The organism is Nonomuraea sp. NPDC051298 (genome assembly GCF_055586305.1).
Window position 1 is genome coordinate 56,338 of the sequence record NZ_JBVJIM010000032.1, and the last position, 44,011, is coordinate 100,348.

At 72.1% G+C, this 44,011-nt stretch carries 29 protein-coding genes (1 of these 29 cut by a window edge); 16 read left to right on the forward strand and 13 right to left on the reverse strand.

What is annotated here, in order from left to right; all coding sequences use genetic code 11:
* From ACZ6S0_RS47170 to ACZ6S0_RS47185, 4 genes are all read right to left on the reverse strand, one after another.
* Positions 1 to 48, reverse strand: the start of a protein-coding gene (locus tag ACZ6S0_RS47170; protein ID WP_465926599.1) for an ABC transporter ATP-binding protein. The gene continues 660 nt to the left of window position 1, outside the view; 48 of the gene's 708 nt are visible here — the first part of the coding sequence; the start codon lies at positions 46 to 48; its stop codon lies off the left edge, out of view.
* The gene (locus tag ACZ6S0_RS47175; protein ID WP_465926601.1) at positions 24 to 848 is read right to left on the reverse strand and encodes an ABC transporter permease; all 825 of its coding nucleotides are present in this window, start codon (positions 846 to 848) and stop codon (positions 24 to 26) included. The genes ACZ6S0_RS47170 and ACZ6S0_RS47175 overlap by 25 nt, the downstream gene beginning before the upstream one ends.
* 43 nt (positions 849 to 891) lie before the next feature.
* Positions 892 to 1,959, reverse strand: coding sequence for an ABC transporter substrate-binding protein (locus ACZ6S0_RS47180; protein WP_465926603.1), 1,068 nt, complete (start codon positions 1,957 to 1,959; stop codon positions 892 to 894).
* A gap of 295 nt (positions 1,960 to 2,254) precedes the next feature.
* Positions 2,255 to 2,443 carry a hypothetical protein gene (locus tag ACZ6S0_RS47185; RefSeq protein WP_465926605.1) on the reverse strand — a complete coding sequence of 63 codons (189 nt, stop codon included), beginning with the start codon at positions 2,441 to 2,443 and terminating at the stop codon, positions 2,255 to 2,257.
* A gap of 690 nt (positions 2,444 to 3,133) precedes the next feature.
* Between ACZ6S0_RS47185 and ACZ6S0_RS47190 the strand changes: the two genes are divergently transcribed.
* From ACZ6S0_RS47190 to ACZ6S0_RS47230, 9 genes are all read left to right on the forward strand, one after another.
* The gene (locus ACZ6S0_RS47190) at positions 3,134 to 3,847 is read left to right on the forward strand and encodes a thioesterase II family protein (protein WP_465926608.1); all 714 of its coding nucleotides are present in this window, start codon (positions 3,134 to 3,136) and stop codon (positions 3,845 to 3,847) included.
* Entirely contained in the window at positions 3,844 to 4,674 is an 831-nt protein-coding gene (locus tag ACZ6S0_RS47195; protein WP_465926610.1) for an SDR family oxidoreductase, read from the forward strand. The genes ACZ6S0_RS47190 and ACZ6S0_RS47195 overlap by 4 nt, the downstream gene beginning before the upstream one ends.
* Positions 4,675 to 4,715: 41 nt before the next feature.
* A complete protein-coding gene (locus tag ACZ6S0_RS47200; RefSeq protein WP_465926612.1) occupies positions 4,716 to 7,637 on the forward strand; it encodes an amino acid adenylation domain-containing protein in 2,922 nt (973 codons plus the stop codon).
* Complete coding sequence (locus tag ACZ6S0_RS47205; protein WP_465926614.1) at positions 7,630 to 11,277, forward strand: amino acid adenylation domain-containing protein; 3,648 nt, start codon at positions 7,630 to 7,632, stop codon at positions 11,275 to 11,277. Before ACZ6S0_RS47200 ends, ACZ6S0_RS47205 begins: the two co-directional genes overlap by 8 nt.
* Before the next feature lie 15 nt (positions 11,278 to 11,292).
* On the forward strand, positions 11,293 to 16,629 hold the full coding sequence (locus tag ACZ6S0_RS47210; RefSeq protein ID WP_465926616.1) for an amino acid adenylation domain-containing protein: 5,337 nt from the start codon (positions 11,293 to 11,295) through the stop codon (positions 16,627 to 16,629).
* 1 nt (position 16,630) lies between these two features.
* Positions 16,631 to 17,419: an AzlC family ABC transporter permease gene (locus ACZ6S0_RS47215; RefSeq protein ID WP_465926618.1), complete on the forward strand. Its 789-nt coding sequence runs from the start codon at positions 16,631 to 16,633 to the stop codon at positions 17,417 to 17,419.
* Positions 17,416 to 17,748: an AzlD domain-containing protein gene (locus tag ACZ6S0_RS47220; protein WP_465926620.1), complete on the forward strand. Its 333-nt coding sequence runs from the start codon at positions 17,416 to 17,418 to the stop codon at positions 17,746 to 17,748. The genes ACZ6S0_RS47215 and ACZ6S0_RS47220 overlap by 4 nt, the downstream gene beginning before the upstream one ends.
* A gap of 186 nt (positions 17,749 to 17,934) precedes the next feature.
* On the forward strand, positions 17,935 to 19,485 hold the full coding sequence (locus ACZ6S0_RS47225; RefSeq protein ID WP_465926622.1) for an AbgT family transporter: 1,551 nt from the start codon (positions 17,935 to 17,937) through the stop codon (positions 19,483 to 19,485).
* Positions 19,486 to 19,511: 26 nt separating this feature from the next.
* A complete protein-coding gene (locus ACZ6S0_RS47230) occupies positions 19,512 to 20,651 on the forward strand; it encodes a M20 family metallopeptidase (protein WP_465926624.1) in 1,140 nt (379 codons plus the stop codon).
* Positions 20,652 to 20,772: 121 nt separating this feature from the next.
* Here the strand turns inward: ACZ6S0_RS47230 and ACZ6S0_RS47235 are convergent, their stop codons facing one another.
* From ACZ6S0_RS47235 to ACZ6S0_RS47265, 7 genes are all read right to left on the reverse strand, one after another.
* Complete coding sequence (locus tag ACZ6S0_RS47235) at positions 20,773 to 21,318, reverse strand: hypothetical protein (protein WP_465926626.1); 546 nt, start codon at positions 21,316 to 21,318, stop codon at positions 20,773 to 20,775.
* Complete coding sequence (locus tag ACZ6S0_RS47240; RefSeq protein ID WP_465926628.1) at positions 21,311 to 21,835, reverse strand: hypothetical protein; 525 nt, start codon at positions 21,833 to 21,835, stop codon at positions 21,311 to 21,313. The genes ACZ6S0_RS47235 and ACZ6S0_RS47240 overlap by 8 nt, the downstream gene beginning before the upstream one ends.
* 2 nt (positions 21,836 to 21,837) lie before the next feature.
* Positions 21,838 to 31,725: a WXG100-like domain-containing protein gene (locus ACZ6S0_RS47245; protein WP_465926629.1), complete on the reverse strand. Its 9,888-nt coding sequence runs from the start codon at positions 31,723 to 31,725 to the stop codon at positions 21,838 to 21,840.
* Between the two features lie 11 nt (positions 31,726 to 31,736).
* Complete coding sequence (locus tag ACZ6S0_RS47250; RefSeq protein WP_465926631.1) at positions 31,737 to 32,081, reverse strand: hypothetical protein; 345 nt, start codon at positions 32,079 to 32,081, stop codon at positions 31,737 to 31,739.
* A complete protein-coding gene (locus ACZ6S0_RS47255; RefSeq protein WP_465926633.1) occupies positions 32,078 to 32,452 on the reverse strand; it encodes a YbaB/EbfC family nucleoid-associated protein in 375 nt (124 codons plus the stop codon). The genes ACZ6S0_RS47250 and ACZ6S0_RS47255 overlap by 4 nt, the downstream gene beginning before the upstream one ends.
* Before the next feature lie 131 nt (positions 32,453 to 32,583).
* Positions 32,584 to 32,982 (reverse strand): hypothetical protein, encoded by a 399-nt coding sequence (locus tag ACZ6S0_RS47260; protein ID WP_465926635.1) that lies wholly within the window; start codon positions 32,980 to 32,982, stop codon positions 32,584 to 32,586.
* Positions 32,982 to 33,866, reverse strand: a complete 885-nt coding sequence (locus ACZ6S0_RS47265) for an SseB family protein (protein ID WP_465926637.1) — start codon at positions 33,864 to 33,866, stop codon at positions 32,982 to 32,984. The genes ACZ6S0_RS47260 and ACZ6S0_RS47265 overlap by 1 nt, the downstream gene beginning before the upstream one ends.
* Before the next feature lie 174 nt (positions 33,867 to 34,040).
* On the opposite strand from ACZ6S0_RS47265, the gene ACZ6S0_RS47270 reads away from it, so the two are divergent.
* Complete coding sequence (locus tag ACZ6S0_RS47270; protein ID WP_465926639.1) at positions 34,041 to 35,249, forward strand: cytochrome P450; 1,209 nt, start codon at positions 34,041 to 34,043, stop codon at positions 35,247 to 35,249.
* A complete protein-coding gene (locus ACZ6S0_RS47275) occupies positions 35,246 to 35,884 on the forward strand; it encodes a TetR/AcrR family transcriptional regulator (protein ID WP_465926641.1) in 639 nt (212 codons plus the stop codon). Before ACZ6S0_RS47270 ends, ACZ6S0_RS47275 begins: the two co-directional genes overlap by 4 nt.
* 14 nt (positions 35,885 to 35,898) lie before the next feature.
* On the opposite strand, the gene ACZ6S0_RS47280 is transcribed toward ACZ6S0_RS47275, so the two are convergent.
* Positions 35,899 to 37,170 (reverse strand): cytochrome P450, encoded by a 1,272-nt coding sequence (locus ACZ6S0_RS47280; protein WP_465926643.1) that lies wholly within the window; start codon positions 37,168 to 37,170, stop codon positions 35,899 to 35,901.
* A gap of 255 nt (positions 37,171 to 37,425) precedes the next feature.
* On the opposite strand from ACZ6S0_RS47280, the gene ACZ6S0_RS47285 reads away from it, so the two are divergent.
* The gene (locus ACZ6S0_RS47285; protein WP_465926645.1) at positions 37,426 to 38,211 is read left to right on the forward strand and encodes a TniQ family protein; all 786 of its coding nucleotides are present in this window, start codon (positions 37,426 to 37,428) and stop codon (positions 38,209 to 38,211) included.
* A gap of 151 nt (positions 38,212 to 38,362) precedes the next feature.
* On the opposite strand, the gene ACZ6S0_RS47290 is transcribed toward ACZ6S0_RS47285, so the two are convergent.
* Complete coding sequence (locus ACZ6S0_RS47290) at positions 38,363 to 38,893, reverse strand: RICIN domain-containing protein (RefSeq protein ID WP_465926647.1); 531 nt, start codon at positions 38,891 to 38,893, stop codon at positions 38,363 to 38,365.
* Between the two features lie 525 nt (positions 38,894 to 39,418).
* On the opposite strand from ACZ6S0_RS47290, the gene ACZ6S0_RS47295 reads away from it, so the two are divergent.
* From ACZ6S0_RS47295 to ACZ6S0_RS47310, 4 genes are all read left to right on the forward strand, one after another.
* Positions 39,419 to 40,255, forward strand: a complete 837-nt coding sequence (locus tag ACZ6S0_RS47295) for a TnsA-like heteromeric transposase endonuclease subunit (protein WP_465926649.1) — start codon at positions 39,419 to 39,421, stop codon at positions 40,253 to 40,255.
* The gene (locus ACZ6S0_RS47300) at positions 40,252 to 42,507 is read left to right on the forward strand and encodes a transposase (protein WP_465926651.1); all 2,256 of its coding nucleotides are present in this window, start codon (positions 40,252 to 40,254) and stop codon (positions 42,505 to 42,507) included. Before ACZ6S0_RS47295 ends, ACZ6S0_RS47300 begins: the two co-directional genes overlap by 4 nt.
* 32 nt (positions 42,508 to 42,539) lie before the next feature.
* A complete protein-coding gene (locus ACZ6S0_RS47305; RefSeq protein ID WP_465926653.1) occupies positions 42,540 to 43,766 on the forward strand; it encodes an AAA family ATPase in 1,227 nt (408 codons plus the stop codon).
* Positions 43,763 to 44,011 (forward strand): hypothetical protein (locus ACZ6S0_RS47310; protein ID WP_465926655.1); only part of this gene is annotated, 249 nt, incomplete at its 3' end. The genes ACZ6S0_RS47305 and ACZ6S0_RS47310, both read left to right, overlap by 4 nt.

Consider the following 44,011-nt stretch of genomic DNA (forward strand, 5'->3'; position numbering starts at 1 on the left):
GCGGGTGAGGTTCTCGACGCGGATCAGCTCGCCAGTGTCCGTCGCCACGACAGCGCCCTCCTTTCCACGAGCCGGACGGCGGCGTCGGAGAACAGGCCGAGCAGCCCGTACAGGACGATGCCGACGAGGATCACGTCGGTCTGCCCGTACGTGCGGGCCAGGTCCATCATGTAGCCGATGCCGCTGGTGGAGTTGATCAGCTCGGCCACCACCAGGAACAGCCACGCCGTGGTGACCGCGAAGCGCAGCCCGAGCAGGAACCCGGGCAGCGCCCCCGGCAGCACCACCTTCCTGATGAACGCGCCGCGCCCGAGGTCGACCGTCTCGGCCAGCTCCACGTAACGGCTGTCGATGCCGCGCAGGCCGTTGTGCGTGTGGATGTAGATGGGCACGAGCACGCCGACGGCGATGACGGTCACCTTCATGACCTCGCCGATGCCGAGCCACAGGATCAGCAGCGGCATCAGCGCGAGCGACGGGACGGCCCGCTTGATCTGGACCGGGCCGTCGATGACCGCCTCGCCCCAGCGGCTGAGCCCGGACAGCAGCGCGAGCACCGTGCCCAGCGGCACGCCGATGGCCAGGCCCAGCGCCACCCGCCGGACCGAGGTGAGGAGGTTGTCCTGCAGGCGGCCGTTCTCGATCAGCTCGCCCGCGGTGGTGACCACCGTCCACGGCGCGGACAGGAAGCGGGGGTCGAGCCAGCCGGAGGCCGAGCCGGCCGACCAGAGCGCGAGCAGCAGGAACGGGCCCAGCAGGAAGCCCAGCCTGATCGGGCGGCCCGGCGCGAGGCGGCGGCGGGCGCGTACGCGGGCGGGGGCCGAGGGCCGGGAGGCCAGCAGCGTCATCGGGGCACCGTCCCCTTTCGTCTCGGATGGGACAGGGCGGGCATCAGGCGCCGCCGTCCTTGAGCGCGTCGGCGCCGACGCTCTGGAAGCGCAGGTCGTACAGGTCCTGGGCCTTCAGCGGGGGGTTGCCGGTCTCCTTGGCGAGCAGGTCGACGGTCTCCTGGTGCCGGGCGATGGCCTCCGACCAGTCGGCCGGGAGGTCGGGCTCGCCGGAGACGTCCACCAGGTACTGCCCGTCGGCGGCGCTCAGCCCCTGGTCCTTGACGTAGTAGCCGTCGATCCATTCCTTCGGGTGCTCGTAGACCCAGCGGGAGGCGCGGGCCCAGGCGGCGACGTACTCGCGCAGGGCGGCGGCCTTGGCCGGGTCCTCCAGCGTGGACGTGCGGACGTAGAGGTGGCCGGGGTCGTCGCGCAGGCCGTGGCGGAGGGTCGTGGCGCCGTCCTCGCCCCACTTGGTGGTGTAGCGCTTGATGTTGACGCCGCCGATCGGGGCCACGTCCACCTGCCGGGAGGCCAGCGCGTTGGGGTAGACGTCGCCGGTGCTCGGCAGCTCGACCAGGATAACGTCGTTCTTGGTGAGGCCGGCCTTGGCGAGCACCTTGAGCACCAGCGCGCCCTGCGCCTGGCCTGGGCTGTAGGCGATCTTCTTGCCGCGCAGGTCGGCGAGGGTCTTCACGCTGACGCCCGGGGCGATGCCGAGCTCGTAGGTGGGGTGGTCGAGCGGGTCCTTGCGGAACTTGGAGGCGATGATCTTCACGGGCAGGCCGGTCCAGGTGGCGTGGATGGCCGGGATCTCCGCGACCGCGCCGACGTCGAGCGCGTCCGCCCTGAACGCCTCACTCGTCTGGGGGCCGCCGGTGACGTTGGCCCATTCGATGGTGAACGAGAACTTGTCGATCTCGCCGGAGAGCTGTAACGCGACCTTGGTCGAGGGGTCTCCGACGATCAGCTTGGTGCCCTGGGGGACCGAGGTCGGCAGCGGCGCGTCGGGGGCGAGCGCCGGGGCGTCCGCCTCCGCTCCGCCCGTCTGGGCGCAGGCGGCGAGGAGGGGCAGGAGGAGGAGTAGGGCGAGCGGGCGGCGGTTCCGCAGCTTCGAGGTGGGGGCAGGCATGTTGGGTGGTCCTCTGGGTGGTCGCGAACGTGGCTGTTCGTTCCGTACGAGGACTCGTCGGGGGCGTGCGCGGTGGCACGCGACGGCTCGGCTCGTACGGACGGATCGATCCAGTCGTTGGTCAGCGACACTGCGCGCTGGCGACGTGGCCGAAGTCCACGTGCGGGCGCCGGGTCAGGCGAAGGCCCTGGCTCATGACCTCGACGCTACGAGGCCCGCCGCGCTAAGTCAACATTTCCTACCAGATTTACATGATTTCGGCAGAGGCAGATCGCGGCGTTGGACACCCGCCTGCTCAGAAGGCGTCCGACCGTCGCGAAGGCCGCGCGTGAACGAGCCCCGAGGACTTGACCGGCGGGTTGACCGACCGCGCGAAGGGGCACCTGATTTCCGGGCTCGCGACCCGCCCGGCGCCGGGATCGACGCTCGCGATCGCGCGGACGAGGCCCGTCGGGCCAGCACCATCCGGCAGCTCGACGAACACCCCTCACCTCCCACGAATGCGCTGGTCGCGGCACCCCCGCCACCGCCCGGTCGCCACGGCGCACGAGCCGGCCGGGACGCGGGCAGGCGGTAACGCACGGCGACCCCCCTGTACCGCGTCGAGTCCGCGTACGAGATGATCAACCCCTGGGTCGACATCTTGACACAGTCAGTTCACTTGCGGCTACCCCAAAAATCATCTTTGGGACACTGGCCCGTCGGCCACCCTTCCCCTATCGATGCTCCCGGACCCGGCCGCAGGGCCCCGCCAAAGGCCCGCCGTTCTCCATATCGCCGCAGTACAGCGGGTTTCGGAGAGCGCCCGGCCGTGTCCCTCACACCGCGCGCCCCATGTTGTGAACGTGCTGGGATCACTGCGATGCGTCACATTGATCCTGACATTCCGCTTGACCTGGGCGACCAAAACTCCATACCTTTGGCCGTCGTTCGGGAGGTTTCGGGGGAGCTGAGGCCATCGCGCGAGCGATGTCGGGTGCCCACCGCGGGCCCTGCTCGGCTTGCCGGTTCATGGACGAGGGAGGCGATAGGGGCTAGCGGTTCATCCAGGCACGTCACCCATAGTGCCCGGACTGGATCAGAACGTAATCGGCCGTGGAAGGCTTCACCCACCCGTGACAGTTCCCCGGCCGGGATTCCGCCTCTGGATGATTGATCGGAGGAGTTCCACACCTTGGGACCCACGTATCTTGTCTGCCTGCCCTTCGCCGGCGCCGGAGCGTCGTTCTTCAGAGAATGGCAGCCCTGTGCCCCCGACGGCCTGACCGTGCTGCCGGTGCAACTGCCCGGCCGTGAAGAGCGTTTCACCGAGCCCTCCTGCACCGACGCCGCGCGGGCCGCCGAGGAGGCGTGCTCGCAGGTGCTGACGCGGATCGACGGCGACGCCCCCCGCGTGGCCCTGTTCGGTCACAGCCTGGGCGCGGTGCTCGCCTACGAGCTGGCCCACCACCTGCTGAGCGGCGCCGGGATAACGCCGGTGCGGCTGTTCGTGAGCGGCTCCCCCGGGCCGTACGACGGGCGGGAGAGCAAGGCCAGCGGGCTCGACGACGCGCAGTTCCTGGCCCGCGTCAGGGAGTTCTCGGGTTACACGCATCCGGCGCTCCAGCTTCCGGAGATGCGGGCGCTGCTGCTGCCCATGATCCGGGCCGACGTCGAGATGCACGAGACGTACAAGCCCGCCTCCGACAAGCCGGTGCCGATCCCGATCACCGCGCTGCGGGGCCGCGACGACGAGCTGGTGGACCTGCCGCAGCTCGAACAGTGGGCTCAGGTCACCACCGCCGGCTTCGCCACCGCCCAGTTCGACGGCGGTCACATGTACCTGGCGGACGACCCCGCCGGCCTGCTCCGCCTGATCGCCGCCGAACTCGCACAGGACGAACGGTGACGCTGCGCCTGGCCGGGAAGACGGCCGTCATCACCGGGGCGGCCCGTGGCCTGGGACGCGCGACGGCTCAGGCGTTCGCCCGCGAGGGAGCCGATCTGCTGCTGGTCGACGTCGCGCGCGACCTGTCGGGGGTGCCGTACCCGCTGGGGTCCCGCGACCAGCTCCGCCACACCGAGCGGCTCTGCCGGGAGTCCGGCGTGTCCGTGCTGGTCGAGGAGGCGGACGTACGGGACCTGCGCGAGGTCGAGAACGCGGTCTCCACGGCGGTCGCCCGTTTCGGCACCGTCGACGTCCTCGTCAACAACGCGGGCATCGCCGCCCCGTCCGGCAAGGTCGCGCACGAGATCGACGAGCACGAGTGGCAGCTCATGCTCGACGTCGACCTCTCGGGCGCGTGGCGGGCCATCCGCGCGGTGGGCAAGCTCATGGCCGAGCAGGGCTCGGGCAGCATCGTCAACATCGCGTCCACCGCCGGCCTGGTGGGATACCGGCATTTCGCGGGTTATGTCGCCGCCAAGCACGGCCTCGTCGGCCTCACCAAGGCGGCGGCGCTCGACTACGCCCCGCGCCAGGTCAGGGTGAACGCGGTGTGCCCCGGCTCGGTCCGCGACGACGCGCGGGTCGAGGGCCGGATGCTGGCCGAGATCGCGCGCTCGCTGGACGTGCCGGTCGGCGAGCACGAGGAGGCGTTCCTCCAGGCCCAGCCGATGAACGCGCTCGTCGAGCCAGAAGCCGTCGCCGCCGCCGCCCTGTGGCTGGCCTCCGACGAGTCACGGCAGGTCACGGGCAGCGTGCTCACGGTCGACGGGGGCTTCACCACACGGTGACCCCCCGCCGCGCCGACCACTCACCCTCTGGAGACCATCCCGTGGACCGCACCAGCAGGCCCGCTGACGCCTGGCCGCCGACCTCCGCCTCCGGGCACTGCCACGCCCGGCGGACGCGGCTGCCCGGCGGCGCCGACGCCGTCCTGATGGCGCGGATCCTTGAGGCCGCCTCCCTGGCCTGGTGGGGCGAGCCCCTGCGACTGTGGACCGAACGCGTTCCCGCCCCGGCCGGCTCCGCGACGGCGAACCGGCGGCTCGACGCCGAGCTGTTCCGTCCCATGGCCGCCGGGGGCGCGGGGCTGCGGGCCGTGCTGCTGGGGTACGCGGACGGCGCGGCCGACCTCGTACTCGTCGCGCACCGGGCGCGGCTCGACGCGGCGTCGCTGCGGATGGTGGCCGACGTGCTCACCGAGCGGGCCCGGTACGAGCGGTTCCGCCCGGAGGAGCCGGGGCGCGTGGTCGTGGACGACGAGGCGGTCAGGCGGTGGCGGGAGGCGGACTACTCGGGAGCCGTCGAGTGGGCCACCGGGGACGGCGGCGCGGGCGACCGTACGGGGGTCGTGACCGTCGCGCTGGGCGGGTCGGCTCCGGAGGGCGGGTCTGCGGATGCGGTGGCCAGGATCGCGGTGGCCAGGATCGCGGTGGCGGCCGGGCTGGTGCTGGGGCGCTACGAGGGCCGCCCGCGCCCGGTGGTCGCCGGGCTGACCGGGGTTCCCGGGCGGCCGGCGGGCGCGCTGGGGGCGTTCGAGGCCGGCGTGCTGCTGGCCCCCGACCTGTCGGGCGCGAGCACGGCGGCCGAGCTGGTGGCCGAGAGCGCCCGGATCATCGGCGGCGACGGCGGCTGGTGCGACGCCCGCCGGTACGCCGACCTCTGTGCCGAGGCGGGCGGCCGGGTGCTGGTGGGGCTGCTGGCCGGCGACCTCGACGGGCCCGCCGGTGACCGCGTCCCCTGCCAGACGGCTCCGTTCCCGCTCACCCTCGTGCCCGGCCGGGCCGAGGACGGCGGGCTCCTGCTCGACGTGCGCCACCGGCTCGCGGACGTGGACGAGGAGTCCGCGCGGCGGTTCGCCCGCCACCTCGCCCGCGCGTACGAGCGGTTGACCGGCGCGGGCGACGACCTCGTCCCCGGCGACGTCGAGCTGCTGGACGAGCCCGAGCGCCGCCACGTGATCGGCCTCGGCCGCCCGGCCGGGCCGCTGGGCCCGCGCGGGGAGCGGACCGGCAGGCGGATCGAGGACGTGTTCGCCGCCCGGGTCGCCGAACGGCCCGAGGCCGTCGCGCTCGTCGGCGAGCACCGCTCGCTCACCTACGCCGAGCTGGACGAGCGCGCCGCCCGGTGCGCCGCCGCCCTGCGCGCGGCCGGCGTCCGGCCGGGCGAGCGGGTGGGCGTGTGCCTGGAACGCTCGCCCGACCTGGTGGTCACCATGCTCGCCGTGCTCAAGGCGGGGGCGGCCTACGTGCCCATGGACCCCGCCTATCCGGCCGACCGGCTGACGTTCACCGCCCGGGACGCCGCGCTGCGCGTCGTCGTCGCCGACGGGAAGTTCCCCTGCGGCGACGGGCTGACCGTCGTCACTCCCGAGCGGCTCGCGGCCCACCGTGACGACGGCCCGCCCGAGGAGGTGGGCGGTGCGGGCGACGCCGCGTACGTGATCTACACCTCGGGCTCGACCGGGCGGCCCAAGGGCGTCGTGGTCCCGCACCGCAACGTCGTCGCCCTGCTGTCGGCAACCACGGGCGACACCACGGGCGCGGCCGAAAACGACTACGGTCTCGGGCCCGGCGACACGTGGGCGAACTTCCACTCCAGCGCCTTCGACTTCTCGGTCTGGGAGATCTGGGGCGCGCTGCTCACCGGCGCCCGGCTGGTCGTGGTCCCCTACTGGGTCTCCAGGTCCCCTGAGGAGTTCCGCGACCTGCTGGCCCGCGAGCGCGTCACCGTGCTCAGCCAGACCCCGTCGGCGTTCGCCCAGCTCATGGAGGCCGACCGGGACCGGGCCGAGCGGCTCGCGGTCAGGCTGGTGATCTTCGGTGGCGAGCCGCTCGACGTGCGCCCGCTGCCGGGGTGGTTCGACCGGTATCCGGACTGCCGCCTGGTCAACATGTACGGCATCACCGAGACCACCGTCCACGTTACCGCGCAGACCGTGACGCGCCGGGAGGCGCTGGCCGGGTCCAGGTCGGTGGGGCGCGCGCTGCCCGGCTGGCACGTGTACGTCCTGGACGAGCGCGGCCGTCCTGCGCCCTGCGGCGTCCCCGGCGAGATCTACGTCGGCGGCTCGGGGGTGGCGACGGGATACCTGGGGCTGCCCGAGCTGACGGAGCGGCGCTTCGTGCCGGATCCGTTCGCCGGTGGCCGCATGTACCGCAGCGGCGACCGGGGACGCCTGCGGCCCGACGGCCTGCTGGAGCACCTGGGGCGGCTCGACACCCAGGTCAAGGTGCGTGGTTTCCGCATCGAGCCGGACGAGGTCCGCAACGTCCTGCTCGACGACCCGTCGGTGACGTCCGCCGCCGTGGTGCTGCGGGACGGGGAGACCGGCGACGCGGCCCTGACCCGGCTCGCCGCGTACGTGACCCCGCAGGACGCCGACCCCGCGGCGGTGCGGCGGCGGGCCGCCAAGGTGCTGCCCGAGCACATGCTGCCCGCCACGATCACGGCGCTGCCCGCGCTGCCGCTCACCGTGAACGGCAAGCTGGACGTCCGCTCCCTGCCCGAGCCCGCCCCCGCCCCGGCGGCCACGGGCGAGGACCTGGCGGGAACGCTGGCCGCGCTCTGGGAGTCGCTGCTCGGCGTGCCGGTCGGCGGCGACGACAACTTCTTCGAGCTGGGCGGCAACTCACTGCTGGCGATCCGGCTGGTGTACGCGATGCGCGAACGCGGCCTGCCCGCGCCGCCGATGCGCGAGCTGTACCTGCACCCGACGGTGAACGGCCTGGCCAGGGTGCTCGGCCATGAGTGAGGCGACGGGCCTGCTGGACTGGCTCTCCAGCGCCGAACAGGGCGGTCACCAAGGGCGCTCCGGCGGGTCCTTCGCCGTCGCGTGCCCGCCCGGCACGACCGCGCCGCGGGCGCTGGCGGCGTGGGGCGCGCTGCTCTACCACCACACCGGGCGGCGGGAACTCGTCTTCCGCGTCGCCGGCGACGTCGTCCGGTTCACGGTCGACCCCGCGCGGACGCTGGACGAGCTGGCGGAGCCGGTGACGCGGGCGCTGGCCGCCGCCGAGCCGTACGAGCCGGGGCCCGAGCCCGTGCCCGTCCTGGCGTACGAGGATCGGGACCCGCCCGGGGCGCTGGTGCTCGTCCTGGGCGCGGACGGGCTCCGGCTGCGGCACGACCCGGCGCGCAGCGCGGACCTGGCCGCCCGGCACGCGAGCCATCTCGCCGCCGTGCTCGCCCTGCCCCAGGACCGCGCGATCCGCGACCTCGACCCCCTCTCCCCCGCTGAGCACGCCCAGCTCGACCGCTGGAACGACACCGCCGTCCCCTACCCGGAGGACTCCCGCGTCGAGCGGCTCTTCGCCGAGCACGCCGAGCGCGCGCCCGCTCATCCGGCCGTGGTGCACGCGGACACCACGCTCACCTACGCCGAGCTGCACCGTCACAGCGCCGTGCTGGCCGGTGCGGTACGCCGGGCGGGCCTGTCCCCTGGCGAGCCGGTCGCGCTGCTGCTGCCGCGCACCCCCGAACTGGTCGTCGCGGCGCTGGCCGTGCTGCGGGCGGGCGGCTGCTACCTGCCGATCGACCCTGCGACCGGGCGGGACCGGATCACGTTCACCCTCGCCGACAGCGGCGCGCGCCTGGTGATCACCTCGGGGGAACGGGACGGCGCGATCCCCGGCCTCGGGGACCTGCCGGGCGGGGCGCGGGTCATCGACCTCGACGCCCAGGACTGGTCGGCCGCGCCGGAGCCCGACGCCCCGGCCCCGGGCGACGCGTCCGCGCCCGCGTACCTGATGTACACCTCGGGCACCACGGGAGTGCCCAAGGGCGTCATGATCCCGCACCGCGGCGTCGTCCGCCTGGTGCGTGGCGCGGACTACGTCCGCCTCGACGACACCACCAGGATGGCTCAGGTCGGCGCGACCGGCTTCGACGCCTCGGTCTGGGAGATCTGGGGCGCGCTGATCAACGGCGGCACCCTGCACCTGCTGGACAAGGAGACCTTCCTCGACGCCGGGGAGCTGCGGCGGGCGCTGGCCGGGCAGGGCATCACCACGGCGCTGTTCACCTCCGCGCTGTTCGGCCGGCTGGCCGACGAGGACCCGGCCGTGTTCCGGCCGCTGCGCGACCTGCTCGTCGGAGGTGACGTGCTCTCCCCCAGTCAGGCCGGGGCCGTGCTGCGGGCCAACCCTGGCCTGCGGCTGGTCAACGCCTACGGCCCGACGGAGAACGCGGTCGTCTCCACCGTCCACCCCGTCACCGGCCACCCCGTCACCGGGCCGCCCGGCGCGCGGGTGCCCATCGGGCGGCCCGTGCCCAACTCCTGCGCGTACGTGCTCAACCAGGATCGCCACCCGCTGCCGGTGGGCGTTCCCGGCGACCTGTACGTGGGCGGCGACGGGATGGCGACCGGCTACCACGAGCGCCCGGAGCTGACCGGGCGCAGCTTCGTCCCCCACCCCCGCCTGCCGGGACGGCTGCTCTACCGGACGGGCGACCGGGCCCGCCTGCTGCCCGACGGCTCGCTCGACTTCCTCGGCCGGGAGGACCGCCAGGTCAAGGTACGCGGCTTCCGGGTCGAGCCGGGCGAGGTGGAGTCGGCGCTGCTGGGCGTGCCGGGCGTGAGCGGCGCGGTGGTGGTGCACCGCCGGGTGCCCGACGGCCACCTGTGCGCCTACGTCACCGGCTCCGGCGTGGCCGGGGACCGGATCCGTGCGGAGTGCCGCCGCCTGCTGCCCGCGCACCTGGTGCCCGCCCACGTCGTGGTGCTGGCGGAGCTGCCGCTGACCCCGAACGGCAAGGTGGACCTGACCGCCCTGCCCGTCCCCCCTGTCGCGGGCGGCGGGCGGGCGGCGCGGGACGAGGTGGAGCGCGCGCTGGCCGAGCTGTGGGAGGACGCGCTCGGCGTGCCCGGCATCGGCGTCGACGACCCGCTCGACGAGCTGGGCGGCACCTCGCTGACCGCGATCCGCGTGTCCGCGCTCGTACGCCGCCGCTTCGGGGTGGCCTGCCCCGTGTCGGCCGTGCTGTCCGCGCGGACGATCGCCGAGCTGGCCGGGACCGTGCGGGCCGCGGACCGTACGCCCGGCGCGTGGCCGCGGCCCGGCCCGGCCACCGGGCGGACCCCGCTGTCTCCCCAGCAGCGGGGCGTCTACGTCGAGCAGGTCAAGGATCCGGCGGGCACCCAGTACAACCTGCCGGTCCTCGTCGACCTGCCCGAGCCGGTGGACGCCGGGCGGCTGACGTCCGCGCTGGCCGCGCTCGCCGCCCGGCACGAGATCCTGCGCACCGACTTCCCCGTGGACGAGGACGGCCGCCCGTACCAGCGGGTCCTGGAGCGGCAGGACGTCACGATCGAGGAGGTGGAGCTGCCGCCCGGCGCGGAGCCCGACGCGTGGGCGGAGCGCTGGGTCCGCCCGTTCGACCTGACCGCCGCCCCTCTGTGGCGGGCGGCCCTGGTACGGCACGACGCCGGCCCGCGGCTGGTCCTGGACCTGCACCACCTGCTCACCGACGGGCACGCGCTGACCCTGCTGATGACCGAGTGGGCGGCGCTGACCAGGGGCGACCGGCTGCCCGAGGTGGAGCTGAGCTACCGGGACTACGCGCGGTGGGCCGACGGGCCGGACCGGCGGGAGCTGGCGCGGGCTCAGGAAGCCTTCTGGGCGCGGACGTTCGCCCGGCCGCCGCGGCCCCTCGACCTGCCCGCCGACCTGCCCCGGCCGGCCGTGCGGACGACAGGGGGCGGCCACGTCGCGTTCCCGCTCGGGCCTGAGCGCAGCCGCGCGATCAGGGAGCTGGCCCGCGCCGAGGCGGTGACGCCGTTCCACGTGCTGCTCGCCGCGTACACGGCCTTTCTGGGGAGGGTGAGCGGCAGCGAGGACGTGACGGTCGGCACGGCGGTGTCCGGACGGCACCTGCCGGGCGTGGAGCGGGTGCAGGGGATGTTCGTGAACACGCTCTGCCTGCGGACGAGCCCGGCGGCCGGACTGCCGTTCCTGGCGTATCTGCGGGCGGTGGCCGGGCACGCCATGGCCGCCGTCGACCACCAGGACCACGCCTTCGACGCCCTCGTGGCGCGGCACGAACGGCGGGACCACGGCAGGCATCCGCTCTTCGACACGTTCTTCGCGCTGCAGGACACGGGGCTGGGCCAGGTGAACTTCCTGGGCGGGCGGCCCCGCTGGCGTCCCGACCTCACCCGGCGCACGATCTTCGACCTCGACCTGCAGATCGAGGTCGAGCCCGACGGCTACGCCGCCCGCTGGGCGTACGCCACCGCGCTGTTCCTGCGGCCCACCGTGGAGCTGTTCCGCGACGAGCTGCTCGCCCTGCTCGACGCCGCGCTGGAGGCGCCCGGCACGCCGCTGGGCGAGCTGCGGCCCGTCGCGGCGGCCCCCCGAGACCTGTCCGCGTTCGCGTTCGACTTCGACTTCTGATCCGGCTGAGGAAGCATGATGCAATCCATCGAGACCCTGGGCGGGCTCAAGGTCGCGGCGGCGCAGCGGCCCCGCGAGGGCGCGTTCTGGCGGGCCGAGCTGGCGTCCGCGCCCGAACGCTCCGGCTTCCCCGCCGACGGCGGGCCGCTCGCGGGCGGCCCGCCCGGGGGCGGCGCGTACGCGACCGTGACGCTCGACCTGGGCCCCGCCCTGGCGGAGCGGCTGATGGAGCTGGCACGAGGGCGGGACGCCGCCCTGCACGCGGTGCTGGTCGCCGCGGTCGGCGCGCTGCTCCAGCGGTACGCGGGGGGCACGGAGACCGGCGAAACGGAGACCGGCGAGAGGGAGAGCGGCGGGGCGGACGTCGTGCTGGCCGTGCCCGCCGTCCCGGTCGCGGATGGTCCCCCGCCGCTGGCGGCGACGCTGCCGCTGCGGCTGCCGATCGGCTCCCGCACCACGTTGCGCAGCCTGCTCGGCGAGGTCGCCGGCCGGATGCGGGCCGCCGTCGAGCACCAGGACTACCCGGTCGAGCTGCTCGCGCGCGAGTCCGGCGGCGCACCCGGCGGGGGCGGCTCTCCCTTCACCGACGTGCTCGTCGTCCCCCCGGCGGACGGCGCCCCGGACGGCGCCGCGGGTGGGCCGGGGTTCCCGTTCGTCTTCGCGTTCCTGCGCCGGGAAGACGGACTGGCCCTGTGGCTGCGGCACCGGGCCGAGAGCCACTCCCCTGACAGCGCCCGGCGCCTGCTCACCCACTGCGCGGCGCTGCTCGGCCAGGCCGCCGCCCGTCCCGACGCCGAGCTGACCGGCCTGGACCTGCGCTCCGGCGACGACCGCGCGCTGAGCGAGCGGGCGAACGCCACGCGGGCCGCCTTCGACGACACGGCGCGGCTGGACGAGCTGCTCGCCCGCCGGGTGGCCGCGACCCCGGACGCCGTCGCCGTGGTGGGCGACGGGTTCCGCCTGACGTACGCCGAGCTGGACGCGCGGGTCAACCGCCTGGCGCACACGCTGCGCGCGCACGGGGTGGGCCGCGACGACCTGGTGGCGGTGCTGGCGGAGCGCTCGCCGGAGATGTTCACGGCCGTGCACGCCGTGTTGCGGGCGGGCGGGGCGTACCTGCCGATCGACCCGGGCAATCCCCCCGGCCGCGTCGCCCACCTCCTGCGCGACAGCGGTGCGCCCCTGGTCCTCACCCAGCCCCATCTCGCCGGTCTGGCGGGGGAGGCCGCGGTGGTGCTGGACCTCACGGACGAGGCCGCGTACGCGCCGGACACGAGCCCGCCGCCCGTCCTGGGCGACGCCCGCGACCTGGCCTACGTCATCTACACCTCGGGCTCGACCGGCGAGCCCAAGGGCGTGCAGATCGAGCACCGCTCGGTCGTCAACCGCATCGCCTGGATGCAGGACGCCTACCCGGTCACCGCCGCCGACGTGATCATGCAGAAGACGCCCACGTCCTTCGACGTCTCGGTGTGGGAGCTGTTCTGGGCCATGTTCGCGGGGGCGGCGGTGTGCCTGCCCGAGCCGGGCGCGGAGCGGGATCCGCAGGCGCTGGTCGCCGCGATCCGGCGGCACGGCGTGACCACGATGCACTTCGTGCCGCCGATGCTGGACGTCTTCCTCGACCACGTGGCCGGCGCGCAGGACGGGCCGGAGCCGCTGCGGCAGGTGTTCGCCAGCGGCGAGGCGCTGTCCCCCCGGCACGCCCGGCGGTTCCGCGAGGTGATCCAGGGCGCGCGGCTGGTGAACCTGTACGGCCCCACCGAGGCCACCGTGGACGTCACCCACCACCCGTGCCGGGGCGACGAGAGCCTGGTGCCGATCGGCCTGCCGGTCGCCAACACCCGCGTGCACGTGCTCGACGCCGGTCTGCGCCCGCAGCCGGTCGGGGTGCCGGGTGAGCTGTGCATCGCCGGGGTCCAGCTCGCCAGGGGTTATCTCGGCCGCCCCGAGCTGACCGCCGAGCGGTTCACCGCCGCCCCGCACGCGGGCGAGGAGCGCGTCTACCGTACGGGCGACCGGGCCCGGCGGCTGCCCGACGGCTCCATCGAGTACCTGGGCCGGATGGACCACCAGGTCAAGGTGCGCGGGTACCGCATCGAGCCGGGCGAGATCGAGGAGCGGCTGCGGGAGCACGCCTCGGTGCGGGACGCCGTCGTCGTGGTCCGCTCGGAGCGGGACGGGCAGGCGTACCTGTGCGGTTATGTCCTGTCGCCGTCACCGGTCCCCGAGGGCGAGCTGCGCGACCACCTGCGGCGCGCGCTGCCCGAGTACATGGTGCCCGCGCGGCTGGTGACCCTGCTGCGCTGGCCGCTCACGCCGAACGGCAAGCTGGACCGCCGGGCGCTGCCCGAGCCGGTCGAGCAGGCCGGGTACGTGGCCCCGCGCACCCCGCGGGAGTCGGACCTGGCCGAGGTCTGGGCCGAGGTGCTCGGCCGCGAGCGGGTCGGGGTGCTCGACAACTTCTTCGCGCTCGGCGGCGACTCGATCCGCTTCGTCACCGTGCTGGCCAAGGCCCGCGCCCGTGGCCTGGACTTCACGTTCAGGCAGCTCTTCGAGCACCCGACCGTCGCCGCGCTGGCGGCGGTGGCCTCCGGCGCCCCGGGCGGCGCGGACCGGGCGCTCGGACCGTTCGAGCTGCTCACGCCGCAGGACCGGGTGAAGATCCCGGACGGGGTCGCGGACGCGTACCCGATGACGCAGCTCCAGGCCGGTCTGGTCTTCCAGAGCGAGCTGTCGCACGCGACGGTCGAGTACCACGACATCCTCAGCTACACGATCCAGAGCACGTTCGACGCCGCACGCTTCGAGCAGGCGGTGCGGATCCTCGTCGCCCGCAATCCGATCTTCCGCACCAGCTACCACCTCACCGGCTACAGCGAGTACCTGCAGCTCGTGCACCGGGACGCGCCGAGCCCGCTGTCGATCGCCGACCTGCGCGGGCTGGCCGAGGAGCAGCAGGACGCGTGGTTCCGCGACTGGGCCGAGCGGGAGAAGGCGCACCGCTTCGTGTGGACCGAGCCCGGCCTGGTGCGGCTGCACGTGCACGTGCTGGCCGACGACCTGTTCAGGTACACGCTCAGCCAGCACAACTCGGCGCTCGACGGCTGGAGCATCACGCTGGTGCACACCACGCTGTTCGACCTCTACCACCGGCTGCTGGAGGGACGGGAGCCGCCCGGCGCCCCGGCGGGCAACCACGCCCGCGACTACGTGGCGCTGGAACGGCGCTCGCTCGCCGACCCGGGGCACCGGGCGTACTGGGCGGGGGTGCTGGAGGGCGCCGCCTTCACGGAGCTGCCGAGGACGCGGAACGCGGCGGAGCCCGACGTGTTCCCCGTGGTGTTCCACGAGGTGGAGTTCCCCGCCGGGCTGTCGGACCGGATCGTGGCGCTGGCCGACAGGCTGGCGGTGCCGGTCAAGAACGTCGCGCTGGCCGCGCACGTCAAGGTGCTCTCGCTGGTCAGCGGGGAGAGCGACGTCATGACCGGCTACGAGCACAGCGGACGGCCGGAGACCGAGGGCGCCACCGAGGCCATCGGGCTGTTCCTGAACACCGTGCCCTTCCGCGCCCGCCTGGCCGCCGGGTCGTGGGCCGACCTCGTACGCCAGGTCTACCGCTCGGAGACGGAGCTGCTGCCCGCGCGGCGCTACCCGATGGCGCAGGCCAAGCAGGACCTGGGGACGCAGGACCCGCTGTTCGAGACGGCCTTCAACTTCACGCACTTCTACCTGCTCAAGGAGCTGCAGGCGCGCGAGGGGTTCGCGCTGCTCGACGTGCGGGCCGACTCGGAGACGGAGTTCGTGCTGCGCGCCGAGTTCTCGCGGCACTTCGTCAGCGACGAGGTGCGGCTGAGCCTGCACTACCACGCCCACCTGTTCGAGCCGTGGCAGGTGGCCAGGATGGGGGCGTACTACACGGCGGTGTTCGAGGCGATGACCGCCGGCCCCGACGACCCGCACCACCTCGCCGGCCTGCTGCCCGCCGAGGAGCGGGCGGCGCTGGCCGCGGCCGAGGAGTCCGCCGGGCTCCCCGCGGCGCTTGACGGGCTGGTCCCCGACGCCGACCGGCCGCTCCGCCCGCGGGTCGTCGACGCGTACGGGCTGCGCGTCCCCTTCGCCACCCCGGGCACGATCTCCCTCGTCGCCGCGGACGGCCGGGCCACCACCGTGCCCGCCCGAGCCCGCCGCCTGCCGGACCGCCTGGAGCTGCTGCCCGAGCCCGCGCGCCGGGTCTTCCACCGCGTCGAGGCGCCGAGCGCCGGTGGTGGTGAGGGCCGCCCAGAGGGGCCGGTGCAGGAACGCGTCGCGCGGGCCTGGTCGGCGGTGCTCGGCGTGCCGCCGGAGTCCATCACGCTCGACGCCAACTTCTTCGAGCTGGGCGGCGCCTCGCTGTCGGCCATGCGGGTGGTCATGGAGATGGGCGGCCTCGTGACGCTCACCGACCTGATGCGCAACTCCACGTTCGGGCCGCTGTGCGCGGTGGCCGAGGCCCGCCTCGCGGCGGGGGCCGCTGAGACGGGGGCCATCGGGACAGGGGCCATGGGGACGGGGGCTATGGGGACGGCGGCAGGTCCCCAGGGGCTGCTCAGGGCCCTGACCGAGGATCCCGACCCGGCCTCGTGCGCACTGGTCTGCTTCCCGTACGCGGGCGGCAACGCCGTCAACTTCGAGCGGCTGGCCACCGCGCTGGGCAAGGACGGCGGCGTCTCCGTGCACGGCGTCGAACTGCCCGGTCACGACGCCGGCCGTCCTGACGAGCCCCTCGTGAGCGTGCCGGAGGCGGCCAGGCTGGTGGCGGACGAGATCCACGCCACGTTCACCGGCCCCGTGCTGCTGTGGGGCCACTGCGTCGGCTCGGCCCTGGCCGTCGAGACGGCCCGCCTGCTGGAGGCCGCGGGCCGCCCGCCGCTGCACGTCTTCGTGGCCGGCAAGCTGCTCCACGACGCCGCCGCCACCCGCGAGGCCATCCGCGAGGCGGAGACGATCGGCGACGCCGACGTCGTGGCCTGGCTGTCCGACGTCACCGGGCTGACCGGGCTCGACGCGCTCGAACCCCACCAGGCCGCGTTCGTGGCGAAGGTCTTCCGGCACGACTCCAGCGCCGCCAACACCTACCTGCTCGAACGGGCCGAGCAGGAGGGGACGGCCCCGCTCGCCGCCCCCCTCACCGCCGTCTACTCCGCCGACGACCCGCTCACCCCCGGATACGCCCGGCGTCACACGGCCTGGTCGCTCTTCTCCGCCGCGCCCCGGCTCGCGGAGATCGGCCCGGCCGGCCACTACTTCACCCACACGGCACCCGACGCCGTGGCCGCCCTGGTGCGCACGCTATGGAAGGAAGAGCGCTGACATGGCCATCGCCGACCCACCCGAGACGGTGACGCCGCCGACTCCGCGCCAGCAGTTCCTGGCCGGGGCCAGGAGCACGATGCCCTTCCTCGCCTCCGCCATCCCGATGGGCATCGCGGGAGGCGTGCTGGGGCTGTCCAGCGGGCTGTCGGAGTTCGCCACGCTGGGGCTGGCCATGGCGGTGAACTCCGGCACCGCGCAGTTCGTCGGCTTCGCGCTGATCGCCGACGGCGCGAGCGTGCCCGCGATCATCCTGACCACGCTGATCCTGGGCCTGCGCATGCTGCTGTACAGCACGATCCTCATCCCGTACGTCAAGGAGGTCCCCCAGCGCTGGCGGGTGGTGCTCGGCTTCGGGCTGATCGACGAGGTGTTCTTCGTGGCGATCGACCGGCTGCGCAACGGCAGGCTGACCCACCACAAGCACCTGTTCTTCCTGGGCGCGTCGGCGACGCTGTACGTCACCTGGATGCTGTGCACGGTGGTCGGCATGTCGCTGGGGTCCGCCGTGCCCGACGTGACGAAGCTCGGCCTCGACTTCCCGGTGACCGCGATGTTCGTCGCCATGCTCGCGATCGGACTGGTGAACTGGCGGGTGGCCGCGGCCATCTGCTCGGCCGGGGTGACGGCGCTGCTGGCGCAGGGGCTGCCGTACAACCTCGGGGTGGTGCTGGCCGCGGTCGTCGGCGCGGTGGTCGGGACCGGCTGCGAGCGGGCGGTCAGGAAGAACGAACCCAGGCGGGGCGACGAGCCCGAGCTGAGCGACGAGCCCGAGGAGAGCAAGGCATGAGCGACGGCATGGGCGTGGTGCTGCTGATCGTCGGCATGGGGTTGTGCAGTTTCCTGCCCCGCTACCTGCCGCTGGCGGTCCTCGCCGACCGGGAGATGCCCCCGCTGGTGGAGACCCTGCTGAAATACACGCCGCCGGCGGTGCTCGCGGCGCTGGTGTTCCCGGCCATTCTCGCCCCGTCCGGAAAAGGACTCGAGCTGAGCCTGGCGAATCCCTATCTGATCGGCGGGGTGGTCACCTTCGCGGCGGGGATGGTCTCGAAAAGGTTTCTGCTGTCCACGGCGATCGGAATAGCCGCGTTCTATTTGAGCCGGTGGCTGCTCGGCTGATCGACAAGATGTCGGCCCGGCGGTCGGCGAATTCTCGTTTTGGAACGCAACAAAACCGTCGTGACCTGCGGTTACATAATCAACTTTCCCGTCGGCAGATTTGCGCTGGAAGCGTTGTTCACTACTCATGGGTAGGCGCGCTTACCAACTTGCGTGTGATTCTTGGTGTCGTTAACATCAGGGCCCATGTCCACCACCCCCCTGGCTGAGAAAAAAGAGTCGCGCGCACTCGACGCGACCATGCGTATTCTCAATGGCATTGAGCGCGTCGGGAACAAACTCCCGCATCCGTTCTGGTTGTTCGTCATCCTGAGCGTCTTCATCATGGTGCTGAGCTGGGCTCTGGCGGCCATGAACGTCTCGGCGGTCAACCCCGCAGACAACAAGCCCGTCGCCGTGCAGAGCCTGCTCTCCTTCGAGGGCGTGCAGTTGATGCTCGGCGACGCCATCGAGAGCTTCGTCACATTCCCCGCGCTGGGCACGGTGCTCGTCGTCATGCTCGGCGTGGCCGTCGCCGACAAGTCCGGGCTGCTGGCCACGGTGCTCAAGCGCGGCATCTCCCGCGTGCCTGGGCGCTGGGTGACCTTCGCGCTCGCCTTCACCGGCATGATCTCCCACGCGGCCGCCGACTCGGCGTACATCGTGCTGATCCCGCTGGGCGGCCTGGCCTTCTACGCGGTGGGCCGGAACCCGATCATCGGCGTGATCGTGGCGTACGTCTCGGTCGCGGCCGGCTTCGACGCGAGCCCGGTGGTCACCCCGACCGACGTCCTGCTGGGCGGCATCACCACCGAGGCCGCGCAGACCATCGACCCCAACGTCACCGTCACGCCGCTGGCCAACTACTTCTTCTCGCTCGCGTCCTCGTTCGTGCTCGCCGCCGTCATCACGCTGGTGACGGAGACCGTGATCGCCAAGCGGGCGCAGAGCATGCCGGTCGACGACGACGCCGACCTCGGCGACCTGTCCGACCTGAAGCTGTCCGACCTGGAGCGCCGCGGCCTGCGCTGGTCCGGTCTCGCGCTGCTGGTGATCGCCGCGCTGGTCGCGCTGGCCATCATCCCGTCCAACTCGCCGATGCGCGGCGAGAACGGCGACCTGGTGAGCGGCCCGCTGCTGGGTTCGATCGCCCTGCTGATCGGCGTGGCCTTCCTCGTCGTCGGCGTCGTCTACGGACGCACCGTCGGCACCATCAAGCGCAGCAGCGACGTGCCGAACTTCATGGCGCACGGCATGAAGGAGATGGCCCCGGTCATCGTGCTGTTCTTCGCGATCTCGCAGTTCCTGGCCTACTTCAAGTGGACCAACATCGGCACGATCACCGCGATCAAGGGCGCCGACCTGCTGAAGGCCGCCGGGGTCAGCGGGCCCGTGGTCTTCATCGGCATCCTGCTCATCGTCACCGTCATCAACCTGCTGATCACCAGCGGTTCGGCGCAGTGGGCGCTGGTCGGCCCGGTCTTCGTGCCGATGCTGATGCTGCTGGACATCCCGCCGGAGACCACCCAGGCGCTGTACCGCATCGCCGACTCCTGCACCAACGCGCTGTCGCCCATGAGCCCCTACTTCGTGCTGGTGCTCGGGTTCGTCCAGCGTTACCGCAAGTCGTCGGGCATCGGCACCCTGATGGCCCTCGTGCTGCCTCTGTGCCTGGTCATGCTCGTCACCTGGACGGTGCTCTTCTTCGCCTGGTGGGCCCTCGGCATCCCGCTCGGGCCCGGCGTGCCCGTACGGTAGTTCCCTCTCAGATTAAGGAAAGTTCTGTGACACCGGCTCCCATGTGGACCAACCAAGTCCTTCCCGTCATGCTCGACGACCTGCGCAAGCTGGTCGAACTGGAGAGCCCGAGCGACGACAAGCGGCTCCTCGACCGAGCACTCGACGAGATCGGGGCGTGGGCCGCCGACCGCATCGGGCCGCCGGACGCGCAGACCCGCCACGACGGCGGGCGCCACGGCGACGCGCTGGAGCTGACCTACCACGGCACGGCTCCCGGGTTCGTCCTGCTGGTCGGCCACTACGACACCGTGTGGCCGGCCGGCACCCTGGACGGGTGGCCGTGGCAGATCACCGACGGCGTCATCAGCGCGCCCGGCGTCTTCGACATGAAGACCGGGCTCGTCCAGGCCGTCTGGGCGGTACGCGGGCTGCGCGAGCTGGGGCTCCCGTACCCGTCGGTCCGCCTGCTGTTCAACGGCGACGAGGAGATCGGCAGTCCCGCCTCCCGCCACCTGATCGAGGCGGCCAGCGAGGGCGCGCTGGCCACCCTGGTCTTCGAGGGCGCCATCGACGGGGCGGTCAAGACCTCCCGCAAGGGAGTCGGCATCTTCGGGGTGACCGCCACCGGCGTCGAGGCGCACGCCGGGCTCGACCCCACCGCGGGCGCCAGCGCCGTCCACGCCATGGCGGCGCTGATCACCCAGATCACCACGCTGGGCGCGCTCGAACGCGGCACCAGCGTCAACGTGGGCCTGGTCAACGGCGGCACCGGCACCAACGTGACCGCGGGCCGCGCCACCTGCGGGATCGACGTGCGGGTCTCCCGCCAGGACGAGATGGCCCGGGTGGACGCCGCGCTGGCCGCGCTGCGCTCGCCCGACCCGCGGGTGTCCATCGAGCTGACCGGCGGCTGGAACCGTCCGCCGATGACGCCCAACCCCGCCTCGGAGGACCTGTTCGCCAGGGCCTGCAAGGCCGCCCTCCAGCAGGGCCTGGACCTGCGCGAGGCGGGGGTCGGCGGCGCCAGCGACGCCAACTTCGTCTCCGCGCTGGGCCGCCCGGTGCTCGACGGGCTCGGCCCGGTGGGGGCCGGGTCCCACTCCCGCTCCGAGCACGCCATCGTCGCTCACATCCCCGAGCGCACGGCTCTCACCATTGACCTCATCAGCGGCTTCGACGCCTAGGCTCGCCCGCGGCCGGTGTGTGATCCTCGGCGGAGGTCTCGTGGACCGAGGCCGAGGAGTCCGGTGAGTGCCGGTGGATGCCGGTTGGGGCCGCGCACCGGCCCCGGATTCACCGCGCGGGTCAGCTCCAGTGGGGGTGCAGGCGGCGGAAGTCGTCGAGGCTCTGCCGGTAGAAGGCGAGGTCGCTCTCCATCCGCGCCCTGCTGAAGCGGCCGGGCTCGGCGTCGCGGGCCGACCTGCCCATCTCCGTCCAGAACGCCTCCTGCGGCAGCTCGGCGGCGTCGCCGGGGAGGAACTTGAGCGCCTCCTCCATCGCGTCGGCGGCGAAGCCCCAGTCGGCCACGACGGCGTCGTAGCCCTCGAGGCCGGACGACGGGTCGGCGGTGAAGAACAGCCCGGCCTCCAGGGCGCGGCCCGCGTACGCGGCGCCGATCAGCACCCACTGCCCGGGGTCGAGCAGCTCCGACACCCCGGCGCCGAACGTCGCCCCCTGGAGACCGGCCGCCTCCTCCGCCGCGTACGGCACCAGCACCTCGACGTCGTCGGCCCGCACCACCCACGCGCCGGGCTCGTCGGTCACCGACGCCCGCTCCGACCCGCCGGGGGCCACCAGGTCGAGGTAGACGTACGCCTCCACCAGGCAGCGCGCCCGCCCCCGCTCAGGCATGCCGCGCCACCAGGTCACGGTAGGTGTCGCGGACGATCAGGAGCCGGTCGAGCTGGAAGCGGCCCGGCTCGGCCGCCCGCATCTCCCGCCCCCGCTGCGACCAGAACCCGTCCTCGGGCACCTCGTCGGCCCCGGGCGGGACGAACTTGACGACCTCCTCGACCGCCGCCGTCGCCACGGACAGCGCGCGGCGCGCCTCGGCGTCGTCGTCCACCGGCACGTTGCCCGCCGACAGGTCGGCCACCCACAGCCACTCCCCCGCGTCGAGGAGCTGCGACGGCTCGGCGCCGCCGAACGTCGGGTGGCCCGCGGGCAGCACGGGCTTGTCCGGCAGGCCGAACAGGTATTCGCGCTGCGCGCCGCACTCGGCGCAGACGCCGGAGTAGCGGCTGGCCAGGCCCTCCTCGGTGCCGACCAGGGCGCTGTCCCAGGTGGTCTCGGGGCTGCCGCACGCGCACGGGTGCAGGTCGAGGTAGAGGTGTGCCTCATCCCTCGTCCGCGCTACCGCGAAGGTCATGATCATCCTTTCCTCAGGGCTTCTATGATGCCCTGTTCGACCATCTCCCTGAGCTCCTCCCTGATCTGGGCGCCGCAGGTGCAGGGCTCGCCGTCTTCGCAGGTGCACTCCTCGTCCTCGGGGAGCCAGCCGGTGGCGTTGGCCAGGGCGCGGACGCGGGTCCAGCGCGCGTGCCGGTCGGCCGGGTTCGGCGCGGCGACGAGCGTGGCCAGCTCGGCCGCCAGCGCGGCGGGCACGATCCGGTGGGGGGCGGCGGAGGCCAGGGCGTGCAGGACACCCAGCCGTCCTGGACGCTGCTCGACGGTGGCCGCGCGCACCTGGCGGACGGCCTCGTGCAGTTGGGCGCGGGCCTGGTGGTCGGCGGGCGGCAGGCCGAGCGCGGCGGCGATGGCACCCGCCGTCGCCGCGGCGGCGGCCCGTTCGTTCGCGCCGATCGTGCTGCGGTCGTCCACCTGGTAGGTCAGCACGCCCCGCGCGGCGGCGTCCGCCCGTGCCGCCGGCCAGATCTCGACCGGGATGGGCGGGCGCCCGGGAAGCTCGATGGCGAGCAGGCCGGGGCCGCGCTCCCTGGCCCGCGCGCCCATGAGCGCGGCGGCCCGCTGGACGGCCCTGGCGACGGCCAGTTCGGGCAGCGCCGGGCGGTGCGCCGGGGAGGTACGACTCCCGCCGCCCAGGAGGTCGGCCAGCGACCTGCGGGGGGACGTCCCGGCGTCCGGTGCCGCCCAGGGCGGGGCGGGCCGGGGGTGGCCGCGCCGTTCGAGGTCGGCCGCGACCGTGTCGATCGCCGCCGCGATCTGCTCCCGCGCCCGCGGGTCCGCGGTGGCGTGCCACTTGCGCGACAGGTGCGCGTGCTCGTCCAGCCGGGGTGTCAGGCAGTGGTCGGTGCCTTCCACCTGCCGGGGCGACAGCGCCGGCCTGACCACGCCCTGCGGCGCCCCGGCCCGCCGGGCGGCCTGCTCCTGGACGATGTGCGACAGCTCGTGCACCAGCACCGCCGACACGACCTGCGGGTGCGCACGCGGCGCGATCCACACCACGTGCGGGTCCGCCTGGGTACCCGAGCGCAGGTCGGTACGGCCGATCAGCCCGGGGCCCGGATCGCCCACCCGTATTCTGACGTGCTCGTCGGGGGCGGCGGGCACCTGCACGACGAACCGATCGGCCGCGGGCCGGCGCAGGGCCGCCACCGCGCCGCCGAAGTCGGCCGGTGACACGTCCTGGCGGCCCACCTCCGCCAGGTCCAGGTCGCGCACGCCGTCGGGGCGGGCGGTGGCGGCGAGCGGCGTACCGGCGATCTCCGGGTCGGTCGGCGCGGCGGGCGAACTCGTCCCCGGGGAGGTGCCGCCCGCGGGCGGGCTCGGCGTCGGGGAAGCGGGCTGGGCGGCGGGCTCGGAGGCCGCGGCCGGGAAGGGAGGGTCCGCCGCCGGGGGCGGGAGGGCGTTCCTGGCCTTCAGCTCAGCCGTGACCTGCTCGGTGAAGGTGCCGGTCACGTGGGAGTTCATGAACACGTTCCGCAGGTTGAGGCCGGCCTGCTCGGCCGCGTCGAGGAGGGGCGTCGGCAGCGTGGCGAACGCCTCGGCGAAGCCCCCGTCGGGCCTCTCGCTGGAGATGGTGCCGTCGGGCGCCGCCCGATAGTCGTGCACGCCGTGCGAGTCGTGCACGCGGACCAGGGCCACCTCGCCGCGCTCGCGGGCCGCCACGCGGGCGTCCTGCAGGCCCCGGATCAGGCCGAAGCGGCTGCGGGCGGGCCGGAAGCGGAACTGGGGCAGGTGGTCGAGGGCGGCCGACCTGCGCACGCCGGCCTCCATCTGGGCGTACAGCTTCTGCAGGTCCTCCCCGAAGAGGGTGACCTGCACGGTGGCGCGGCTCGCGCCCGGCAGGTGGACCGGGTCGCCGGCGTTCGTCGAGGCGTTGCCGTCCTGGAGCTTCACCCGCTGGAAGGTCAGGTCGTAGTCCACCCTGAGCTGGACGGTGTACAGCTTGCCCTTCTGGAACATCTGACGCTCGCGGCGCGCGCCATGATGGGTCGCGATGCTCTCCGACGACTGCGCCCCGGCGCTCGTGCTGTAGCCGAGGCCCGGCATGCCGCCGGCCGAGCTTGCCGACATGCCCAGGGGCAGGGGCCGGCCGCGGGTCAGGGACGCGTTCAGCGCGTCGGCCTGTCTGGCGGTGTGGCCCAGCTCCCCCTCGAACGGCCCGGCCACGACGGTCAGGTCCGACAGGCGGGCATTGACGTTGAGGTCGATGCCACGATGCCGGACCTTGTCCCTGGCCACCTGCGAGATGGTGTCGCCGTCGCGCCCCGACTGCCGCGCCAGGGCGGTGAGCAGCGCCGGCTCCGACAGCAGAGCGTCCAGCTCGCCCTCGTGCTCCTCGACCGGGGCATGGCCGACCATCTTCTTGAGCTGGGCGGTGACGACGCTGACCAGCGTGGGCCTGACCGGGTCCGCCCACAGGGCGTTGGGGAAGAAGGGGGCGTCGAACTCCACCTGGCGCGGGTCGATCACGGACGGGATCGGCCCCGGGTCCTGGTCGGCCGGGATGGTCATGCCGCCCGGGATGGCGCGGACCATCGTGGCGTCGTAGGTGTGCACGATGCTGCCGCGCCGCCGGCGCACCCGGTCCACCGCCGCCCGGATCGCGGCCGCGGAGCGGGGCATCCACCTCTCCAACGGCAGCGGCCGCACCCGGGCGGGCCGGTAGTCGACCTCGATGGTCACCATCATGCCCTCCGACACCACGTCGAGGCCGTTGAACAGGGCCAGGCGCTGGATCATGGTCGTCTGCCAGCTACTGGTGCTGGAGGAGGAGCGACCGCGCCTGGTGGACAGCCCCGCCTTGAGCGCGTCGGAGTCCTGTCCCTCGGCCGCGTAGTCGAAGCCGACCGCGTACGCGGCGTTGCGCGCCTCCGTGTGCGACGCCTCGACGTAGCGGTAGTGCTGGACGATGAGCCCGGCGTCGGTGATGTGGGTCACCAGCGTCGCCTTCCTCGGGTCCTCTCCCCGAGCGCGCTGGACGCGCACCCGGACGTTGACCACCTGGGCCCCGTCGGCCAGGGAGCCGCCGCTCACGTTGTACTGCCGCCCCAGCCCGCGTCGCGACCACATCTGCGCCAGGCGGATGAGCGGCCGCTCGGCGCCGAAGTCCACCCTGAGCTGCCTGCCCAGGTTGGGTGTGGTCACCTCGTTGCCGTCGACGGAGTTCACCACCGCGTCCGCGGCGCCGGGGATGGCCGCGTTGACGGCGTTCGCCACCGCGTCCGCCAGGTCGATGGTGTTGCCCTGAGCGTCGGTGACGACGAACGACTTGGGCTCGCTCATGCCGATGGCGTTCTGGTACTGCTCGGCGAGCACGACCTCCCTGGATCGCTCGATCAGATCCCTGGCCTCGCTGAGCACCTGGTCCAGTTGGCGCAGCGCCTCCCCCCTGTGGCCGAGGCCGGCGACCTTCTTGACGGCCTTGAGCAGCGTCTCGGGAGTGTGCAGGGCGCCGACCCCGATCTCCTCGTTGCGGGCCAGCGCCTCGGCCCTGGCCTTGACGTAGGTCATGATCAGGGGGACGGCGAGCGTCCTGTCTAGCTTCATGCTGCCGTTGGTGAATCGCTCGACCGCGTCGGCGACCAGGGGCAGCGGCAGGTTGATCTCGCCGTCGGCGTACAGGCGCAGCGCTTCGCGCTCGGGGACCGTGAACAGCACGTTGCCGCGGCTGGTCAGCGAGCCGCCCGACTCGCCCGGCCGGGCCGGGAGCCGTGGCGCCTCGATCGGCATCAGGTTGGTGTGGCTGCCCGTGATCTTCAGTATGACGTCCACGGGCGCGACGAAGCGGTACTTCCGGCCAACCTCGATCCCGAGCGCCTCGGTGCCCCAGATGGCCAGGAGCGCGGTCGTGACCGCCCTGCCCCAGGAACGCGAGGGCGCCGAGAGCGAGAAGCTGTCTCTGGAGGAGCCCTGCTCGTCCAGGTCGGCGACGGAGTTCCCCACAGCGGCCATGTAGTTCATCGCCGTGCCCCAGGAAACGCCGGCGCTGCTGAGGCCGAGCAGGATTTTGCCGGTCACCGCGTCCACCACGTCGACGACCCGCGCCTCGCCGGGCTCGGCCGTGACTTCCGCGGAGACGCGCGTGCCCAGCAGGCCGCTGGGGTCGACGACGAGGTCGTTGGCGACCGGCCGCCCCTCCAGCAGGTGGGCGGCGAGGAAGTGCCGGCTCAGCATCGACCAGATCTGCACCAGCACGGCCATGACCCCCCGCAGGGCCCTCGGCAGCAGCCCCCGGACCTTCCGCAGGTCCCGGAGTTCGCGGCCGCCGTCGAAGTGTTCGATGGTCGCGTGCGCCAGCAGCTTCCTCGTGGCCTCCTTCGCGGAGTTCTTCGCCGACCTGCCCACCGGCCCGGACAGGCTCGGCCCGCCGTCCCTGGGCAGCATGTCGGTGGGAATGAGCAGCAGGGTCTTGACGTCGCGGCGCGCCAGCGACGTCTCCTCGCCGTCGCCGCGCACCAGGCTGACCTCGAGGGTCCCCCCGACCCACATGCCCGCGGACCCCTTCTCCTTCCCGTCCTCGGACATCTTGACCCAGTTGACGGTGCTGCCCACGGAGGAGCCCACGGAGTAGGTCCGGTTCACGGCGCCGTCCGGGCCCGCCGAGTGCGCGATCCCGTCCTCCTTCGCCCCTGGGCCGTCGTTCTTCCTGCCCGATGCCCCGCCGCTGATCGTCTTGGAGCGGCTGATGGACCGTCCCGAGGTGTCGCTGCCGATGTCGAGGCCGGTGTGCACCTTGTTGACCAGCCCCGCGTAACTCGGGTCGGCGAAGTCCTGCCGCAGCACGATGTGCAGCCCGTGCACCACGGGGACGGCGTTGAAGCCGTACTGGACCACGGGGACGAGCATGCCGTTCTGCGCCGCCTGGTCGAAGCCGCCACGCAGCGCGGCCTCGTTGAGGTGGGCGGCGACGTCCATCTCGGCGAACATCTGAGCGGCGCGCACGAACCGGTTGGAGTCGTATTCGCGCACGCCGTTCTCGATCTTCGCCACGATCCCCATCTCGGCCAGCTTGGCCAGGACCTCCGTGACGAGCCCGTCCACCCCGGTGATCCTCCGGACGTCGGTGGGCCCCGCGGCGCCGCGCAACTGCTCGTCGCCGTCGCCGAGCCACTCCGGCAGTCCGGCCTTGCGGCCCTTGGGCAGCACCCGCTGGAAGCTGTCGCTCATCACCACGTTGCCGTCGGCGTCGGTCTTCGGCCGGCCGTTCTCCATGACCACCGCCTCCTTGGCCACGGGCAGGCCGAAGCGGTAGGCGTCCGACTCCTGCATGCGGATCAGGGCCACGGCCTTCATCGGAGGCAGCTCGACGGGGGGCTTGCCGAGCTGTTCCACGGTGAACGTGTGCTTCACCACCGCGCGGTACGCCTGCGAGCGCCCGTTCCTCTTGTCCACCTCCACGTGGTGGGACGCCTCGTTGGCCGTGGAGGCGGACGACTGCGCCACCGGCCTGGCGCCCTTCCCCCCGGGGGTGACCGTGTCGGGATGGTAGTCGCCAACCGGTCCAAGAATGTCCGGATTCTCGAGGATGGGTCCGCCGGACACCCTGCCCTCCACCGAGCCTCCGTACTCGATCCTGGTCGGCGAGGCGGTGGACTGGGTGAGCACCTCCTCCTCCAGCACCTCCGCGGTCGGCGCGCCCTCCCGCCTGGACTCCTCCAGCACGATCTCGCTCTTGACCTTGATGGTGGCGTACGGCACGCCCTCGACCAGCAGGGGCACCGACAGCGTTTCGTTCGCGGCGTGCCGCAGCCGCATCATGATGGTCTGGGTGACGAACGTGCGCAGGTCGCTGTGGGCGTTGGTGCCGATCCTGGCGAAGTCGCCGCCGAGATGTCTTTCGAGGGCTTTGAGCGCGGCCTCCATGCCGGTCATGCTGATGGGCTCGACGTTGGGCATCTCCGGGTCGCGCAGGTTGTCGGGGATCGTCTCCTCGCTGGGTGGCGTCTGGTCGAGGTAGGAGTGCCACACCCAGATCCGCTGGACACCGGGGTCGCTGGGAGTGCCGGAGCTGACCCTGGTGGTCTCGCCCCACCCGCTGTCCTCCTGGGTGCGCACTCTCACGGACCAGACGGCCTTGGCCTCGAACAGCATCGACTCGCTGCGGTTGTCGGCCACCGAGCCGCCGTCCGTGGTGTCCTTCGCCCCGCCCGAGACCGACGCGCTGCGCCCGGCGGTGAACCCGGTGCCGACGCCGACCACCTGGGCCAGCTCCCTCCAGACCTCCGGCATGGCCGGGATCAGCGCCCTGGTGTCGACGTCCGCCGAGATGGAGGCGTTGCCGGACTGCGCGGCGGTGTAGGTGTGACCGTACTGGTAGAACAGGCCCACCGACATCTCGGACGCCTTTACCGCCGGATCGTGCACCTCCACCAGGTCGGAGAGGGACTGCTGGATCGACAACTCGACCGCGTCCTTGCCCCAGCCGAGGCTGAGCACCATGCCGTCGCCGGAGACGACGTCGTGGTAGTTGGCCTTGATCGCGCCTTCCAGCTCGTCGGGGGTGACCCGCAGGCTGACGCCCTTGCTCCGCAGCATCTCGTTGACCGTGTCGGTGAGCGCGTCCAGATGGGCCAGCCGTCCGGTGGGCATCGCCTCCGACAGGGAGAACTTCGAGGGCAGCACGTTGCGCAGCGCCTCCAGGTACGTCCTGCGGGCGCGCTCGGCCTCGTTCCCCGCGACGGTGGCGAGGGCGGGCAGGCTGACCGGGCCCAGGCTGGTGGGCTTGGCGCCCCGGCTCAGCATGGTGAGCAGCCGCTCGTACCGCTCGTACGCCTGCCTGGCCGCGGCCGCCTCCGCCGCCGCCTTGCTGTACGCCTTGGCGATCCTGAGGTCCCGCGCCTTCTTGGCCCAGTGGGCGCGCGCCTCCTCCTGGGCCTCGGCGGCGCGGAGGAACCTGCCGGTGTCGTGGTCGTTGAGCGCGTTCTCGGCCTTCTGGGTCGCTTCGACGGCCTCCCGCCCGGCCTGCTCGGCGCTCTCCTTCCGCAAAGTGGCCTGTCGCCGAAGGTCCTCCTCCGCGTTGGCCAGCGTCTTGATGACGGCCCGCGCGTCCTTGGGACTGGGGTCGGGCCCCAGCCCGGCGGGCTGGTGGCTGCGTCTCGTGCCCTGCTTGGGCTCCCAGGGCGCGGGCGGTGGTTTGGCGCCGCGGGCTTTCAGGTCGAGCATCACGCCGTGGATGTCCACGGCCAACTGGCGCTGCTCGGGCACGGTCGTGGCGCGCTCCCACTGCTCGGTCAGGTACGCCAGCTCGTTGCGCCGGGCGGCCACGCAGTTGTCCGCGCTCTCCTGCCGCCGGCCGGAGAAGGTCCGCAGCAGTCTCCGGAGCCTGCCCGCGTCCTCCGCGGACAGCACCTGCAGGATGTCGGTGATCTCGTGCAGCCAGACCCTCGCTAGCTGGTCCGCCGCGACTCCGGGCGCGAAGACGACCAGGTGCGGGTCCGCCGCTGTGCCCGACCTGAGCACGGTCGTGGCCATGACCCCGGGGTCCAGACGGCCGATCATGGGGCGGAAGTGCTGGGGGCCGTTCCTCGTGGTCCGGACCTTGAGTACCTGGTTGGCCGGGTCCGGGTCCGTGGGCGCGGGGCGCCATTCGAGGCCCTCGACCCCGTTGGAGCCATGGGCGAAGTGCTCGGGGCGTAACGTGGCGGTGCCGTCGTGGGTCTCGGTCAGAGTGAGGATCGAGCCCACGCGGCCGTCCGCGACGTACCTGGTGTCGGGGACGGAGCGGGAGGTGACGGTGCCCGGCCTGCTGGTGAGGGCCGGCGACGGGGCGGCGGAGCCGGGGACGGCCGACGACATCGAGTCGTCGGCCAGGGCGACCACCAGCATGGCCGCGGCGTCCACCATCAGGTCGGACTGGTTGCCGACCTCCGTGGCCCGCAGGTCGAGCGCTCTGCGGATGCGGTTCATGGTGGCGTTGGAGACGGCGCGGTAGCCCCCGGGACCGGGGACGAGCAGGTCGCCCGCGGGGCCCAGCACCGCGCCGGGGAACTCGGCGGTCAGCGCGTCCACGAGCGCCGCCCGCGCCCTGATCGGGGCCGGGGCCCCGATCAGGGCCGCCGCCTGCCTCGTGCCGCCCGTCTCCCCCACGTTCGTGACGCCGCCGGGGGCGGCGCCGGTCGTCGCCGGTGTGCCGTCCTGCGCCGCGGGCGCGCCGTCCACGGCCGCCGGGCCGTTCTGCTGGTTCGCCGTCGCGGGGTCGCTCGTGGCGGCGCGGCCCTGCGCCGTCCCGTCGCCCTGGGACGTCGGCCCGTCCGGCGTCGTCGCGCCGCCCGGGGCCGGTGCGCCCGCCGTCGCGCCACGACCGGTCGTCTCGCCGCCGTGCGGGGTCGCCGGGTTCTGGGTGCCGTTCTGGCTCGCGCCGTTCTGGGTCGCGCCGCTCTGGGTGGGGGTGGCGTTCGGGGTCCTGCCCTGTGGCGTGGCGGCGGCACTGTCGCCCTGGCGGGGGGGCTCGTCGGGGGCCGGGGCGACGGTGTTCTGGCCGGAGCCCGCGGCGGCGCGCCGTTGGGCGGACATGTCGGGGTTCGGCACCGTGGGCCCGGGACGGCCCGCCGGCGCCGGGGCACCGGCGGCCGCCGGGACGCCGGACGTGCTCGGCGACGGGGGCGTGACCGGTCCTGGCCCCTGCACGGTCCCCGGCGTGCCGGGCGGGCCGCCCTGCGGGCCTGTGGGCGTCCCGTTCGGCGTTCCGGGGTCGCCCGTTCCGCCGCTGCCGGGGCCGTGACCCCCCGCGGCGGCGTTGTACGCGTCGGCCAGCGTGCTCAGCGGGCTGGCCAGCGCCATGGCGACGCTCGGGTTGAACGGGCTGATGGTCCCGGTACGCCCGACACCTCCCATGAAGCCGCCCAGCAGCGCGTCGGACGTGAACGGATTCTGCCACTGCTGGTACACGACGCCGTTGGCGACGAAGCTGCCGACCGGCGAGGCGATCATGTTGGTCAGGCCGACCGTCAGAGCGCGTCCGGCGAAGCCGCGCACGCCCAGCCTGCTCACGATCCGGGAGATGGGACCGGCCACCACCATGCCGATAATCGCCCCGGTGGCCGCGCCCAGGATCGCGGCCTGGATCTTCTTCCAGTCCCAGCCCTTGATGGTGCCCATCTTGATCTGCTGGTACTGGGTCCACACGGTGATGAAGAACTCCTCACCGATCTCCTCGATGAGTTCCAGGCCCAGCGGCGTGGCCAGCAGCCGGGTGATGATGCTCCGCCCGGTGGGACCGCTGAGCACGGCCACCCGGGCCAGCCGGGTCGCGCCGACCCTCCGGGCGGCCGCCGCCGCGAGCCTGACGAGGATGCGGCTCAGCACCGCGCGGGCCCCGGCCGCGTACGGGCCGACCAGCGCGATCGAGATCGCCGCGCTGAAGAACGCCGCCACGAGGGCGATGAAGATGGCGATGACCGTCACCCAGAACGCCACGTTGATGGAGATCTTGGAGTACTGCGTCTCTATGGCGAAGTTGTTGGCCTGCTCCGAGTACGCCCTCGCGTTGCCGTTCACCCCGGTCAGGCCGCCCTCGCGGCTGTACAGCTCACGGGCCCTGAGGACGAAGTCCTCGGCGGCGGGGGCCTCCCAGCCGGTCACGATCGTACGCGCGGCGGTGCCCGCGGAGTCGACGGACACGACGGACTCGTCGGCCAGCGCCGCGTACGCCCTCGCCAGCGTGGACAGGCCGCTCTCGCTGGCCTTGGGCCACTTCTGACCGGCGGACAGCAGCGGGATCAGCCAGGTGTTCACCCATTCCGGCAGGCCCAGGCTGTCCCACGCGGGCTGCGTGTCGCTGTCGATCCGGATGACGGCCCGCTGAGCCGACTGCCCGTCGGGGCCCTGGACGTGGACTCCGCCCGTGTACGACATCTACCGGCGCCTCAGACTTCGCGGGCCAGGCCAGCCGCGAGGTCGTTACCGATGTCGAGGTCCGTCTGGGAGGTGTTGTCGATGGCCGCGCGCACCCGGTCGCCCTCGGCCACGATCTCCTTGGTCAGCAGCCTGCACCGGTCGAGCAGTTCGACGGGCCCGTTCCCGCTGAAGTGCGCGTCGGCGAAGGCCTGCCCCTCGGTCTCCTGGCCCCACGGGGCGCACCTCAGGGCCGCCTCGACCTCGGCCACCGCATTCGACACCCTCCGGTCCAGCTCCCCGGCCATGTCGGACCAGGCGGCGATGCCGTGGTGCACGACGGGCCGGGCGACGTACGTCCCGTCTCTCAGGGTCACAGTCCGCCTCCTGACATCTGGTCGGCCAGCCTGGCCAGGACGGTCTCGACGTCGCCCTCCAGGTGCGCCTTGAGGTCCTCGCGCGGGATCGCCGGCTCGAAGATCTCCATGACGCGCTCCTGCGCCCCCGCGGCGGCCTCCCGCGCCGCCCCCAGGATGGCGTCGGCCAGCCCGCGGGCGTCGAGATGCCGGAACACGCGGGGGTCGAGGTCGAGCCCGACGAGGTCGCCGCGGGCGCCGACCGTGACCGACACCAGGCCGTCGCGCGAGGTCTTGGTCACCTGGACCGCCTTCGCCTTGGCGTGCAGGTCCAGTCCTTCGTCCTGCAGACGGCCGAAAATCCCGCGCAGTTCCTCCGCGTACGCCCGCATTCCCGCAACATCAGGCAGTTCAGGTCCGTCCATAACCCCCGCCCCGTTCACAGTCCTATGCCGAAACGTGTGCCTCGCTAGCAAGTTTCCGTCACATGAACACCATGAAACAAGAGTCTTACCCAGAACTGTTATTTCTGGATGAAAAGCGGCACGGCCTCCTCCCTGAGCCCCGCCACTTCCGACCGGGGCGCCCACACCCGGTAGACACCCCGCTCCACCCGATCCAACCCCAGCTCACGCGCAGTGAGCACGGACGCGCCCAGGTATTCGAGCAGCAGCAGCCCGTCCCGCTCCCCGTGTACCTGGAACGGCCGGCCGCGCCAGTGGCAGACGACGGTCACGAAGTCCAGCGACTCGCACTCGGGCGCGGGCACCGTACGCACATGGCAGCCGGGCTCGACCTCCTCGAAGCCGTCCAGCGGATCGGGGCTGCGCAGGCGTACCCACAGCTCCAGGGGGTGCGGCTCGGGGCTGGCCGGGTAGTCGGCGCCGCGCCAGCGGGCCCGGTAGAAGTGCCAGGACGTCATCACCGCCGCCCCACCAGCAGCCATCGGCGCAGGTCGCCGTGGTAGAAGGCACGGCGGTGCTCGGTGCCCCGGTTGGTCAGCTCCCAGATCTCCGCGCCGTGCGGCAGCCCCACCCCGTACACCTTGTACTCGCGGATGAGGTTGTTGACGCTGGGCACCAGGCCCATCCCCACGAACGGCGGCTCCTCGACCACCCAGCCGGCCACCGCCCGCCGCCCCTCCTCGTCGGTCCCCCCGTACGGGGTGTGGTACAGGCCGAGCCCGACGGGATGCCAGCGCAGGATGTTGAGCGACCCGCTCTCGGTCAGCAGGTCGGAGCTGTCCAGCGCCGCGGCGAGCACGGCCGGGGTGGCGATGTGCGAGACGTCCAGCGCGTTGTGGCAGTAGCCGGACACCCTCGGCTCGGCCGTGTCCAGCAGGACCGGGATGTCGCCGGGCGCGAGCAGCTTCTGCACGACGGGCACGCCCGACTCGGGGGCGAGCAGCAGGTCCTGCTCCATGGTGGGCACCGCCAGCCGGGCCAGCGTCCCCGCCTCCAGCATGAACGCCACCCGCAGCCCGGCGTTGACCGCCAGCCCCCAGCGCAGGTCGGGCCAGCCGGCGGCCAGATCGGGCATCGTCGCGACCCGGCAGTGCGCGGCGGCGCCGCCGGTGGACAGGCGCATCGCCTCGATCGAGGTGTACGCGAGCACCCACGTGCGCCCGGCGGCCTCCACCGTCGCCCAGGCGGGCGCCTGGGTGCCCGCCGCCGCCTCGGCGGTGATCGGCAACGCCAGCTCGGCCTCGCGCAGCAGGCTCAGGCACACTGCCTGCTGCCCGTCACGGTGCGCGACCCAAAGTCGCTCCTCGAACGGTCCGGACGGCGGCTGATCATCGGCGCTCATCAGCCCATTCTGGCGCGCCGCCCACCCTTTCAAGCGCGTCCGTCCGCCACCTGGGACAGGGCCCGGTATTCGTCCCGTGTCGCCGGCGAATCGCGCCGGGGAATTGGGGGGCTGACTTTACTAAGGCGACCGCCTTAAAGTGAAAGGAAACAGTCAACAATCAGGAGGGCCGCGATGCCGGACATCACGCCGGACTATCCCTTCGACCGCGACGCCGCACTGCGGCCGCCGCCGGAATGGGCCGACCTGCAGGCCCGTTGCCCCGTGGCGCACGTACGGCTGCCCAGCGGCGACACCGCCCGGCTGCTCACCCGCTACGACGACGTCCGCACGGTCCTGACCGACCCGCGCTTCCGCCGCGGCGGCCCCGACGCCGCCCGGGTCTCGACCACGCGCGACGGCGGGATCTTCGCCCGCGGCTCGGCCGGGACCGACGCGATGCGGGGCGAGGGGCACCTGCGGTGGCGGCGGCTGCTGACCCGTTCGTTCACCGTCAAGAAGATGGAGACCTGGCGGCCCCGCGTCCAGCGGATGGCCGACGAGCTGGTGGACGACCTGCTCAAGGCGGGCTCCCCGGCCGACCTGTCCGCCCGTCTCGCCCTGCCGCTGCCGGTACGCGTCATCTGCGCCCTGGTGGGCGCGCCGAGCAGGGACCAGGACCGGTTCGCCCACTGGTCGCAGGTCATGCTCACGCTGACCCGCTACGGTCAGGACGAGGTCGAGCGGGCCTACCGGGAGTTCGACGCGTACGTCTCCGACCTGGTGACCGCCAAGCGCGCCGAGCCCGGCGACGACCTGCTGAGCGAGCTGACCCAGATCTCCGACAGCCACGACGGCCGGCTCTCCCACGACGAGCTGGTCGCCACCGTGCGCGCGCTGCTGCTGGCCGGGCACGAGACCACCTCTAATATGATCGCCATCATGGTGGCGACGCTGCTGGCCGAGCGCGAACGCTGGCAGGCCGTGATCGACGACCCGACGCTGATCCCGGGCGCCGTCGAGGAGGTCCTGCGCCTCGACACCACGCTCAGCGTGGTCGGCTTCCCCCGGGTCGCCGCCGAGGACACCTCCCTCAGCGGGAGCGCCGTGCCGTCCGGGGCGACCGTCATCCCGTGCCGGCCCGCCGCCAACCGCGACCCGCGCAGGTTCGACGACCCCGAGCGGTTCGACCCGCGCCGGGCCAACGCCGCCCAGCACCTCACCTTCGGCGCGGGCCCGCACTACTGCCTGGGCCAGCCGCTGGCCCGGCTGGAGCTGCAGGTGGTACTCGATACGCTCACCCGCCGCCTGCCCGCACTCGACCTGCGCGACGGCGTCGAGGGCCTGCGCCTGCGCACGGGGCTGCTGTCGGGCGGGCTCGAGAACGTGTGGGTCACCTGGTGACCACCGGACGGACGCGCTCGGCCGTGGCCAGAAGCCTGATCATGGACACGGCCGAGCGGCTCTACGCCACCCGGGGCCTGGCCTCGGTGTCGATCCGGCAGATCGGTGAGACGGCCGGGCAGCGCAACAAGTCCGCCGTGCAGTACCACTTCTCCGGCCGCGACGACCTCATCAAGGCGATCCTGGCCGAGCACGCCACGGCGATCGAACGGCACCGCGCCGCGATGGCCGGCCCCGAGCCCGCCCTCATGACGCTGACCGAACGCGTCCGCCACATCGTGCTGCCGCGCATCGAGCACCACATCGAGCTGGGCGCACTCTCCTGGTACGGCCGGTTCCTGGCCCAGGTCACCGTCGAGCCCACCCTGCGCGAGTACGCCGTCCAGGCCCACCTCGACACGCCCTCGCTGCGCCGCCTCTACGACGCCCACGACGGTGAGCGAGGGCCGGGCGCGATCCGGCGCGAGGACATGGCCCGGCAGCTCATCGTGCACATGCCGGCCGAGCTGGAGGCGGAGCTGGCGCGCGAGCAGCCCGCCGCCGGGGTGGCCGCCGCGGCGTGGCGGCGCCTCGGCGCGGACCTCGTCACGGCCGTCACCGGCCTCATCGACGCGCTGCGCGCCCCCTCCGCGTGACCGGCGGTGCGGGCTCAGCCGATGCGGAGGGGGAGGGTGCGGGGGCCGCGTACCTGGCTGGCCGCCCAGGTCACGGCGCCGGGGTCGGCCAGCTCGAACTCCGGGATGCGCGCCAGCCACACCTCCAGCGCCACCCGCAGCTCCATCCTGGCCAGGTGCGAGCCCACGCACCGGTGGATGCCGAGGCCGAAGGCCGCGTGCCGGTTCACCTCGCGGTCGATGACCACCTCTCCGGCCCGCTCGAACTGCGTCGGGTCCCGGTTGGCCGCCGGGAACGACAGCAGGATCCAGTCGTCGGCCCGCATCTCCACGCCGTTCCACCGCAGGTCGTCCTTGACCAGGCGCGCCATGGTCACCGGCGCGTACGCGCGCAACAGCTCCTCCATCGCCGTCGGCAGCAGCGCCGGCTCGGCCACCAGCCGCTCCCGGTCGGCCGGGGTCCTGGCCAGGTGCCACAGCGAGGCCCCGATCGCGCTCCACGTCGTGTCGATGCCCGCGACGAGCAGCAGCGTCATCGTCCCCACCACGTGCGCGGGGTCGAGCTTCCGCCCGCCCAGCTCCGCCTCGATCAGGTACGTGGTCAGGTCGTCACGCGGATGCTCGATGTGGTCGTGGATCTGCGCGACCAGGTAGTCCGACAGCTTGGTGAACCGTTCGAGCCGCTCCTCCGGCGGCCGGTTGACGCTCTCCAGCGCGCTCTCCACGAACTCCCTGAAGCGCGGCCCGTCCTCCGGCGGGAAGCCGAGCATGTCGGCGATCACCCGCATGGGGATGTGCTGGGCGTAGTCGCGCGCGGCGTCCACCACCTCGCGCCCGCGCATCGCGTCGATCAGCGAGTGGCAGAACTCCCTGGTGGCCGCCTCGCGGCGGGCCACCGCCGACTTGGTGAACGCCGGCAGCAGCAGCCTGCGGGCGTCGTGGTGGAACGGCGGGTCGGACGAGATCGGCGGCACCCCGCCCACGGGCGCCAGCTCCTTGGGCGGCCGGACGTTGCTCACGACGACCGCCCGCGAGGAGAAGCGGCTGGTGTCGTAGGCGATCGCGGCGACGTCCTCGTAGCGGGTCGGCAGCCACATGCCGCCGAACCGCTCGGTGTGCGCGATCGGGCAGCTCTGGCGCAGCTCGTCCTGGATGGGGTAGGGGTCGGCCGTCCATTCTGGGTCGACGTGGGAGAAGTCGGTGGCCCAGTCGGAGACCGGGGCGGTGACGATCTCGCTGACCGTGCCGATCTGGCGGGCCCTGCGCGCCTCTTCCAGTTCCTCGCCGAAGCGGCCGTTCGCGCTCATCGCGGGCCTCCGTCCAGGACGTAGCAGCGACCATGCCCGTGGCAGCGCTCGGAGTCGATGTGTACCTTCATGGCCTCGTTCCCGTCTGTGCTGGGTCTCGGATCCGGTACCTCCTTGAGCGAATTAAAAAAGCGTTCATTTGACTCGTCAAGCCCCACCGACGAGATGACGCGCTGTTGTCTGACGCGCTTGCAGATGTCAGTACGGCACCGGGGATGTCAGTGGCGCGGTACCGCAGGAGGTTCGGCCCGGAAAATGACGACTCTCTGGCCCCGGCGGCTGGCGCTGGTGGTGGCCCCGGCGTACGACGAGTCGATCGCGTCGTGGGTTGATCGGATGGCCCTGCGGAACGGATGTCCGCCGTGGGCGATGGCCGAGGCGTTAGGACTGGATGTCCGCGCGTCAAGTGACGCCCGTTCACTCGCGTTTGGCGTCGTTGCGGCGCCGGAGACGTACAGGACGGTCGAGGCTGCTACAGGCGTGGGCTCCGAGATCGTGCGTGGGATGCACCTGGAGGTGTTCGACGGCTCGGCCGTGGACCTGGCAGGCGTCCGCGTGGGCGACAAGGAGTCGGTCCGCCGAGCTGAGAGCCGTGAGTGGGTGCAGTTCTTCGGCAGCCGGGCATGCCCGACATGCCTGGCGGCCTCGGAGGGAGCGTGGCTGGTCTGGTGGAAGCTGAGCTGGGCGGCGGTTTGTCCCGCGCATCGGACGCTGCTGGTGGATCGGTGCCGGAGATGCCGTGTTCACTTGCGGCGGGGCGCGACTGGCCGACCGGGACGTCTGTCTCGCTCACGGATGCCGGCTCCGTTGCGGTGCGGCGCACTTCTCAGCGGGGCCGTATGCGATCAGCCGATCCCGCACATCAGCACGAGTGCAGTTAGTAACAAACTCGCTGATCAGCAACAACTCGTGCTTGAGGTTGCGATGCACCGCCGGCCTGCGCTGGTCGCATGGCGATCTTCGCGGGAACGCTGGATGTGTCGTGGGTCCTCGCGTTCGGCCGGTGGTTCCACCAGGAGGGAGACTACGCTCCGCTGCTGATCGGGGACAGGCTGCGGCGTGAGGGCCGCAGACGTTCAACACGCAGACTCTCCGTCGAGGTTGTGGGATGGTGCAGGCAACCCGGCACTTCACCGCGCGGGACAGACACGACGCAGACCCCTCCAGGACCTGCGTCGCGTCTTCGGCCTCGTTAGGCCAAGGTGTCCTTGACCTTGATCTGGCCTGCGTCGATGACGAACCTCTGATTGGTGTGGTCGACGCACGTCCACAGGCGGACCTGGCTGCCGTTGGCGCGACTGTCGGTCGCGTCGAGACATACCTCCCGGCTGCTGCCGATGGTGTCCTTGACCTTGATCTGGCCTGCGTCGATGACAAACCTCTGATTGGTGTGGTCGACGCACGTCCACAGGCGGACGCGGCTGCCGTTGGCGCGACTGTCGGTCGCGTCCAGGCATACCTCTCGGCTGCTGCCGATGGTGTCCTTGACCTTGATCTGGCCTGCGTCGATGACAAACCTCTGATTGGTGTGGTCGACGCACCGCCACAGGCGAACCTGGCTGCCGTTGGCGCGACTGTCGGTCGCGTCCAGGCATACGGGCGGCGGGGCAAGGGCTGCACGGCCGGTGATCTGCTGGGTTGCGGCTGCGGCAGGCAGGGCGGTGCCCGCGCTGATGGCGGTGATGAGGACGACTCCGGACAGCAGGCGGTGGGTGAGCTGCATGGTGTTCCTCCTAGCGGAGTTGATCAGGTCGCTTACACCATGCCATAACTCTTCGCAGTCGATCGATTACCTATCGCTTGTATTTCCTTACCCTGGACATCGCCTGTCCCACCGTGCACACCGAGCGGATCGACTCCCCTCGGTCGCAGAGGCCGGAGATCATGATCTCCGGCTGGTCACTGCCAACTTCGATGACGCGAACCCCGATATTTCGACACCTGTCTAAATGACAGTGCCCAGGTCAGCCGCAGGCCCCGCTGTCGTCTTCAAGGCCGCCAGACAGCGCTGTTGTCTGGCGGCCTTGAAGACGACAGTCCGTCACGGCAACTGGAAGCGGACATGGAAGCGCGCAATCGAGGTTGTGACGTTGGGAGCGCTAGTTGGCCCATGGGGGCGATAGGTGGCCCCATCTGGGGGCGATAGTTGGCCCCGTGTGTCCGCCAGGCAGGGGGGAGGCCCCCTCCACCGGTCCTGTTCTTGGCGGAATCGGTGGTACGTCTGCTTCCGGAGTGCTGTGGTTGAGTGATGACAGTACGCGACGCTCCGGAGGTGCGGTCGGAGTCCTGCGGGTTGGAAGAGCTGTTCTGCGCTCACACCTCCAGTGAGCAGTCCCGGGGTTCGCTGTCGCTGGGCCCGCAGTGGCCACGCCGATGGAGCGGGACGTGGCGGACGCCGGCAGGTGAGCTGGTATGCCCAGCCCGGGACCTGGCGACCGTGCCGGCGTTGGAGTGCGTACCGATTCGCCGGTTCTCCTGGCGAACAAACCAGCACCACCGCCCAGGCCTGCAATTCATGGTGTCGACCGGCCGGATGCACGGGTTCGAGTCGCTGGAGGAGCAGAAGCTGCTGCTGGCGCTGGACTTCGCCAGCGCCGTGATGGAGGTCCTGGCGCAGCCGTTCCGACTGCGCTTCGAGACCGACAAAGGCTTCCTCGAGCATATTCCGGACTTCCTGGCGGTGCTGCGAGACGGATCAACATGGCTGTTCGACGTCCGGCCCGCTTCGTTGATCCGAGATCGCGACGACGTCGCCTTCGCCGCGACACGGGAGGCTGCGTGGGCAGTCGGGTGGCGGTATGCGGTGGTGGCGGGGTGGCGCCCGCACGTACTGTCGGTGATCGACGCGATGTCCGCGCAGCGCCGCCCGCTGCAAGACCCGCTGGGCCTGCAAAGACAGCTGCTGGAAGCGCTGACGGCTGGGCCGACCGGGTTCGGGGAGCTCGTGGCGCGGACGTCGCTGCCGGCGGTCGCCCGCGCTCATGCCCTGCATCTGCTCTGGCACCGTCAGCTCGGAGTCGATCTGTCGCGTCCGCTGTCGGATCGTTCGCTGGTGTGCTCGCCGACTGCAGGGGCCGGAGCATGACGCGGCCGGCGGGGCTGCTGGAGCTGTCGCTGGGGTCGATGCTGCGGCTGGATCAGCAGGAATGGGCGGTGGCGGCGATCGAGCCGCAGTTCAGCCGCGTGCTGCTGCGGCCGACGAGGGGTGAACCGCAGTGGCGCACGATCCGCTGGCTTGCGCATCATCCCGATTGCCAGCCGGTTCCTGAAGCGCCTGCGACGCCGAAGGGCGCCCACCAGCTGACTACCTGGGGCGACCTGACCGAATATCAGCGGAGCGTCGTCCGGCTTCGCGCAGCACACGTGAACGAGATCGAGACCGGGTTCCGCAGCAGAGACCCCCATCACCCGGCTCCTGGAGAGCCGCGGCCGGCCTACGATCCGAGTCGCACCACGCTGGGGCAGCGGAGGAAAGCCAAGGCCGCGGAACTGGCCAGTCTTGATGAGCAGGAAGCGAAGCTGCTCGGGCTGGATCAGATGAGTGAGCGGACGCTTAAGCGCATGGCCGCGAAGTGCGAGGAGCGCGGCGCGCTCGGTTGCGCGGACGGCCGGTGGACGCGAGCCAGCCAAGGCCGTCACAGCATCACCGAGGAGATCCGGGAAGCCATCTTTGCGGCCCGCGCCGAGAGCCTGCGCCGGTCGAAGATGACCATGAAGGCCCGGAGCGTGCTGATCCACCAATATGTCGCGGAGAAGTTCGGACCGCAGGTCGAGGTTCCTTCTTATCGGACCTTGCGTGAGGTCTGGCTGGAATGGTTCGGCCCAGGAGGAACTCGGCAGCGGTATGCGCGCTCAGCCGCAGCGGTGGACACGGGCCGCGTTTACCCCGTGGTGCATCGGCCGGGCCAGGTCGTCGCCCTGGACACCACACCGTTGCCGGTCAAGGTGCGGGAGAGGACGTTCGGCGATCCTGTGACCGCTCGACTGACTCTGGCCTTGGATCTCTACACGCATTCGGCGGTCGCGTTCCGGCTGACGCTAGTGTCGGAGACGTCGGTGGACGTGGCGATGCTGTTGCGGGACGTGATGTTGCCGCTGCCGATGCGCGAGGGCTGGGGCCCGGAGATGGAGTGGCCCTACCCGGGCGTTCCGGCCCAGGTCGTCGCGGAGTTCGCCGGTCACAAAGTGGCCGGGCTGCCGTTCTTCGCGCCGGAGACGGTCACCACCGACCACGGTTCGCCGTTCAAAAATCACGACCTGGTGGACGCCCAACGTGTCCTGGGCTGCAACATCCTGCCCGCACGCGTTCTACGCCCAACCGACAAGCAGGCGGTCGAGCGGGCGTTCGGAGCGCTGCGATCGCTGCTGTTCGAGGAGTTGCCCGGCTACACCGGCGTGGACGTCGCCGATCACGGAGTCGATCCGGAGGCAGACGCGGTGCTGACGCTCGCGCAGATGGAGCGCACGATCGCGCGCTGGATCGTCCAAGTCTGGCAAAACCGCAAACTGGGCGAACACGCGCCCGCGTGGGGCCCCGGGGAGGAGCACTCCCCGAACACGCTGTTCGCGGCCGCGATGGAGCAAGGCGGCTTCGCGCTGCAGATCCCCAAGCCGGAGCTGTATTACCAGGTGCTGCCCGCTCACTACGTGAAGATCCCGAACCGGCGCGGGGTCAAGATCGCCGGACTCTGGTACGACGGGCCCGCTCTGGATCCCTACCGAGGCAAGCCATCCGGTCGAGGCGGACAGCACAAGAATCGCTGGGTGATCCGCGGCGATCGCAGGGATCGGCGCTCCGCATTCTTCCAAGATCCCGAAACTCCGGCGGTCTGGCACGAACTGCGCTGGAACGGCCTGCCGCCCGAAGGCGAGATTCCCGCCTTCTCCGACAAGACGGCCGAAGAACTGCTGCATCAGGCTCGCGCGCAAGGCCTGTCGCCCCACTCGGACACCGAGTTGCTGCCCGTGCTGCTGGAACTGCTGGGTGGCCTCGTCCCGGTCGACCAGTGGCACACGCAGCAGCCCAAGCAGCAGCGCATCAGCCGGGCCCGGCAAACGGCCCAGGCCGACGCCGCGCGCCAAGACCGCCAGCCGGCCCCTCGTGCTCCGGACGTCTCCGCTGAAGTCGTTCCTCTGGCCTGGCCGCAGCAGGCCCGCCAGGCGGCCGAGGAAATCGACGCTGAGCGGCGCCGCCGCCGGGAAGCCGTGGTCACCTCACCACCGCAACCGCCTCCGCTCATGCATGACGCGTTGCGTCGTAAGAGCATCTTCCTCATCCCCGACGACGATGACGAGGCGTTACCAGCTGAACCTGAGCACGGAGAACGCAATCCATGACGTCCGTTCGAAGAACAGACGGTCAAGGCCCGGTGCCCTTCGTGCTTCCCGGCGAGGTGCCGTTCCGGAACACCTTGGCCGGGTGGGAGCACTACCGGACCAGCCGCGGCCTCTTCATCCCGGCCCCGCAGCTCAGCCTGGCCGAGTGGCGGTTGCTGTCGCCGCGCCGGCGGATGCTGCACGACCTGCACCGCGCGGCGACGCACGCCAACCTGCTGGTGATCGCGACGCCGATGAGCGCCGCCGTGGAGAAGCTGCTGCGTGCTCAGATCGAGTCCAACGCGCTCAAGTACAAGCCGACGACCAGATCCGGGATCATGGTCACCGGCGGCGGGTTCCAGGGCAAGACCGAGACGGTCTGCGAGATCTGCGCCGCCTTCCAGGACTTCTGGCTGGACGCGCACCTGCACCTGCCCAGCGCCAGGCCCGGCACCCGAGATCTGCACGCGCCGGTCGCCTACGTGCAGACGCCCGTCACGGCCAAGCCGAAGTCCACCTGCAAGGCCATCCTGAATTTCTACGGCGCCGACACCAAATACATGGATCTGCCCGAGCTGATCCGCCAGGTCGCCCAGTCCCTCAACGACCACGGCACGAAGGTACTCGTGCTGGACGACATCACCCGGCTGCGCATGCACCGCGCTGACGACCAGGACGTGCTCGATCTCATCCGCGCGTTCATGAGCATGCACGTCACCCTCATCCTCATCGGCGTCGACATCCCCGGCTCCGGCCTGCTGCAGGAAGGGCGCCATGATCCCCGCACCGGCCAGTACGTGTTCCCGCCCTCCGCCTACGCCCAGCAGGTCAAGGTCAACGGACTGGAGCCCACCCAGACCGAACGCCGCTTCGACCTGATCGAACTCGACCGCTTCCGCTACTCCACCTCCGAGCAGATCGCCGCCTGGACCGCGCACCTGATCGGAGTCGAACAGCATCTGCGCCTCATGAACGCCACCCCAGGCATGCTCTCCGACGGCGCGATGCCCGAATACCTTTACCGGCGCACCAACGGAGTGGTCGGCTTGCTGGAACGACTTCTCGAAGACGGCTGCCGCGAAGCCATCGAAACCGGTGATGAGAAACTCACCGAAAGCCTGCTCGACAACGTTGTCCTGCGACTCCCCGGCTCCCCGGAACGCGATCCCGCCGCGGGCGAAGTCCCGGAGCTGCCCCTGCAGCCCACCCGACGGGGCAAACGATCCCGCAACACGGTCTTCGACGATCACGGACCCGCAGCCGCTGGAGAATCGAGATGATCGCCACAGCCGCATCTGTGCTTCCCCGCAGCCTAGACCCGCTGGCTCAGGAATCGCTCCCCGGTTACATCCTGCGGCTTGCCCACCGCCTCAGTCTCACACCGGCAAGAATCGCGACCCTGACCGCACTGGACCAGAGCAGCGCTTTTCTGATGGCGCTCGCTGAAACTGCTCAGTTCTGCTCGTTGAAGGTGCTCACCTGGGAGGACTCGCTGGTGGCGGTGTTACCGCTGCGGGTGGGCTCC

Excerpts from the sequence above, each read along its gene's own strand:
- ACZ6S0_RS47260 (WP_465926635.1), bottom strand. The coding sequence starts at position 32,982 with ATGACGTCCTGGCACTTCTACCGGGCCCGCTGGCGCGGCGCCGACTAC.
- ACZ6S0_RS47210 (WP_465926616.1), top strand. The coding sequence starts at position 11,293 with ATGATGCAATCCATCGAGACCCTGGGCGGGCTCAAGGTCGCGGCGGCG.
- ACZ6S0_RS47295 (WP_465926649.1), top strand. The coding sequence starts at position 39,419 with ATGACAGTACGCGACGCTCCGGAGGTGCGGTCGGAGTCCTGCGGGTTG.
- ACZ6S0_RS47235 (WP_465926626.1), bottom strand. The coding sequence starts at position 21,318 with ATGCCTGAGCGGGGGCGGGCGCGCTGCCTGGTGGAGGCGTACGTCTAC.
- ACZ6S0_RS47240 (WP_465926628.1), bottom strand. The coding sequence starts at position 21,835 with ATGACCTTCGCGGTAGCGCGGACGAGGGATGAGGCACACCTCTACCTC.
- ACZ6S0_RS47220 (WP_465926620.1), top strand. The coding sequence starts at position 17,416 with ATGAGCGACGGCATGGGCGTGGTGCTGCTGATCGTCGGCATGGGGTTG.
- ACZ6S0_RS47285 (WP_465926645.1), top strand. The coding sequence starts at position 37,426 with ATGACGACTCTCTGGCCCCGGCGGCTGGCGCTGGTGGTGGCCCCGGCG.
- ACZ6S0_RS47180 (WP_465926603.1), bottom strand. The coding sequence starts at position 1,959 with ATGCCTGCCCCCACCTCGAAGCTGCGGAACCGCCGCCCGCTCGCCCTA.
- ACZ6S0_RS47300 (WP_465926651.1), top strand. The coding sequence starts at position 40,252 with ATGACGCGGCCGGCGGGGCTGCTGGAGCTGTCGCTGGGGTCGATGCTG.
- ACZ6S0_RS47175 (WP_465926601.1), bottom strand. The coding sequence starts at position 848 with ATGACGCTGCTGGCCTCCCGGCCCTCGGCCCCCGCCCGCGTACGCGCC.
- ACZ6S0_RS47245 (WP_465926629.1), bottom strand. The coding sequence starts at position 31,725 with ATGTCGTACACGGGCGGAGTCCACGTCCAGGGCCCCGACGGGCAGTCG.
- ACZ6S0_RS47270 (WP_465926639.1), top strand. The coding sequence starts at position 34,041 with ATGCCGGACATCACGCCGGACTATCCCTTCGACCGCGACGCCGCACTG.
- ACZ6S0_RS47225 (WP_465926622.1), top strand. The coding sequence starts at position 17,935 with ATGTCCACCACCCCCCTGGCTGAGAAAAAAGAGTCGCGCGCACTCGAC.
- ACZ6S0_RS47280 (WP_465926643.1), bottom strand. The coding sequence starts at position 37,170 with ATGAGCGCGAACGGCCGCTTCGGCGAGGAACTGGAAGAGGCGCGCAGG.
- ACZ6S0_RS47205 (WP_465926614.1), top strand. The coding sequence starts at position 7,630 with ATGAGTGAGGCGACGGGCCTGCTGGACTGGCTCTCCAGCGCCGAACAG.
- ACZ6S0_RS47255 (WP_465926633.1), bottom strand. The coding sequence starts at position 32,452 with ATGCGGGCGTACGCGGAGGAACTGCGCGGGATTTTCGGCCGTCTGCAG.
- ACZ6S0_RS47215 (WP_465926618.1), top strand. The coding sequence starts at position 16,631 with ATGGCCATCGCCGACCCACCCGAGACGGTGACGCCGCCGACTCCGCGC.
- ACZ6S0_RS47265 (WP_465926637.1), bottom strand. The coding sequence starts at position 33,866 with ATGAGCGCCGATGATCAGCCGCCGTCCGGACCGTTCGAGGAGCGACTT.
- ACZ6S0_RS47290 (WP_465926647.1), bottom strand. The coding sequence starts at position 38,893 with ATGCAGCTCACCCACCGCCTGCTGTCCGGAGTCGTCCTCATCACCGCC.